The sequence below is a fragment of the Photobacterium gaetbulicola genome, assembly GCF_003025515.1.
In the GTDB taxonomy this organism is placed as follows: Bacteria; Pseudomonadota; Gammaproteobacteria; order Enterobacterales; family Vibrionaceae; genus Photobacterium; species Photobacterium gaetbulicola.
This window is the reverse complement of the sequence record NZ_PYME01000023.1, coordinates 1-57,481: the sequence shown is the minus strand read 5'-3', so window position 1 is coordinate 57,481 and position 57,481 is coordinate 1. Positions and strand designations below refer to the sequence as shown.

The 57,481-nt window shown below is 50.5% G+C and carries 50 protein-coding genes, 14 tRNA genes and 1 other annotated feature; of the genes, 53 read left to right on the top strand and 11 right to left on the bottom strand.

What is annotated here, in order from left to right; all coding sequences use genetic code 11:
* Window positions 1–189 precede the first annotated feature (189 nt).
* The 8 genes from ftsB (at window position 190) to rpoS (ending at window position 6,147) form a co-directional block, all read left to right on the top strand.
* Window positions 190–462 (top strand): cell division protein FtsB, encoded by a 273-nt coding sequence (gene ftsB / locus C9J03_RS18835; RefSeq protein WP_039465214.1) that lies wholly within the window; start codon window positions 190–192, stop codon window positions 460–462.
* A 5-nt stretch (window positions 463–467) separates the two neighbouring features.
* On the top strand, window positions 468–1,169 hold the full coding sequence (gene ispD / locus C9J03_RS18830) for a 2-C-methyl-D-erythritol 4-phosphate cytidylyltransferase (protein WP_044622523.1): 702 nt from the start codon (window positions 468–470) through the stop codon (window positions 1,167–1,169).
* Window positions 1,169–1,642, top strand: coding sequence for a 2-C-methyl-D-erythritol 2,4-cyclodiphosphate synthase (ispF, locus tag C9J03_RS18825; RefSeq protein WP_197078624.1), 474 nt, complete (start codon window positions 1,169–1,171; stop codon window positions 1,640–1,642). Before ispD ends, ispF begins: the two co-directional genes overlap by 1 nt.
* A gap of 64 nt (window positions 1,643–1,706) precedes the next feature.
* Window positions 1,707–2,771 carry a tRNA pseudouridine(13) synthase TruD gene (truD, locus tag C9J03_RS18820; protein ID WP_044624372.1) on the top strand — a complete coding sequence of 355 codons (1,065 nt, stop codon included), beginning with the start codon at window positions 1,707–1,709 and terminating at the stop codon, window positions 2,769–2,771.
* On the top strand, window positions 2,752–3,498 hold the full coding sequence (gene surE, locus C9J03_RS18815) for a 5'/3'-nucleotidase SurE (protein ID WP_044622525.1): 747 nt from the start codon (window positions 2,752–2,754) through the stop codon (window positions 3,496–3,498). Before truD ends, surE begins: the two co-directional genes overlap by 20 nt.
* Window positions 3,499–3,503: 5 nt before the next feature.
* The gene (locus C9J03_RS18810; protein WP_044622526.1) at window positions 3,504–4,133 is read left to right on the top strand and encodes a protein-L-isoaspartate(D-aspartate) O-methyltransferase; all 630 of its coding nucleotides are present in this window, start codon (window positions 3,504–3,506) and stop codon (window positions 4,131–4,133) included.
* Between the two features lie 5 nt (window positions 4,134–4,138).
* Window positions 4,139–5,098 (top strand): peptidoglycan DD-metalloendopeptidase family protein, encoded by a 960-nt coding sequence (locus C9J03_RS18805; protein WP_044622527.1) that lies wholly within the window; start codon window positions 4,139–4,141, stop codon window positions 5,096–5,098.
* Between the two features lie 56 nt (window positions 5,099–5,154).
* Window positions 5,155–6,147: an RNA polymerase sigma factor RpoS gene (gene rpoS, locus C9J03_RS18800; RefSeq protein ID WP_039465179.1), complete on the top strand. Its 993-nt coding sequence runs from the start codon at window positions 5,155–5,157 to the stop codon at window positions 6,145–6,147.
* A gap of 94 nt (window positions 6,148–6,241) precedes the next feature.
* Here the strand turns inward: rpoS and mutS are convergent, their stop codons facing one another.
* Window positions 6,242–8,815 carry a DNA mismatch repair protein MutS gene (gene mutS / locus C9J03_RS18795; protein ID WP_044622528.1) on the bottom strand — a complete coding sequence of 858 codons (2,574 nt, stop codon included), beginning with the start codon at window positions 8,813–8,815 and terminating at the stop codon, window positions 6,242–6,244.
* A gap of 206 nt (window positions 8,816–9,021) precedes the next feature.
* On the opposite strand from mutS, the gene C9J03_RS18790 reads away from it, so the two are divergent.
* The 3 genes from C9J03_RS18790 (at window position 9,022) to drt3b (ending at window position 13,605) form a co-directional block, all read left to right on the top strand.
* Window positions 9,022–10,302, top strand: coding sequence for a tyrosine-type recombinase/integrase (locus C9J03_RS18790; RefSeq protein WP_044622529.1), 1,281 nt, complete (start codon window positions 9,022–9,024; stop codon window positions 10,300–10,302).
* 92 nt (window positions 10,303–10,394) lie between these two features.
* Complete coding sequence (drt3a, locus tag C9J03_RS18785; RefSeq protein ID WP_044622530.1) at window positions 10,395–11,657, top strand: antiviral reverse transcriptase Drt3a; 1,263 nt, start codon at window positions 10,395–10,397, stop codon at window positions 11,655–11,657.
* Between the two features lies 1 nt (window position 11,658).
* The gene (drt3b, locus tag C9J03_RS18780; RefSeq protein ID WP_082060570.1) at window positions 11,659–13,605 is read left to right on the top strand and encodes an antiviral reverse transcriptase Drt3b; all 1,947 of its coding nucleotides are present in this window, start codon (window positions 11,659–11,661) and stop codon (window positions 13,603–13,605) included.
* Window positions 13,606–13,805: 200 nt separating this feature from the next.
* Here drt3b and C9J03_RS18775 read toward each other — a convergent pair whose 3' ends face one another.
* The gene (locus C9J03_RS18775) at window positions 13,806–14,291 is read right to left on the bottom strand and encodes a hypothetical protein (RefSeq protein WP_044622531.1); all 486 of its coding nucleotides are present in this window, start codon (window positions 14,289–14,291) and stop codon (window positions 13,806–13,808) included.
* A 236-nt stretch (window positions 14,292–14,527) separates the two neighbouring features.
* Between C9J03_RS18775 and C9J03_RS18770 the strand changes: the two genes are divergently transcribed.
* The 30 genes from C9J03_RS18770 to luxS all read left to right on the top strand — a co-directional run bounded on the left by C9J03_RS18770 (window position 14,528) and on the right by luxS (window position 34,769).
* Entirely contained in the window at window positions 14,528–14,761 is a 234-nt protein-coding gene (locus C9J03_RS18770; protein WP_044622532.1) for a helix-turn-helix transcriptional regulator, read from the top strand.
* A 3-nt stretch (window positions 14,762–14,764) separates the two neighbouring features.
* A complete protein-coding gene (locus C9J03_RS18765; RefSeq protein WP_044622533.1) occupies window positions 14,765–15,556 on the top strand; it encodes a hypothetical protein in 792 nt (263 codons plus the stop codon).
* A gap of 489 nt (window positions 15,557–16,045) precedes the next feature.
* Window positions 16,046–16,522 carry a nicotinamide-nucleotide amidase gene (gene pncC / locus C9J03_RS18760; protein ID WP_052260851.1) on the top strand — a complete coding sequence of 159 codons (477 nt, stop codon included), beginning with the start codon at window positions 16,046–16,048 and terminating at the stop codon, window positions 16,520–16,522.
* Window positions 16,523–16,656: 134 nt separating this feature from the next.
* On the top strand, window positions 16,657–17,709 hold the full coding sequence (gene recA, locus C9J03_RS18755) for a recombinase RecA (protein WP_044622534.1): 1,053 nt from the start codon (window positions 16,657–16,659) through the stop codon (window positions 17,707–17,709).
* 88 nt (window positions 17,710–17,797) lie between these two features.
* Complete coding sequence (gene recX, locus C9J03_RS18750; RefSeq protein WP_044622535.1) at window positions 17,798–18,259, top strand: recombination regulator RecX; 462 nt, start codon at window positions 17,798–17,800, stop codon at window positions 18,257–18,259.
* A gap of 279 nt (window positions 18,260–18,538) precedes the next feature.
* Entirely contained in the window at window positions 18,539–21,163 is a 2,625-nt protein-coding gene (gene alaS, locus C9J03_RS18745) for an alanine--tRNA ligase (protein ID WP_044622536.1), read from the top strand.
* Window positions 21,164–21,179: 16 nt separating this feature from the next.
* Window positions 21,180–22,358, top strand: coding sequence for an aspartate kinase (locus C9J03_RS18740; protein WP_044622537.1), 1,179 nt, complete (start codon window positions 21,180–21,182; stop codon window positions 22,356–22,358).
* 85 nt (window positions 22,359–22,443) lie between these two features.
* Window positions 22,444–22,641 (top strand): carbon storage regulator CsrA, encoded by a 198-nt coding sequence (gene csrA / locus C9J03_RS18735; protein ID WP_036818084.1) that lies wholly within the window; start codon window positions 22,444–22,446, stop codon window positions 22,639–22,641.
* Between the two features lie 205 nt (window positions 22,642–22,846).
* A tRNA-Ser gene (locus tag C9J03_RS18730) sits at window positions 22,847–22,939 on the top strand.
* Window positions 22,940–22,974: 35 nt separating this feature from the next.
* A tRNA-Arg gene (locus C9J03_RS18725) sits at window positions 22,975–23,051 on the top strand.
* 53 nt (window positions 23,052–23,104) lie between these two features.
* Window positions 23,105–23,181, top strand: a tRNA-Arg gene (locus C9J03_RS18720).
* Window positions 23,182–23,192: 11 nt separating this feature from the next.
* A tRNA-Ser gene (locus tag C9J03_RS18715) sits at window positions 23,193–23,285 on the top strand.
* Window positions 23,286–23,313: 28 nt separating this feature from the next.
* Window positions 23,314–23,390: transfer RNA gene (locus tag C9J03_RS18710), tRNA-Arg, on the top strand.
* A 51-nt stretch (window positions 23,391–23,441) separates the two neighbouring features.
* A tRNA-Arg gene (locus C9J03_RS18705) sits at window positions 23,442–23,518 on the top strand.
* Window positions 23,519–23,528: 10 nt separating this feature from the next.
* Window positions 23,529–23,621 (top strand) — tRNA-Ser (locus C9J03_RS18700).
* A 38-nt stretch (window positions 23,622–23,659) separates the two neighbouring features.
* Window positions 23,660–23,736 (top strand) — tRNA-Arg (locus tag C9J03_RS18695).
* Window positions 23,737–23,825: 89 nt separating this feature from the next.
* A tRNA-Arg gene (locus C9J03_RS18690) sits at window positions 23,826–23,902 on the top strand.
* A 38-nt stretch (window positions 23,903–23,940) separates the two neighbouring features.
* Window positions 23,941–24,017: transfer RNA gene (locus C9J03_RS18685), tRNA-Arg, on the top strand.
* 87 nt (window positions 24,018–24,104) lie between these two features.
* Window positions 24,105–24,181: transfer RNA gene (locus tag C9J03_RS18680), tRNA-Arg, on the top strand.
* 38 nt (window positions 24,182–24,219) lie between these two features.
* Window positions 24,220–24,296: transfer RNA gene (locus C9J03_RS18675), tRNA-Arg, on the top strand.
* A gap of 51 nt (window positions 24,297–24,347) precedes the next feature.
* Window positions 24,348–24,424, top strand: a tRNA-Arg gene (locus tag C9J03_RS18670).
* Between the two features lie 39 nt (window positions 24,425–24,463).
* Window positions 24,464–24,540 (top strand) — tRNA-Arg (locus C9J03_RS18665).
* Window positions 24,541–24,981: 441 nt separating this feature from the next.
* Window positions 24,982–25,233, top strand: coding sequence for an oxaloacetate decarboxylase subunit gamma (locus C9J03_RS18660; RefSeq protein ID WP_039468623.1), 252 nt, complete (start codon window positions 24,982–24,984; stop codon window positions 25,231–25,233).
* A 67-nt stretch (window positions 25,234–25,300) separates the two neighbouring features.
* Window positions 25,301–27,091 carry a sodium-extruding oxaloacetate decarboxylase subunit alpha gene (gene oadA / locus C9J03_RS18655; protein WP_044622538.1) on the top strand — a complete coding sequence of 597 codons (1,791 nt, stop codon included), beginning with the start codon at window positions 25,301–25,303 and terminating at the stop codon, window positions 27,089–27,091.
* Window positions 27,092–27,100: 9 nt separating this feature from the next.
* Window positions 27,101–28,231, top strand: a complete 1,131-nt coding sequence (locus tag C9J03_RS18650; protein ID WP_044622539.1) for a sodium ion-translocating decarboxylase subunit beta — start codon at window positions 27,101–27,103, stop codon at window positions 28,229–28,231.
* Between the two features lie 118 nt (window positions 28,232–28,349).
* A complete protein-coding gene (locus tag C9J03_RS18645) occupies window positions 28,350–28,781 on the top strand; it encodes a YqaA family protein (protein ID WP_044622540.1) in 432 nt (143 codons plus the stop codon).
* 12 nt (window positions 28,782–28,793) lie between these two features.
* Window positions 28,794–31,658, top strand: coding sequence for a M16 family metallopeptidase (locus tag C9J03_RS18640; protein ID WP_044622541.1), 2,865 nt, complete (start codon window positions 28,794–28,796; stop codon window positions 31,656–31,658).
* A 162-nt stretch (window positions 31,659–31,820) separates the two neighbouring features.
* Complete coding sequence (gshA, locus tag C9J03_RS18635; RefSeq protein ID WP_044622542.1) at window positions 31,821–33,386, top strand: glutamate--cysteine ligase; 1,566 nt, start codon at window positions 31,821–31,823, stop codon at window positions 33,384–33,386.
* 105 nt (window positions 33,387–33,491) lie between these two features.
* Window positions 33,492–34,127: a transglycosylase SLT domain-containing protein gene (locus tag C9J03_RS18630; protein ID WP_231580703.1), complete on the top strand. Its 636-nt coding sequence runs from the start codon at window positions 33,492–33,494 to the stop codon at window positions 34,125–34,127.
* A gap of 123 nt (window positions 34,128–34,250) precedes the next feature.
* Window positions 34,251–34,769, top strand: coding sequence for an S-ribosylhomocysteine lyase (luxS, locus tag C9J03_RS18625; protein WP_044622543.1), 519 nt, complete (start codon window positions 34,251–34,253; stop codon window positions 34,767–34,769).
* A gap of 78 nt (window positions 34,770–34,847) precedes the next feature.
* Here the strand turns inward: luxS and C9J03_RS18620 are convergent, their stop codons facing one another.
* Together C9J03_RS18620 and C9J03_RS18615 are read right to left on the bottom strand one after the other, a co-directional pair.
* Window positions 34,848–36,125, bottom strand: coding sequence for an HlyC/CorC family transporter (locus tag C9J03_RS18620; RefSeq protein WP_044622544.1), 1,278 nt, complete (start codon window positions 36,123–36,125; stop codon window positions 34,848–34,850).
* A gap of 78 nt (window positions 36,126–36,203) precedes the next feature.
* Entirely contained in the window at window positions 36,204–37,001 is a 798-nt protein-coding gene (locus C9J03_RS18615; protein WP_044622545.1) for a cytochrome C assembly family protein, read from the bottom strand.
* A 210-nt stretch (window positions 37,002–37,211) separates the two neighbouring features.
* Between C9J03_RS18615 and ffh the strand changes: the two genes are divergently transcribed.
* From ffh to C9J03_RS18585, 6 genes are all read left to right on the top strand, one after another.
* Window positions 37,212–38,588, top strand: a complete 1,377-nt coding sequence (gene ffh / locus C9J03_RS18610) for a signal recognition particle protein (protein WP_044622546.1) — start codon at window positions 37,212–37,214, stop codon at window positions 38,586–38,588.
* A gap of 183 nt (window positions 38,589–38,771) precedes the next feature.
* On the top strand, window positions 38,772–39,020 hold the full coding sequence (gene rpsP / locus C9J03_RS18605; RefSeq protein WP_039468642.1) for a 30S ribosomal protein S16: 249 nt from the start codon (window positions 38,772–38,774) through the stop codon (window positions 39,018–39,020).
* Window positions 39,021–39,046: 26 nt separating this feature from the next.
* Window positions 39,047–39,574 (top strand): ribosome maturation factor RimM, encoded by a 528-nt coding sequence (gene rimM / locus C9J03_RS18600; RefSeq protein WP_044622547.1) that lies wholly within the window; start codon window positions 39,047–39,049, stop codon window positions 39,572–39,574.
* Between the two features lie 21 nt (window positions 39,575–39,595).
* Window positions 39,596–40,342, top strand: coding sequence for a tRNA (guanosine(37)-N1)-methyltransferase TrmD (gene trmD, locus C9J03_RS18595; RefSeq protein ID WP_039468645.1), 747 nt, complete (start codon window positions 39,596–39,598; stop codon window positions 40,340–40,342).
* Window positions 40,343–40,379: 37 nt separating this feature from the next.
* Window positions 40,380–40,733 (top strand): 50S ribosomal protein L19, encoded by a 354-nt coding sequence (rplS, locus tag C9J03_RS18590; RefSeq protein WP_039468648.1) that lies wholly within the window; start codon window positions 40,380–40,382, stop codon window positions 40,731–40,733.
* Between the two features lie 310 nt (window positions 40,734–41,043).
* A complete protein-coding gene (locus tag C9J03_RS18585; protein WP_044622548.1) occupies window positions 41,044–41,952 on the top strand; it encodes a hypothetical protein in 909 nt (302 codons plus the stop codon).
* A 68-nt stretch (window positions 41,953–42,020) separates the two neighbouring features.
* Here the strand turns inward: C9J03_RS18585 and C9J03_RS18580 are convergent, their stop codons facing one another.
* The 3 genes from C9J03_RS18580 to C9J03_RS18570 all read right to left on the bottom strand — a co-directional run bounded on the left by C9J03_RS18580 (window position 42,021) and on the right by C9J03_RS18570 (window position 46,300).
* Window positions 42,021–43,505 carry a carbon starvation CstA family protein gene (locus C9J03_RS18580; RefSeq protein ID WP_044622549.1) on the bottom strand — a complete coding sequence of 495 codons (1,485 nt, stop codon included), beginning with the start codon at window positions 43,503–43,505 and terminating at the stop codon, window positions 42,021–42,023.
* Between the two features lie 384 nt (window positions 43,506–43,889).
* Window positions 43,890–44,603, bottom strand: a complete 714-nt coding sequence (btsR, locus tag C9J03_RS18575) for a two-component system response regulator BtsR (RefSeq protein WP_044622550.1) — start codon at window positions 44,601–44,603, stop codon at window positions 43,890–43,892.
* Window positions 44,600–46,300 (bottom strand): sensor histidine kinase, encoded by a 1,701-nt coding sequence (locus C9J03_RS18570; protein WP_044624374.1) that lies wholly within the window; start codon window positions 46,298–46,300, stop codon window positions 44,600–44,602. The genes btsR and C9J03_RS18570 overlap by 4 nt, the downstream gene beginning before the upstream one ends.
* Before the next feature lie 215 nt (window positions 46,301–46,515).
* Here C9J03_RS18570 and C9J03_RS18565 point away from each other — a divergent pair, with 215 nt between their 5' ends.
* Both C9J03_RS18565 and tyrA read left to right on the top strand, forming a co-directional pair.
* Window positions 46,516–47,589: a 3-deoxy-7-phosphoheptulonate synthase gene (locus C9J03_RS18565; RefSeq protein WP_044622551.1), complete on the top strand. Its 1,074-nt coding sequence runs from the start codon at window positions 46,516–46,518 to the stop codon at window positions 47,587–47,589.
* Between the two features lie 27 nt (window positions 47,590–47,616).
* Window positions 47,617–48,756: a bifunctional chorismate mutase/prephenate dehydrogenase gene (gene tyrA / locus C9J03_RS18560; protein ID WP_044622552.1), complete on the top strand. Its 1,140-nt coding sequence runs from the start codon at window positions 47,617–47,619 to the stop codon at window positions 48,754–48,756.
* A 96-nt stretch (window positions 48,757–48,852) separates the two neighbouring features.
* Here the strand turns inward: tyrA and pheA are convergent, their stop codons facing one another.
* The 3 genes from pheA to bamD all read right to left on the bottom strand — a co-directional run bounded on the left by pheA (window position 48,853) and on the right by bamD (window position 51,747).
* Complete coding sequence (gene pheA / locus C9J03_RS18555; RefSeq protein ID WP_044622553.1) at window positions 48,853–50,034, bottom strand: prephenate dehydratase; 1,182 nt, start codon at window positions 50,032–50,034, stop codon at window positions 48,853–48,855.
* A gap of 22 nt (window positions 50,035–50,056) precedes the next feature.
* Window positions 50,057–50,178 (bottom strand) — a sequence feature (Phe leader region).
* A gap of 126 nt (window positions 50,179–50,304) precedes the next feature.
* Window positions 50,305–50,652, bottom strand: coding sequence for a ribosome hibernation-promoting factor, HPF/YfiA family (gene hpf, locus C9J03_RS18550; RefSeq protein WP_044622554.1), 348 nt, complete (start codon window positions 50,650–50,652; stop codon window positions 50,305–50,307).
* A gap of 369 nt (window positions 50,653–51,021) precedes the next feature.
* Complete coding sequence (gene bamD / locus C9J03_RS18545; protein ID WP_044622555.1) at window positions 51,022–51,747, bottom strand: outer membrane protein assembly factor BamD; 726 nt, start codon at window positions 51,745–51,747, stop codon at window positions 51,022–51,024.
* 140 nt (window positions 51,748–51,887) lie between these two features.
* Here bamD and rluD point away from each other — a divergent pair, with 140 nt between their 5' ends.
* The 4 genes from rluD to C9J03_RS18525 all read left to right on the top strand — a co-directional run bounded on the left by rluD (window position 51,888) and on the right by C9J03_RS18525 (window position 57,193).
* Entirely contained in the window at window positions 51,888–52,862 is a 975-nt protein-coding gene (rluD, locus tag C9J03_RS18540) for a 23S rRNA pseudouridine(1911/1915/1917) synthase RluD (RefSeq protein ID WP_039468677.1), read from the top strand.
* Window positions 52,863–53,588, top strand: coding sequence for a peptidoglycan editing factor PgeF (gene pgeF / locus C9J03_RS18535; RefSeq protein ID WP_044622556.1), 726 nt, complete (start codon window positions 52,863–52,865; stop codon window positions 53,586–53,588). It abuts the gene before it with no gap.
* Window positions 53,589–53,756: 168 nt separating this feature from the next.
* Window positions 53,757–56,330: an ATP-dependent chaperone ClpB gene (gene clpB, locus C9J03_RS18530; RefSeq protein WP_044622557.1), complete on the top strand. Its 2,574-nt coding sequence runs from the start codon at window positions 53,757–53,759 to the stop codon at window positions 56,328–56,330.
* Between the two features lie 206 nt (window positions 56,331–56,536).
* Complete coding sequence (locus C9J03_RS18525; protein ID WP_044622558.1) at window positions 56,537–57,193, top strand: tellurite resistance TerB family protein; 657 nt, start codon at window positions 56,537–56,539, stop codon at window positions 57,191–57,193.
* A gap of 104 nt (window positions 57,194–57,297) precedes the next feature.
* Here the strand turns inward: C9J03_RS18525 and C9J03_RS26915 are convergent.
* Window positions 57,298–57,481: hypothetical protein (locus C9J03_RS26915; RefSeq protein ID WP_211300774.1), on the bottom strand; the 184-nt coding region annotated here is incomplete at its 5' end.

Genomic DNA, 57,481 nt, shown 5'->3' with positions numbered 1-57,481 from the left:
ATGGGCGGTTTTTTTATGGGCGAATAGCGGCTTGGCGGCCTACAGCCCCTAGTGTCAACGTGCAAGTTATGGGAATATACCGAACTGAGTAATATTCAGTTTGGTATTATTACCACCGGCTTGACACGTCTTTGTGTTTCAATCTGTTATGATTAGCTTAATTTCTTATACCATTGCCAAGAGGGCGCAATGCGATTGTTAAACCTCCTGCTGCTGGCAATCCTCAGCTGGTTACAATATGACTTCTGGCTCGGCAAGAACGGCATGGTCGACTACCTGGCGGTGCGTGACAACGTGGTGGTGCAACAGCAGGCCAATGCCGAACTGGCTCAGCGCAATCAGCAGATGTATTTCGAAATTCATGACCTGCACCGCGGTCAGGAAGCCATCGAAGAGCGAGCTCGTAACGAGCTGGGAATGATCGGAACGGGTGAAACCTTTTTCCGTATTGTCAGTGATTGAATTCCATGAAAGATAAATTGATCGCAGTCGTACCGGCTGCTGGTGTTGGTAGCCGGATGGCGGCTGACCGACCTAAACAGTACTTGCTCATTGCAGGCAAGACTATTCTTGAACATACCATTGATCGCCTGCTGCAGCACCCGATGATTGATCGCGTCGTGGTTGCCGTTAGCGAGCATGATCCGTATTTCCCAACCCTGCCGTTGGCGGTGCATCCCCTGGTTACCCGGGTCGATGGTGGGGCGGAGCGGGCCGACTCGGTCTTCTCCGGTTTGGCGGTCATCGCCGATCCAGATGCCTGGGTGCTGGTGCATGATGCTGCCCGCCCTTGCCTGCGCCAGCGCGATCTGCAGAGGCTGATCGATGAGGCGCTGGCGAGTGAGTGTGGTGCTATCTTGGCGGCCCCAGTGCGCGATACCATGAAGCGTGGCAATGGTCAGCAGGCGATAGCTTCGACTGTGGAGCGCAGCGATCTTTGGCATGCCCTTACTCCGCAGATGTTCCGGGTTGGCCAGTTGAAGCTGGCGTTGGAAAAGGCATTGGCCGACGGGGCAATCATCACCGATGAAGCCTCTGCGCTGGAGCACTGCGGTATGGCACCGAAATTGGTTGCCGGGCGTGCCGATAACTTGAAAGTGACCCAGCCAGAAGATCTCGCCATCGCGGAATTTTACCTGCAACATTTATTGAAGGAAGAGCAACAATGATGCGAATTGGACACGGTTTTGATGTGCATAAATTTGGTGGCGAAGGACCGGTGATTATTGGTGGCGTTGCGATCCCTTATGAGCAGGGGCTGATTGCCCACTCGGATGGCGATGTGGCGCTGCACGCGGTATGCGATGCTCTACTTGGTGCCATTGGTGCCGGTGATATTGGCCGTCACTTTCCCGATACCGATGCCGAGTGGGAAGGGGCTGACAGTCGTCTGTTGCTGCGCGATGTATACCGCAAAGTAAAAGCCAAAGGCTATCGCCTGGGTAATCTGGATGTCACCATTATTGCTCAGGCACCGAAAATGGCTCCGCATATTGATACAATGTGCCAAGCGATTGCCGAGGATCTGGAAACCGACGTTGAGAACATCAATGTCAAAGCGACTACCTCGGAGCGCCTAGGCTTTACCGGGCGCAAAGAAGGCATTGCCTGTGAAGCGGTAGTGCTGATCCACAAAGAATAAATCGGGCAGGGCGGTGGTAGCCCTGTCTTCTGGCATTTCGATGCTGCTAAAGAATGGTGTAATTATGTCTACGGTAATGGACAACTTCAGCTGGTTGTATAGAAAACCGAGCTGTCAGGGCCGCATTAAGGTTGAACCTGAAGATTTTGTAGTAAAGGAAAACCTTGGCTTCGAGTTTGCTGGTACCGGCGAGCACTTCATGGTGAAGATCCGTAAAACCGGTGAAAACACCAAATATGTAGTGAACGAACTGGCCAAAGCGTGCGGTGTCAAATCACGTGATGTGAGCTGGGCGGGCCTAAAGGATCGCCATGCGGTGACCGAGCAGTGGCTCAGTGTTCACCTGCCGGGGAAACCGGATCCGGATTTGGCCCAGTTTGTTGCCGAGCATCCCGGTGTTGAAGTACTGGAAACGGCCCGTCATGACAAGAAGCTGCGTCCCGGGGATCTGGTGGGTAACTGGTTCCAACTGACACTGCGTGAATTGGATCAGGCCGATGATGTGGTGGCGCGCTTGGCACAGGTTGCCAAGCAGGGTGTCCCGAACTACTTCGGTGAACAGCGCTTTGGCCATAGCGGCAACAATGTCGTCAAGGCCCGGGCCTGGGGCAATGATGAATTCCGGGTGCGTGACAAGAGCAAGCGCAGCTTCTACCTGTCTGCCGCTCGCTCCTGGCTGTTCAATATGGTGCTATCTGCGCGCATCGAGCAGCAGGCTGTCCACACGGTGCTGGATGGTGATTTGCTGCAAGTCGATGGTGATGAGCGTGGTCGCTTGGTGCAAGCCGATCTTGAGCAGTGGCAGCAGGCTGTTGACAACGGCACTGCCAGTATTACGGCCCCGATGATGGGCGACAATGCTTTGCCGACGAGTGGCCAGAGCGAAGCGTTTGAAATGGCGATTGTCGAGCAAGAACCGTTGCTGCTAAAGCTGATCCGCGATAACCGGATGCGCCATGAACGCCGGCCGTTGCTGCTGAAACCGCAGGACATGGCTTGGCAGCATGATGGCGACACGGTTACGGTATCTTTTGCGCTACCAGCGGGTTGTTTTGCCACCGCAGTCGTTCGCGAGCTCATGGTCGAGCTGCCACAACAGGAAGGATACGATGCGAATTCTGATCAGTAATGATGATGGCATCTTTGCCGAGGGGATCAATACCCTGGCGGAGGTATTGAGCGAAATTGGCGAGGTAACGGTGGTTGCCCCGGACCGCAACCGCTCGGGGGCGTCCAATTCGCTGACGCTGGATAACCCGCTGCGGATCCGCCATGAAGGTGAGCAGCGGATCTCGGTCGAGGGCACGCCGACAGATTGTGTCCATTTTGCGCTCAATGAATGGCTCGATGAGCGTCCTGATGTGGTTGTCGCCGGGATCAACCATGGTGCCAACCTCGGTGATGACGTGCTTTATTCAGGGACGGTTGCGGCGGCGACGGAGGGGCATTTCCTCGGTGTCCCGGCGATAGCCGTATCCTTGGTTGGGCATCAGCATTTTGATACTGCTGCGCAGGTGGTGAAGCAAGTGCTGCAAAAAATACAGTCACAGCCATTGCCGAGCAATAAAATTTTAAATATCAATGTGCCGGATGTCGCTTATTCAGATTTAGGGACTTGGCAGGTAACCCGCTTGGGAGCCCGTCACCGTGCCGAGAACATGGTCAAGGGCGTTGATCCCAGGGGCAAAGAGCTCTACTGGCTGGGGCCTCCAGGGCCTTGTCAGGACGCCGGGCCTGGTACCGATTTTTACGCCATTGAGCAGCGATGTGTATCGATAACCCCGCTGCAGGTGGATCTTACCGCGCATGATGCGCTGGAAGGGATCTGTGAGTGGATAGAGCTACAGGAGAAATAGTCGCAATGCGTAACGTGGACGAGCGGGCACTTTTGCTGAACTATTTGCGCCGTCAGGGGATTGCTGATGACAAGGTGCTCCAGGCGATGGCATCTGTCCCTCGAGAGCTGTTTATCGATGAGGCCTTGTCACACAAAGCTTATGAAAACAATGCTCTGCCTATTGGTTGCGGGCAGACTATTTCGCAGCCCTATATCGTGGCCAAGATGACCGAACTGATGGCGCTAGCTCCCGGTTCAAGGGTGTTAGAAATTGGTACTGGCTCCGGTTACCAAACCGCGGTACTGGCGCATATGGTTAATCATGTGTACTCCGTCGAGCGGATCAAGGCGCTGCAGTGGCAGGCGAAGCGGCGCCTAAAACAGCTTGAGCTGCATAATGTCTCGACCAAGCACAGTGATGGTTGGCGTGGCTGGGCGAGTAAAGGCCCGTTTGATGCCATTATCGTGACGGCGGCGGCGGCTGAGATCCCGGTCGAGCTCCTAGCGCAACTTGCGGATGGAGGCCGCCTAGTGATCCCGGTTGGTGAAGTATCGCAGGTACTAAAAGTGATTGTTCGTGAAGGTGAGCACTTTACCTATCGTGATATTGAAGCGGTACGCTTTGTACCACTGGTTGCCGGGGAGTTGGCATAGCAAAAATGGTCAGGGTGTTGTCTTCAGCAAGGGCGTGGAAGCTGGCAGCATTAGTTGCAGGCCTGATGCTGTCTGGCTGTAGCAATCATAGCCCGGCCCCGGTGATGAGCCTAGGTAAGGACTATAACAGCCTTGAACGCGGGAGTTATCGCGGCAGCTATTATGAAGTGCAGCAGGGGGATACCTTGTACTTCATCTCTTACATTACCGGGCGGGATGTTGACGATATTATTAGAAGTAATAAATTGTCGGCCCCTTATACTATTTTCCCTGGCCAGAAGCTGCAACTGTGGCGGCCGAAATATGTTGCCCCGCAGTATGGCCGGGCAGCCCCTGTGGCCGTAGCAGCGGTGCCTGCTGCTAAAACTCCCACAAAAACAACAAGCTCTAAACCGGCTCAACCTAAAACAGCGGCTAAGTCACAGCCTGCGCCACAGCCAGCCTCCCAGCAACCGGCTCCGGCAGCTGCGTCTCAGGTGCAAAACGCGCAAAAAGCCGCCAATAAAAATGTTGATCCGGCTCCCACAAAAGAGTACTCTCAAACAACCAAAAGTAACAAAGTTGTTACAAATAAGCCGCAACCTAGCAACGCTAAAGTGGCTAAATGGGCTTGGCCGTCTAAGGGGCGTGTGATAGCCAAGTTCTCCAATTCGGAGAACGGCAACAAGGGTATCGACATCGCCGGGCAGCGTGGGCAATCAGTCAATGCGTCTGCCAGCGGGGTGGTGGTTTATGCCGGTAACGCGCTTCGGGGATATGGCAATTTGGTCATTATCAAGCACAACGATGATTACCTCAGTGCCTATGCCCACAACGACCAAGTTTATGTCAAGGAGCAGCAACAGGTATCGGTTGGCCAAAAAATAGCTTCGATGGGAAGCTCCGGCACGAATACAGTGAAGCTGCATTTTGAGATCCGTTACAAAGGTAAATCCGTAGATCCTATGCGTTATTTACCGCGATAGACAACATGGCATAGTAAAGTTGTAATGTCTTGCTAACTCGCCATCTGGGAGGCGCTATGAGTGGAAGCAATACTGCTGCAGATATTGAAGACTTTGAATTCGATGAAGAAATGGAAGTTGATTCCGCAACTGTCGAAACCAAAGCCGAAGATGTTAGTGCTAGCGATGATGATGTCGACATGTCGCAATACGGAGCTACGCAGAAAGCTCTGGATGCGACTCAGCTCTACCTGGGTGAAATTGGCTTTTCCCCCTTGCTAACCGCAGAGGAGGAGGTCCTCTATGCCCGGCGTGCCTTGCGGGGTGATGAAGTTGCCCGCAAGCGGATGATCGAAAGTAACCTCCGTCTGGTGGTTAAAATCTCCCGCCGCTACAGCAACCGTGGCTTGGCGCTGCTCGATTTGGTCGAAGAAGGCAACCTTGGCTTGATCCGAGCGGTAGAAAAGTTCGATCCGGAACGCGGCTTCCGTTTTTCAACCTACGCAACCTGGTGGATCCGCCAAACCATCGAGCGGGCGATCATGAACCAGACCCGTACCATTCGTCTGCCAATCCATGTCGTCAAGGAGCTTAATGTCTACCTCCGTACTGCCCGCGAGCTGGCACAGAAGCTGGATCATGAGCCGACGGCTGAAGATATTGCCCTCAAACTGGATAAGTCAGTCGACGATGTCAATCGGATGTTACGGTTGAATGAGCGTGTGGGCTCGGTGGACAACCCAATCGGCGGTGACTCGGAAAAAGCCCTGCTGGATATCATCCCCGATGAGAAGAGTGGTGGTCCCGAAACATCAACCCAAGATGACGATATCAAAACGTCTATCGTCCATTGGCTGCAAGAGCTCAATCCGAAGCAGCGTGAAGTGCTGGCCCGCCGTTTTGGCTTGCTGGGCTATGAGGCGTCAACCCTGGAAGATGTCGGTCGCGAGATTGGCCTGACCCGGGAAAGAGTGCGCCAAATCCAGGTCGAAGGCCTTCGCCGTTTGCGTGATATGCTGACCCACCAGGGACTGAATATCGAGTCGCTATTCAACCAGGAGCAAATGTAATTAGCCGGGTTCTTTTATTCCACACTTTTTCCGGTGTTTGCAAAAAGGGATGCCATCTGGCATCCCTTTTTATTTCCGCTAAGCCAATAACCTTCTACAGAAGTGCTTTCAGGCGATAGAGTTCATCTAGCGCCTGGCGCGGCGTCATTTCATCGGGGTTGATACGTGCCAAGGCTTCTTCGACTTCACTGGGCTCTGGCAGCAGGCTGAGTTGCTGCTCTGCCACCGGGGCTTGGCTAGCCGGAGCTACCGCTTGTTGGTGGCCACTGGCCTCCAGCTGCTTGAGCTTGAACTTGGCGCGCTTGATCACCGACTTCGGCACCCCGGCAAGACTGGCGACGGCCAGGCCGTAAGACTTGCTGGCAGCACCTTCCTGGACTGCGTGCATGAAGGCGATCTCGTCACCGTGCTCTACCGCATCAAGATGAACATTAGCCAAGCCGTCCATCAGCGATGGCAGCTCGGTCAGTTCAAAGTAATGGGTGGCAAACAGCGTCATGGCCGAGATCTTGTCGGCCAGCCATTCGGCACTGGCCCATGCCAGTGACAGACCGTCATAGGTACTGGTACCGCGGCCAATTTCATCCATCAACACCAAGCTATTCTGCGTCGCATTGTGCAGGATGTTGGCGGTTTCGGTCATTTCCACCATGAAGGTCGAGCGGCCTGAGGCCAGATCATCGGAGGCACCGATACGGGTAAAGATCCGATCCAGCGGGCCAATCTTGACCGCTTCGGCAGGCACGAAAGAGCCGACATGGGCCAACAGGGCGATCAGGGCGGTCTGACGCATGTAGGTCGACTTACCGCCCATGTTCGGGCCGGTAATGATCAGCATGCGGCGGTCACGGTGGAGCGAGATCGGGTTGGCGATAAACGGTTCGCTCAGCACCTGCTCGACTACCGGGTGACGACCGGCGGTGATTTCAATCCCCGTGGTTTCCGTCAGTTCTGGGCGACAGTAGTTGAGGGTGTCGGCACGCTCGGCCAGGTTGGCCAGCACATCCAGCTCGGAAATCGCCGCGGCAGCGTTTTGCAGCTTCTCAAGGTGCGGTAGCAGCAGATCAAACAGCTCTTCCCACAGTTTCTTCTCCAGCGCCAAGGCCTTTGATTTCGAGTTGAGGACTTTATCCTCGTGCTCCTTGAGCTCCGGGATGATGTAGCGCTCGGCATTTTTCAGCGTCTGGCGGCGCACATAGTGGCTTGGCACCAGATGGCTCTGGCCACGGCTGACCTGGATATAGAAGCCGTGGACGTTGTTGAAGCCGACCTTCAGGCTGTCGATGTCATGGCGTTCGCGTTCGTTGGCTTCCAGCTCCTCCAAGAACTTGGTGGCACCGTCGGCCAAGTCACGCCACTCGTCCAGCTCGGCATTGTAGCCCGGTGCCAGGACGCCACCATCGCGGATCACCACAGGCGGGTTTTCGATAATGGCATGCTCAAGCAGCTCGCACAGTTCGTCCATCGGCGCGGCAAGGCCGGCCAGTTCACCGATACGGCGTTGGTCGATGTCGCCGAGCATCTCCGCCAGTTCAGGCAGGTGTTGCAGGGCGGTGCGCATGCGGGCGAGATCGCGCGGGCGGGCAGAACGCAAGGCCAAACGGGCAAGGATACGCTCCAAGTCGCCCATGTGGCGCAGTACTCCAGCCAGATCCAAAAATAGCCCGGTGTCCTTGAAGGCCGTAATGGCATCAAGGCGGCCGTTGAGCTGCTGGCGGTCGCGGATCGGCTGGTGCAGCCAGCGCTTGAGCAAACGGCTACCCATGGGGGTCGCGGTCTGATCGAGTACCGAGGCCAGGGTATTGTCGAAGCCGCCGGCCAGGTTCTGGGTCAATTCCAGGTTACGGCGGGTGGCGGCATCTAAGATCACCGAATGATCTTTGGTGTCCAGCGTGATAGAGCGGATATGCGGCAGGGCAGTGCGCTGGGTGTCCTTGACATATTGCATCAGACAGCCAGCGGCACACAGGCCGTGCTCGGCTTGCTCGACGCCGAAGCCGACCAGATCGCGGGTCCCGAACTGCATGGTCAGTTGTTGGCGCGCAGTCTCGAGATCGAACTCCCACACTGGACGGCGGCGGGCACCTTTCATACCGTGGAACAGGCCCGGCAACGCGAAGTCTTCCGGGTACAGCAACTCGGCGGGGCTGGTGCGCTGCAATTCGGCCTGCATTGCTTCTTCGGTCTCGGGCTCGGTCAGCATAAAGCGCCCTGAGGTGATATCCAGCGTGGCATAGCCGAACTGGTTGCCCTCGTGGTAGATCGCCGCAATCAGATTGTCCTGTCGCTCGCTCAGCAACGCCTCGTCACTGACGGTACCCGGGGTGATGATGCGCACCACCTTGCGCTCGACCGGCCCCTTGCTGGTGGCGGGATCGCCGACCTGCTCACAGATAGCCACAGACACGCCCTGTTGGACAAGGCGGGCAAGATAGCCTTCTACGGCATGGTAAGGCACCCCGGCCATCGGGATCGGCTCACCGTTGGAAGAGCCGCGCTTGGTCAGCGAGATATCCAGCAGTTGCGAAGCCTGCTTGGCGTCATCAAAAAATAGTTCGTAGAAATCACCCATCCGATAGAACAGCAAGACATCCGGATTCTCTGCTTTGATCCGAAGAAATTGCTGCATCATAGGTGTATGTTTCTGTTCTTTGTCATTGTTTTTCATTATTAAGTTCACCTATGAGTTGTTGAAAATCATTATCTTACTATCATTGGGATAGTTTCTTACTGTGTCTGCATGTGTCACTACGTACATATCAATTGCTCATGCGAGTGTAGCTTTTAGTGTAAGTTTGTGATGAAGAAGCCAATTAAACCTACACTTGTAAGCTATGCTTATAAATAATATAGAAGTGGACATGGAGGCTCAAAATGGCGAAGACGAAGGATATCAAATCCCTCACAGATAGAGAAATACGAAACTTAAAAGCTGGTGAAAGGCTAACTGATCACGGTGATCATATTGGGTTGCGTATTGAAAAAGGCTCAAAGGGGTTAACCTCCTTTTTCTACCGATATCGACATCCCAAGAATGGCAAAATTAAGCAGTTGAAATTGGGTGTTTACCCAGAAATGTCATTATCAGAAGCCCGCGTTGAATTACTCTTATTGAAGAGCAAGCGGGCTAGTGGAATAGATCCTCAATCTTACCTAAATGAGCAAAAAGTGCTTAATGAGTCTATAGATGGCCAAGAGAAGCCTATTTTTACTATAAATCAGATGGTTGAGCTCTACTTGCAGGAAAAAATTGAAGACCGTAGAGATGCATCTGGACGCATTGTCAGTGGTTCTCGGATAAAAAAAGGACAGAAAGAGACTCGCAGAACGCTTGAGCGTGACGTAATTGAGAAAATAGGCCGTCTTGATGCTGAAAAATTGGGCCGTGCTGAAATCACAGAGCTAGTTTTAGGTATTGTTGATAGGGGAGCCCCAGTACAAGCTGGAAATGTTCTTAGAGAGCTTTACTTAGCTTATGAGTATTCAATAGGTAGGGGAAGGTTTGATGAGGATTTTACTAACCCTGCTTTTAAGGCTAAAAATGCGCTGAAAAGCAGTGGAATTAAGCTTGCCAGCCAGAGGGGGAAGCGAGCTTTTACAGATGATGAGCTTCGTAAGTTTCTCTTATGGCTACCAGAATCGAGTTTATCTCACACAGTAAAAAATATATTTCTTTTTACTTTATGGACGGGGTGCCGTACAGGTGAGTTGTGTGAAGCAGAATGGGAGCATGTTGATTTTGATAAAGGAACGCTTTTTCTACCATCGACAAAGACAGGAACTTCAAGGTATGTACAGCTGCCTAAACAAGCACTAGCTTGGTTAATGAGTAATAAAATATTAGGTGGGAAATATCTTTTTCCTTCCCAAAAAACAAATCAAGCATTGAATCAAGATCATCTATCTTCGTCTACTTGGCACTTGAGGCAAAGAGATGAAATGCTAGATATTGAGCACTGGACGCCACATGACCTTCGAAGAACCGTCAGAACTGGTTTAGCGAGGTTAAAAGTAAGGGAGGAAGTCGCTGAAGCAGTGATAGGTCATACTAAACAAGGCATTGCTGGCACCTATAACTTACATCGATATGAGGATGAATGCCGCGAAGCTTTGCAACTATGGGCTGATCATATGGATATGATACATCAACGCTAGTGATGAACATCATAGCATTAATAAATAAATATAGAGGGTTATGACTAAATAATATATAGTTATGGCTTTGATTGCATAATGGTGCTTTGTTTGTGTCTGAGCTTGCTTATATACCGCGATTTTTTAGGAAAAAAGTTAGGTATAAAAATTTAATTAAGATTCCTGAGTTTAAAAAAAAGGAATCACTTGAGTTAGTTTGTAATAAGATCCCTAATAATATTAGTTCAGGAGTGGAATGGAATAATACAATAAAAAAAATTGTAGTTAAGGGAAAGCCAGCTTTTACTTTAACAACTCCAGAATCAATATTGTTGCATAATTTATTGGTTAGTAATATTGAACGCCATTATAATGTTAAATGTATAGATAGAGACACAACTATAAGACTGCTAATATCGCATATGAAAGACTCATATGCTTTCTCTATACATAGACTTGATATAAAGTCTTTTTATGAGTCTTTTGATAGAAAAACAATATTAAGTAAATTAAAGTCAGACTCATTATTATCACGGAAAACAATAAAGATAATATTCGATTTGTTTCAAGAGCTTGATTTGGAAGATGTAAGTGGTTTACCTCGAGGGATGGGGATCAGCTCAACAATATCAGAACTGATGATGATTGACTTTGATAAATTCATATCAGAGCAAAGCGGAGTTCTTTTTTACTCTAGGTTTGTAGATGATATTATAATTGTTACTGTTCCTAGCATAAATAGAAAATCATTAATCGAGTTGCTAGCACATTCACCATTGCCATCTAAACTTGAATTTCACCAAAATGGGAATAAAGTTGATTTTAAGATGATAAAGAAGACATCAGATAATTATGAGTTTTCAGAATCATTTGATTTTTTAGGGTATAACTTTAATGTTAAAACCATTGAGAATAAAATTGGTGAAACCCTAACAATAGATCGTAGAATTGTAAATGTAAGAATATCTGAAAACAAGATAGAAAAGATCAAGAAAAGAATAATAAAGTCGATTGCGAAATTTATATCAAGTAAAAATGCTTTTAACGAAAGGTATGATTTACTTCAAAAAAGAATATACTTTCTGTCGAAAAATTATGCGCTGGTAAATGCAGGTAACGGCAGTCAAGTTTTATCAGGTATATTTTTTAATTATAAATATGTTACGGATGTAGAACAGTTAAATGAGTTGGATGTTTTTTATAGAAGTGTTTTGTTTTCAAATAAATCTCACTTAAGCCGAAGATTGAGAGCTTGTTTATCATATAAATATAGGCTTAAACTCTCAAAAGTAAGCTTTAAAGAGGGGTTTGAAAATAAAAGATTCTGTAAGTTATCTTATAAAGACTTTAAAGAAATAAAGCAGGCATGGCTCTAAAATGAAAAATTTAGTAAATAAAGGTGATTACAATAGAGTATTGCTATCCGAAACAGCACCTTTAGATGTTCCTAATATCTTCTCCAATAATTGGTTTTATAAGCATATCTACGAGTGGTCTATAAATAAAGAAAATCAATGTATAAAAAATAAAATTATAGAGGATTTATTTGTTTGTAGTGATTCCTCTAAAGACTTTGTTCCTATTAAATATTCAATTCTAAAGTCTAACGGTGGTCTAAGGCATTTAGGTTTACTGCATCCAGCAAGTCAAACACAAGCTATCGAACTATATCGTATATTTTCAGATAGGATTATTTCTTCATGTAGTAAAAGTTCTTATTCAATGAGGAAACCTCATCGTGTTTCCTCATTCTATTACTCTAAGAAAGATAAATTGGATAATAATTATGTCTTTCAACCTTCTACATTCTTTTCATATGCTGCTTATAACAAATTAAGTAGATTCTTTGATTCTAAAGAATTTTTGATGCTGGAAAGGAAGTATACTCATTTTTGGTCTGTTGATATTTCCAAATTTTTTGACAGCATTTATACTCATTCAATATCATGGGCGCTAAAAAATAAATCTTTTGCTAAAGAGAGTAGAGAGAAAAGTGACTTTTCTTCCTTTTTTGATCGCCTCATGCAAAGAGCTAATTATAATGAAACCAATGGTATAATAATTGGTAATGAGGTCAGCAGAATTTTTGCTGAGTTACTAATGCAAGCGGTAGATTCAGAGTTAGAAAAAGAGCTTGATGAAATTGGCCTGTTCAATGGTAAACAGTATTGTATAAAAAGATATGTAGATGACTATTTTATTTTTGGTTCTTCAGATGCAGATTTGACAGTTATTAAATCTAAATTGGAATCAAAATTAAGATTTTACAAGCTGTCACTTAATGAAAATAAGTTTATTAAAAGAGAGCGACCATTTATTACAAGTATAACTAGAGCTAAGATAGATACTCAAGAATCAATTTCTTGGTTGTTTAGTTTTGTTTTTTGCTATGAAGATAATAATAACCTTAGATTAATAATTAGACCTAATTTAGTAAAAAGAAAGTTTATTGATAGGGTTATGACTGCATCCTATGAGGATTTTGATGCATACACAGTGATGTGTGGTTACTCTATCGCAGCTATTTTGAACAAAATTAAGTTGGTTTTTAAAGATAGAAGGTTTATGAATAGTGATTTTGGGAGTCAGAAAAACGCTATTTTTGTCTTGCTTGATATCGCTTTTCACTTGTTTAATATATCACCAACATCATCAAACAGCCTAAAGTTAAGTACTCTTTGTTATTCTGTTTATAAATATTTTCAGAAAATGCATCCTGAAGATATGGATCTTTTCATACTGGAAGTCAGCAATCAGGTTGATTCATTTTTCTCAAGTAGCTCTTTTAATAAAATGTCGTCGAGTGTAAATACATTTGTTCCAATTGAGTTTTCTAACTTACTTTGCATCTCACGAGTCATGGGAAATGAGTACTTGTTACCTGCAGCAACTTTTTCAAAAGTATTTAACATTGATGGATTAAAAAGGACATCACAAGACTACTTATCTAATGAGGATAGTTTTGACTATTTTCATATCATGTCAGCATTATATTATGCAGGTGGTGTTGATGATTATAAGTCATTTGTTGAAACGTTAACAAAGGAAATAAATAAAAGATTGCTGAATCTTTCGCGTATAAAGTATGATGCCAGAGTCTGTTATTTGTTCCTTGATTCAATGTCATGCCCTTATATTGATATAAAGAAAAAGAAAGCATGGGCTAAAAAATATGAGAAAGTATGTTTCGGTAAAGAGCTTTCTGATGAAAAATCCCAAGAGCTTCTTGAGGTTTTAGTCAATAATACTTGGTTTATCTGTTGGGATACTGATTTGGTGTTTGAAAGCTTGCTTGATAATAAAGAGTTGATCTTTGGTTATTAGATGATTACTATGTCGTCAGTGATGATATCTGTGATAAGTTATATCTTATGATGTGACTTCAAAGGTTGCTTTTTATAGAAATATAAAAGGTGACCTTTCCCATCTAGGTAAGTGATCGAAACTTCATCTTTGGTTGTTTTGTGACCTTCCTATATGCGGTGCTTTAGGCTTTTAGTCTCAAGCACACACACTTAACAGTATCATCGCTCCCCTTGCGGGGCTCTCGTGTAATTTCGTTCTTCATATCTACTTTCTCTCTGCATGACCTTTTCTTTAACCCATCTTTTGTTTGTGAGCTTAGAGATATGTTTTAAATTCCAGCTTTCTCCTAATTTGTAAAGCATGATTGGTACTTCATAGTAGGAGGAAAGGAAGCTCACTACTTGTTTGTGGGTTCTACCCAGTTTTAACTGGTGTTGAACAACGTCGAAAAGGAATATGAGATGTTGTGTAGGCTCTCTCGTACCAATGACTTGATCTTTTGATTTTAATTCAGATCGAATGAGAGCTGTTACGATTTTTGATAGCTCTTCGTTTGTTGGTTTTTCATCATATCCAATTTTAGAAGCAAGCAGTTTCAAACTGTCTACAGTATCCTGCTTTAAGTACATCTTTATTTCTTTTAGCCCTGACTCTTTTCTTCTTTGTGTTACTGATTCTCTTCTTTGTGCATCGCTTTTCGCCATTTTTAACTTCCCTTTTCAAAGAAGCATAGCTTAGCGCATGCATATCAATTTTATATAAATTATGTCAGTAACTGCTGTGAGACTCACAGAACTTTTCTATTTATTTGTTTTTTTTCATTGCTTTATCTTATGTGAGCCTCACAGCGACGGAATGTGAGACTCACGAAAAACAACTGAATAATCGTTGGGTTATGAAATCTGTAAAGAACTCCTCGAATTAGAACCGAGGAAAAATCATGGAAAAGATCACGCCAGAATTACTAACACTCAAACAGGTTTTAGAGCTTGTAAGCTTATCTCGATCAACTACTTATAGGCTGATGAAAAAAGGACAATTTCCGTTACCGAAGAAGCTCCCCAGTGGCAAAGTTCAGCGTTGGCTGTATACAGATATCCTGTTGTGGATTGAAAACCTTGAGTATGGGCTCGTTGAGGGATTCTCGGGTACACAGTCAAAAGAAGGAGTGTGAATTATGAGTCAGCTCCGTAATACGAAGATCAGGGTTGGGCATCTCTTAGACATGAATGGCTTTGAATCTGAAATGAAAGCAAAGAACGAAACTCGTGCAAGATACAAAGTGCTATATAGAGATGGTCGTAGGGAATCTACACAGCTAGCTGACAGGCTATGGGGTTGTGTTGAAAATGATGTTCCATGTCACAGCGTTGCCTGTAAGTCTTGTTGTCGAGAGTTTCGATTAGCACTTGTTGAAGAATTAGTAACCTTCATTTCTGACCTACCTAAAGGTGTTGAGTATTACATGGTAACTGTTGCTCTTTATGACCAAGTAACAGATCGGTGCTTAGACGTGAATACTCAGAAAATAAAAGACCGCTATAGAAAAATGATTTCACGTGCAGGTATACAGTGGCCAGTATTCGGTGTCGTAGAAATGGATTATTGTCCTGAGCGTGAGTTATGGGAGCCTCACATTCATATGCTTGTTGCTAATACTAATGATGGAACTTTTGAGACTTTGCTTGATAGGCTGAAGAGAAGCCAGCAGAAAGCTGAAGGTCGTCCTAATGCTAGAAAACATACGATTAATAGTAGGGAGGTCATCGATCCTAAAGAAGCTATCTCATATGTTTTCAAGTTTATGTGGCAACTTCTCCCTCTTAACAAAGGTTGGAAAAAGGGGCGCTTGCCTCAGCTGCAAAATAGTAACCATTTGCTTTACCAAGATAAATTATCATTTTCTAAGTTGATGCTCTTGCATAAAGCAAGAATAGAAGGAGGAAGGTTAAAGATAAAGTGTCCTTGAGTTACTTGAAAGAGGTGACAAGGAATAGAAGTAACTTATTGAAGTACAGTCATTGTCTATATTTGATGGGGTATATAAAGAACACTAAGTTTAGATGCTCATCACATAGATTCAAGGAGTTGCGGTTTAACTGTGACTCCTTGTTTTATATGAAGTGTAGCTTTTAGTGTAGTAAATAGATAATCCGTAAAGAAAATTCTTTAAAATCAGTAATAACACACCTATGCATCAGGGGTGTGTTTTTCTATGCCTTTTATTGTCACGTTGTTGCCTGCTACATTTTGCCGGTGGGCTGGATTACCCTGCTTGCCCGGGGGAAGTTTCTGGTCGCTTAGGATACGTGATCCCGACCTGTCGGCAAAGGGGAGAACGGGTATTTTTCCTCCGGCACAATTTGCTAAGGACCAAGGGGTTGCCCGCTGCTAGCGAGGCAAGTAATGTGTAGGCAATACGTCGTATGAATTTGGCGGTACCAACTAGGGAGCAATGATGGCATTAGCATTACAGGTCGGGCAGGCTTTGGATCTGCGCAATTGGGTGGCGGTCACTGCGGAATCCTGCACTGGCGGTGGCGTTGCCACGGCAATCACGGATATTGCAGGCAGTTCGGCATGGTTTGACCGGGCTTTCGTGACCTACAGTAATGAGGCCAAGCAGGAGATGCTTGGTGTTAGGGCGGAAACCTTGGCTGAATTTGGTGCCGTGAGTGAAGCGGTGGTCGCTGAAATGGCGTTGGGGGCACTGGAGCATTCCCGCGGGGATATTTCGGTGGCGATCAGTGGTATTGCTGGCCCCGGAGGCGGCAGCGAAGAGAAGCCCGTCGGTACAGTATGCTTTGGTTGGGCCGATAAAACCGGTAAGCTGAAAATGGAAACCTGCCTTTTTGCTGGTGATCGGCAAGAGGTACGCCAGCAAGCTGTTGAAAAAGCACTGTCTGGATTGATTGCCTTAATGGCTCAATCCTGAGCAGATGCGAGGCCCACATCAATTTGGCGAAAAAATTTTCATACAGTGCTAGACACTGTATGAATAGACAGTATACTGGTCATCATTATCAGTACTTAGTTTAAGCATTAATTAAGCATCCCTTGGAGAGTCGAATGGACGACAACAAGCAGAAGGCACTCGCCGCCGCGTTAGGTCAAATTGAAAAGCAATTCGGTAAAGGCTCGATCATGAAGTTGGGCGACAACCGCACTATGGATGTCGAAACCGTGTCTACCGGTTCTCTGTCTCTCGATATCGCCTTGGGTGCTGGTGGTCTGCCTATGGGCCGTATCGTTGAAATCTACGGTCCCGAATCTTCAGGTAAAACCACGCTTACGCTAGAAGTTATCGCGGCTGCTCAGCGTCAGGGCAAAACCTGTGCCTTTATCGATGCAGAGCACGCGCTTGACCCTATCTATGCCCGCAAGCTGGGTGTTGATATCGACCAGCTCTTGGTTTCCCAGCCGGACACCGGTGAGCAGGCGTTGGAAATTGCCGATGCCCTAGCACGCTCTGGCGCGGTAGATATTCTGGTTGTCGATTCCGTTGCCGCTCTAACGCCGAAGGCTGAAATCGAAGGTGAAATGGGTGACTCGCACATGGGGCTGCAGGCGCGTATGCTGTCTCAGGCGATGCGTAAGATCACCGGTAACCTGAAGCAGTCTAACTGTATGTGTATCTTCATCAACCAGATCCGAATGAAGATCGGTGTGATGTTCGGTAACCCAGAGACTACCACCGGTGGTAACGCACTGAAGTTCTACGCGTCTGTTCGTCTTGATATCCGTCGTACTGGCGCGATCAAAGAAGGTGACGAGGTTGTCGGTAACGAAACCCGCATCAAGGTTGTGAAGAACAAGATCGCGGCACCGTTCAAGCAGGCCGAAACCCAGATCCTTTACGGCAAAGGCTTCAACCGCTACGGCGAGTTGATTGACCTTGGTGTGAAAAACAAAATGGTTGAAAAGGCTGGAGCATGGTACAGCTACCAAGGTGACAAGATCGGCCAGGGCAAGGCAAATGCCTGTAAGTACATTGAGGAAAACCGCCACATTGCCGAAGAGCTGGAAGCCAAACTGCGTGAACTTCTGCTAGCCCCTGCAGCGCTGGAAGAGGCCGCGGCTGAGGCGCAGACTGAAGAAGATGCAGAAGATCAGGCATTCTAAATCATTGAGCCAGTGAAGCTGGATGACAGAATAGAGAAGCGGGCGCGGTAGCATTACCACGCCCGTTTTTGTTTGGAGCGAGAAGACAATGAGAGCAAAGAAACCAGTACAGAATGCCAAGCAGGCAGCTGTGAGGTACCTGTCGCGCCGCGATCATGCCGAGCAGGAGCTGCAGCAAAAGTTGCTGGCCCGTGGTTACGAGCATGCAGAAGTTGATGAGGCTGTTACCCTGTGCCAAGACTACAATTGGCTGGATGATGCCCGCTTTGCTGAGCGGTTGTTGAACAACGGTATTGCCAAGGGGGGGGGGCTGCTGCGGATCCGCCAGGAAATGGCGTTCAAGGGGATCCATGAGGAAGTGGTTAGCCAACTGTTTGAAGACGATGACTTTGACTGGTTCGAGCATGCCCGTGAGGTGGCTCGGCGCAAGTATGGCGATAGCCCAATGGAGAGCGACAAAGAAAAAGCTCGCCGGTTACGTTTCATGCAGTCTCGGGGCTTTGACTTCGAGCAGGTGAAATATGCTCTCGGTGTCGACGATGAGTACTGAGTTGGCGGCAAACAGTCGCCAATAGCTGAAATCCCCCCATCAATATCAAAAATCTCCCCCTGCACACCGCCGATGGGGGACAAATTGCCGTATTTCTGAACATAACATTTCCCGTATTGGCTACCGTTGTTTTACAATAACCGCCAAAGAATTTATTTTAGTCCCATCACTGCCTGCCCGAATTGTCCTGCCGAGGGCATGGTGGAACTCAGGGCAGGCGATTAAGACAGTTAAATTCGACCATTCAGTTTACATAAAAGCATTATTCAGGATTTGCCAATGTACATGAGCACTGATGAGATTCGCCGTGCGTTTCTTGCGTTTTTTGAGAGTAAAGGCCACCAGGTAGTCGAGAGTTCATCTCTTGTGCCTGCCAACGACCCGACGTTGCTGTTCACCAATGCGGGGATGAACCAGTTTAAAGATACATTCCTAGGTCTGGAAAAGCGCAACTACACTCGAGCAACAACAGCTCAGCGCTGTGTCCGTGCTGGTGGTAAGCACAACGACCTGGAAAATGTTGGTTTTACCGCTCGTCACCACACCTTTTTCGAGATGCTGGGTAACTTCAGCTTTGGCGATTACTTCAAGCAAGACGCGATCAAGTTTGCTTGGGAATTCCTGACCGTGACGCTGAAACTGCCACAGGATCGCCTGCTGGTGACCGTTTACGAGACCGATGACGAAGCGTTCGAGATCTGGAACAAAGACGTGGGCGTACCGGCTGATCGCATCGTGCGCATCGGCGACAAGAAAGGCGGCAAGCCGTTCGAGTCAGACAACTTCTGGCAAATGGGCGATACCGGCCCTTGTGGCCCTTGCACCGAAATTTTCTACGATCACGGTGAACACATCTGGGGCGGCCGCCCGGGCACGCCCGAAGAAGATGGTGACCGTTTCATCGAGATATGGAACAACGTATTTATGCAGTTCAACCGTCAGGCTGACGGTACCATGGAGCCGCTACCTAAGCCGTCGGTAGATACCGGTATGGGTATCGAGCGTATCTCTGCGATCATGCAGGGCGTGCACTCCAACTACGAGATCGATATCTTCCAGACTCTGATCAAAGAAGCTGCTGCCGTTATCGGCCACGACGATCTGGGCAACCAGTCACTGCGCGTTGTTGCCGACCACATCCGCTCTTGCGCATTCCTGATCGCAGACGGTGTGATGCCATCCAACGAAGGCCGCGGTTACGTACTGCGCCGTATCATCCGCCGTGCGGTTCGCCACGGTAACAAGTTGGGTGCCAAGGGTGCCTTCTTCTACAAGTTGGTCGGCCCGTTAGCTGAAATCATGGGTACGGCAGGCGAAGAGCTGAAGAAACAGCAGGAAATGGTCGAGAAAGTACTGAAGATCGAAGAAGACAATTTCGGTCGTACTCTGGACCGCGGTATGGCGATCCTTGCCGAAGCGCTGGATAACCTTGACGGCAAGGTACTAGACGGCGAAACCGTATTCAAACTGTACGATACCTACGGTTTCCCAGCTGACCTGACCAACGATGTTGCGCGCGAGCGTGGTTTCTCTATCGACGAAGAAGGCTTCAACGATGCGATGGAAGCTCAGCGTCAGCGTGCGCGTGATGCTGGCCAGTTCGGCGTAGATTACAACGACGCGATTAAAGTCGACGCGGATACTGAATTCTGTGGTTACGATGCGACCGAAGGTCAAGCCACTGTGGTTGCCCTTTACCGTGAAGGCGCAGCTGTTGACGCGATCAATGCCGGTGAAGATGCATTGATCGTATTGGACAACACGCCGTTCTACGCTGAGTCTGGCGGCCAGTGCGGTGACACCGGTGCCATGACGGCTGACGGTGTGCAGTTTGTGGTTGCTGATACCCAGAAGTTCGGCAACGCTATCGGTCATACCGGTAAGTTGGCACAAGGCGCAGTGAAAGTGGGCGACAAGCTAACGGCCACAGTTGATGCCACTCGCCGTGCTGCGACGAGCCTTAACCACTCTGCCACTCACTTGCTACACGCTGCACTGCGCAATCTACTGGGCGAACACGTAACTCAGAAGGGCTCACTGGTTAAGCCTGAAGGTCTGCGTTTCGACTTCTCTCACCTAGAAGCGGTGAAGCCGGAAGAGCTGCGTGAAATCGAGCGTGTGGTGAACGAGCAAATTCGTTTTAACCATGCGATCGACACCGATGTGATGGACATCGAATCAGCCAAAGAGAAAGGCGCAATGGCGCTGTTTGGCGAGAAATATGATGATGAAGTTCGCGTCCTGAGCATGGGTGACTTCTCTGTTGAGCTGTGTGGTGGTATCCATGCCTCTAGCACGGGTGATATCGGCCTGTTCAAGATTGTGTCGGAAGGTGGTATCGCTGCAGGTATCCGTCGTATCGAAGCGGTAACGGGTGAGGCTGCGATTGCTGCATTGCACGCTCAGGAATCATTGCTGGCTGAAACGGCAAGCCTGGTGAAGTCTGACGCGGCATCGGTCGCAAACAAAGTTAGCGCGCTAGTTGCTCACAGCAAGCAGCTAGAAAAAGAAATTCAGCAGCTTAAAGACAAGCTTGCTGCGCAGGAAAGTGCGGGCCTAATTAACAAGGCGCAGGAAATCAACGGCGTTAAGGTGTTGGTGACCAAGCTGGAAGGTGCGGACAATAAAGCCCTGCGCGGTATGGTTGACGAGCTGAAAAACCAGCTAGGCAGCGGTATTGTCGTTCTGGGTAACGTCAGCGGCGACAAGGTTGGCCTGATTGCCGGTGTGACCAAAGATCTGACAGGCAAGGTGAAAGCCGGTGAGCTGGTTAACCTGGTTGCCCTGCAGGTTGGTGGTAAGGGCGGCGGCCGCCCGGACATGGCTCAGGCCGGTGGGACCGATGCAGCGGCACTGCCTGCGGCACTGGAGTCAGTGACTCCTTGGTTGGTTGAAAAACTGTAATAGTTGGAGAGGTGCTGTGGCACTATTGGTGCAGAAATTTGGTGGTACGTCGGTCGGGAGTATCGAACGTATTGAAGCGGTGGCTGAGCGCGTGATCAAAGCGCGCCAGCTTGGCCACCAGGTCGTGGTGGTGGTTTCGGCAATGGCCGGTGAGACCAACCGTTTGCTGGGGCTGGCGAAGCAGATTGATGCTGTGCCGACCCAGCGGGAGTTGGACGTACTGTTGTCGACGGGAGAGCAAGTAACCATTGCTTTGCTGGCTATGGCCCTGAACCAAAAGGGGTATCTGGCAACATCATTGACCGGTGACCAGTTAGGGATCCGCACTGATGCTGTATTTAATAATGCCACCATCACCGTGGTCGAGACCGAGGTGGTAACTGAGCTGCTCGAGCGCGACCACATTGTGGTGGTCGCGGGTTTTCAGGGGCGTGATAGCCGAAATAACATCACCACCTTAGGCCGAGGCGGTTCGGATACCACCGCGGTCGCTATTGCAGGTGCACTGGCGGCCGACGAGTGCCAGATCTTCACAGATGTCGACGGGGTCTATACAACCGATCCCCGTTTGGTCAGTGAAGCGGCCCGTTTGTCGACAATTCATTTCGATGATATGACGGCAATGGCGCGCCATGGCGCAAAAGTGCTACAATTACAGTCGGTTGAATATGCTGAGCGCCACCAGGTCCCATTGAGGGTCCTTTCATCGTTCGATGAAGGGGAAGGGACCTTGGTTGATTTCTCGACGGTACCTTCCGAAGGAGCCGCGGGGGTGGCAGTCAAAGGCCAGCAGGCGCTATACCGGGTGGCGCAACCGCTTGAAAAGGTGGAGCCGCAACTCGGCCTGCTGGGATTTGATGCTTGGTGTTATGGTGATAGTCAGCAGGCAACCTATATCGTTGCGGCCGATGATGAATTGGCCCGGCTGAATGTTATCTTTGAAAAAACAGAATTGGCCCAACCTTCTGTTGCTACACTGACCCTAGTCGGGGAAGGGGTAGAAGGAAACAGTGCGAAAGTCGCTGCTTTACTGACAGAAAAAGGGGTGGGTGTCTATCAACAAAAAAGCGCTGCTCGTTGTGTCTCGCTATTGATCAATGGGCAAGATTTACAGTTAGCCGTAGAACACATCCACAAAAAATTTGTGGTGGAGCCAGAAAGTCTGGATAATCGACCACTTCTCGCTGTTTCTTGAGCAGTGAACATTTACGTAAATGTAAATATTGTTGGATAATAAACGTTAACTCTTATAATACTGAGATTACTCAAGGAGCACACGAATGCTAATTTTGACACGTCGCGTAGGTGAAACGCTAATGATCGGTGATGAAGTAACCGTTACTGTTCTTGGTGTTAAAGGTAACCAGGTTCGTATTGGTGTAAATGCACCGAAAGAAGTTTCTGTTCACCGCGAAGAAATTTATATGCGCATTCAAGCGGAAAAAGAAACGGGTTCCCAGGGTTCTGGTAACTACTAATTCGAAGAAGGTCGGCGGTTATGCTGGCCTTTTTTGTAACTGCCTGCCACGCCATACTCTTGAATCTAGGAGAGATACTGGGCATTTACGCACGATAATGTGCCGTGTTGGCTATTAAGTGCGCATCCGCGCAGTGGATGTCGTTTTTTCACAATAAAGTGTTTGACTTATTTTTGGCTGGCAGTAATATGGGCCCCCGCAAGACGGTGAGGTGGCCGAGAGGCTGAAGGCGCTCCCCTGCTAAGGGAGTATACGGTTTATAGCCGTATCGAGGGTTCGAATCCCTCCTTCACCGCCATTTACTTGCTTAGAAAGTGAATGTTCTTGCATTGCGCGTCCGTAGCTCAGCTGGATAGAGTACCTGGCTACGAACCAGGCGGTCGGAGGTTCGAATCCTCCCGGACGCGCCATTATTGAAAAGGGTATGGCCAATAGGCGGTACTCGTAAAACCGAATTAAGTGTGCGCTCGTAGCTCAGCTGGATAGAGTACCTGGCTACGAACCAGGCGGTCGGAGGTTCGAATCCTCCCGAGCGCGCCATTAATTTGTGTGGTGAGGTGGCCGAGAGGCTGAAGGCGCTCCCCTGCTAAGGGAGTATACGGTTTGTAGCCGTATCGAGGGTTCGAATCCCTCCTTCACCGCCATTTATTCTTTCTTAGGAAAGATGCCTGCGCGTCCGTAGCTCAGCTGGATAGAGTACCTGGCTACGAACCAGGCGGTCGGAGGTTCGAATCCTCCCGGACGCGCCATTATTTAAAACGTATTGCCGTCAGGCAGTACTATAAAACCGAATTAAGTGTGCGCTCGTAGCTCAGCTGGATAGAGTACCTGGCTACGAACCAGGCGGTCGGAGGTTCGAATCCTCCCGAGCGCGCCATAATTTGTGTGGTGAGGTGGCCGAGAGGCTGAAGGCGCTCCCCTGCTAAGGGAGTATACGGTTTGTAGCCGTATCGAGGGTTCGAATCCCTCCTTCACCGCCATTCTTCTCTTCAAGTTCTGCTTGAGAAAGAAAGCCTGCGCGTCCGTAGCTCAGCTGGATAGAGTACCTGGCTACGAACCAGGCGGTCGGAGGTTCGAATCCTCCCGGACGCGCCATTATTCTTAAGTATCAATGGATTGTTACTTACGCCAATGACGGAAACGCATTGGTCGTTAGGTATTTCCTAACCGAAAACAGATTCTGCGCGCTCGTAGCTCAGCTGGATAGAGTACCTGGCTACGAACCAGGCGGTCGGAGGTTCGAATCCTCCCGAGCGCGCCATTCTTTAAGATGCTCTGTATTAGCAGAACATAGCCTGCGCGTCCGTAGCTCAGCTGGATAGAGTACCTGGCTACGAACCAGGCGGTCGGAGGTTCGAATCCTCCCGGACGCGCCATTATTTCTAAGTATCAATGGATTGTTACTTATACCAATGCCCAAACGCATTGGCTGTTGGGGTTGCTCAACGACAATCAGATTCTGCGCGCTCGTAGCTCAGCTGGATAGAGTACCTGGCTACGAACCAGGCGGTCGGAGGTTCGAATCCTCCCGAGCGCGCCATTATTTAAGATGCTCTGCATTAGCAGAACATAGCCTGCGCGTCCGTAGCTCAGCTGGATAGAGTACCTGGCTACGAACCAGGCGGTCGGAGGTTCGAATCCTCCCGGACGCGCCATTATTGACAACGTATTGCTGTTTGGCAGTACTATACAACCGAATTAAGTGTGCGCTCGTAGCTCAGCTGGATAGAGTACCTGGCTACGAACCAGGCGGTCGGAGGTTCGAATCCTCCCGAGCGCGCCATTAATTTAAGATGCTCTGCACTAGCAGAACATAGCCTGCGCGTCCGTAGCTCAGCTGGATAGAGTACCTGGCTACGAACCAGGCGGTCGGAGGTTCGAATCCTCCCGGACGCGCCATTATTGAAAAGCTCAGCTTCGGCTGGGCTTTTTTTCTATCTGGACTTTTTCATCTCCCCGATACTCTGGCAACGCTTGTCTCTCCAGCCTCGCGGTGCTTGTCTTGCCGCATTGCTATCACTTACAAAACAAAACCTTTTAAAATTTTCGCTATTGAAACTTACGCTTACGTAAACGTAAGGTAGGTGGTGATACTGATGCAGAGCGTGCTGCACGAAGGGGTTGGCGTGATGGTGGTGACCTCGGTTCGCACAGGCAAAGCCGGAACCGAAACTGATTTTTGCTCTGGTTTAAGCGCCTTTTTGTAATTTTACGATCAAACCGTCAGAAAAAGCTTAAATATCCACCATTGGTTGGTCTGTTGTTAATCAGTTTGACATAAATTTACTTAACGTGGTATTTGTTAACCCGCCTATTACAAAATGAATGAAAGGAAGCATTATGGCAGATCTAGGTCCTTTGCTGTGGGAGGCAGCGACGATCATGGCTACCGGAATGATCGTGGTTTTTCTGTTTCTCAGTATTTTGATCTATTTAGTGCAGCTGTTGGCCAAAATTGCGCCGAAAGAGACATCTAAGGCGCCGGCACCTTGCCAGCCATCACCAGTTGCTGTTAATCACAATGGCGTGCAGCCTGAGGTTGTCGCGGCTATTTCCGCTGCGGTGCATCGTTACCGTGAGCAGAAGGCCTAAGCGACAGCATTGCTGTCGCTGGAGCATTGTGATTTTTAGGAAGTATTTTTTACAAGGAGTTTTGAGCATGTCCAAGCCATTAGCGATCACTGACGTTGTGTTACGTGATGCCCACCAATCGTTATTTGCTACTCGTCTTCGTATCGAAGATATGTTGCCAATTGCCGAGCAGCTTGATGATGTCGGTTATTGGTCTCTGGAAACCTGGGGGGGCGCCACCTTTGATGCCTGTATCCGTTATCTGGGTGAGGACCCTTGGGAGCGCCTGCGCTTGCTCAAGCAAGCCATGCCAAAGACCCCGATGCAGATGCTGCTGCGGGGCCAGAACTTGTTAGGCTACCGCCACTATGCTGACGATGTGGTCGAAAAATTTGTTGAGCGTGCCCACGCCAACGGAATGGATGTATTCCGTATTTTCGATGCGATGAATGATGTTCGCAACTTCGAAAAAGCGGTCAAAGCTGCTGTTGATGTTGGTGCCCATGCCCAGGGGACAATTTCCTATACCACCAGTCCGGTGCATAACCTCGATACCTGGACTGACTTGGCTAAACGCCTGGAGGATCTAGGCTGTCATTCTATCTGTATCAAGGATATGTCTGGCCTGCTCAAGCCGTATGAAGCAGAAGAGTTGGTCAAGCGTATCAAAGCTTCTTGTGATGTGCCGCTGGCACTGCACTGCCATGCGACCACAGGCCTGTCGACGGCGACGGCGGTTAAGGCGGTTGAAGCTGGCCTGGATATCCTTGATACCGCCATCTCTTCAATGAGCCAAACCTATGGCCATACGCCAACGGAAACGGTTATTGCCATGCTTGAAGGCACCGAGCGAGATACCAAGCTTGATTTGCAGCAGCTTGAGCCGATCGCCAGCTACTTCCGCACGGTACGTAAGAAGTACGCCAAATTTGAAGGTAGCCTGAAAGGGGTCGATGCCCGAATCCTGCTTGCTCAGGTGCCAGGTGGTATGCTGACCAACATGGAAAGCCAGCTTAAGGAGCAAGGCGCAGCGGATCGTTTCGATGAGGTACTGGAAGAGATCCCTCGTGTTCGTGAAGATCTCGGCTTTATTCCGTTGGTGACCCCGACATCGCAAATTGTCGGTACTCAGTCGGTGATCAACGTGCTGACGGGTGAGCGTTACAAGAGCATCAGTAAGGAAACCGCTGGCGTGCTCAAAGGCGAATACGGCGCGGCACCAGCTCCGGTCAATGCCGAGTTGCAGGCCCGGGTACTTGAGGGCGCTGAACCAATCACCTGCCGCCCGGCTGATTTGCTGGATGCCGAGCTGGATACACTAACGGCCGATTTACTGGCCAAGGCTAAATCCGATAACATTGCACTAGCTGATGAACAGGTTGATGACGTGCTGACCTATGCTTTGTTCCCGCAGGTTGGCCTGAATTTCCTGAAAAACCGCAACAACCCAGAGGCGTTTGAACCAGCACCAGGCACTGAACCTGAAGTGGTAGCGTCTGCGGCCCAGCCAGCCCCTGCGGCAAGTGCTGCCACGGTTGAAGCGTACAGCGTGAAGGTCAACGGTCAGGTGTATAGCGTTGAAGTCGGTCCGAGCGGAGAGCTGACCTCGGTCGAGCCTGCGGCGGCCAGTGTACCTGCACCCGTTGCCGCGCCGCAGCCGAGTAGTGCCGAAGCGCTGCCGGCACCGTTGGCGGGGAATATCTTCAAGATCAATGTCCAGCCAGGCCAGCAGGTTTCCGAAGGTGACGTGCTGGTGATCCTCGAAGCGATGAAGATGGAAACCGAAGTCCGTGCTGCCCGTAGCGGGATTGTACAGGACCTCCATGTCAAAGAAGGTGACTCTGTTGCCGTCGGCTCGCCGATCCTGAGTCTGGCATAAGAGGGAACCATGGACGGATTATTAACTCTCTGGAACGAGACCGGTATTGCCAATTTTGAATTGGGCCAGCTGATCATGATGCTGGTCGGTGGTGGCTTGCTGTTTTTGGCGATCCGCAAGGGCTTCGAGCCGCTGTTGCTGCTACCGATGGGCTTTGGTGCGATTCTGGCCAATATTCCCAATGCCGGATTTACCGAGCCCGGTGGCTTGCTGTACTACATCTACTACATCGGGATCGAAACGGGCGTTTTTCCACTGTTGATCTTCATGGGAGTGGGGGCGATGACGGATTTCGGGGCGCTGATTGCCAACCCGAAAACCCTGTTGCTCGGGGCGGCGGCCCAGTTCGGGATCTTCTTTACCTTGTTCGGCGCAATTTTGCTTAATGCCGTACCGGGTATGGAGTTCACCTTGGCCGATGCCTCTTCCATCGCGATCATCGGGGGCGCGGATGGCCCGACGGCCATTTTCCTGGCCAGCCAGCTATCGCCTGATTTGCTCGGTGCAATTGCGGTTGCAGCCTATAGCTATATGGCATTGGTACCGATCATCCAACCGCCGATCATGAAGGCGCTGACCACTCCGGAAGAGCGGCAGATCAAGATGCAGCAGCTGAGAGATGTGAGTAAGGGTGAGAAAATTCTTTTCCCGCTGGCCGTGTTGCTGATGACGATTTTGTTCCTGCCTGCCGCAACGCCGCTGGTGGGGATGTTCTGTCTCGGTAATCTGATGCGCGAGTCCGGGGTAGTGGATCGCCTGTCGAACACGGTACAGAACGAGCTGATCAACATCGTGACGATTATGCTGGGTCTGGGTGTTGGCTCTAAGCTTGCTGCCGAGCAGTTCTTGCGTTTCGAGACGCTGGGTATCTTGGTGCTGGGCGCAGTGGCGTTCAGTGTCGGTACCGGTGGCGGTGTGTTGATGGCCAAGATGCTCAACCGCTTCAGTAAGGAAGATATCAACCCATTGATCGGTGCCGCTGGCGTGTCGGCGGTGCCAATGGCGGCACGGGTGGTTAACAAGGTCGGCCTCGAGGCCAACCCGCAGAACTTCCTGTTGATGCATGCCATGGGGCCGAACGTGGCGGGGGTACTCGGTTCAGCCGTTGCTGCCGGTATCCTGCTGGCATTGGTGGGTTAATCTGCCTAGCAGCAATGAATCGCAACAATTTAAAACGGGCATCCTCTGGGATAGCCCGTTTTTTTTGCCTATGGATCGGGTATGGTACGGCAAACCTATCAATCAACTAGAACGATCAATGCTAGAGTTATTTAATGGCGAATCTGCCTTGTGGATATTATTTACCACCGGTTTTTTGAGTGCGACCCTGCTGCCGGGTGGCTCTGAGGCCAACCTGATTGCCACGCTGAAGCTCGGTGATAATGCGGTGTGGCTGGTGGTTGCTGTGGCGACAATCGGCAACACCTTGGGCGGAATGACCAACTATTGGTTGGGAAGGTTGCTGCCAGATAAAACTTCTAAAGAAAAACATGGTCATAAAGCATTACTATGGCTAAAAAAATACGGCTACTGGTCGTTGTTGTTCAGCTGGTTACCGGTGATCGGTGATCCTCTGTGTTTGGCCGCAGGCTGGCTACGGATGCGTCATTGGCTCAGCTTTTTCATCATCATGGTGGGAAAAGCGGCGCGCTATACCGTACTGGCCTTGCTGGTCCAAGGTTTACTATAAGGAAGGCATTGAGTGCAAAAGTGGATAGTGGGGATCGCGCTGATCTCTCTGGCAGGCTGTAGCCAGCTACAGTCGCAACAGGCCGGGGCGCCCGAGTTGCCGCAAGGGGTGACATTCATTGAACAGATCAAGGCCGGGCAGTTTTCAGATACGCCGGTGATCCCGTATTCTAAATACCAACTTGCCAATGGGCTGACCGTGGTGCTCCATGAGGACAACTCTGATCCTCTGGTACATGTTGATATGACTTACCATGTCGGCTCTGCCCGCGAGGAGCTCGGCAAATCGGGTTTTGCGCATTTTTTCGAGCACATGATGTTCCAGGGCTCCGAGCATGTCGGCGATCAGGAGCACTTCAAGCTGATCACCGAAGCGGGCGGCACACTGAACGGGACGACCAACCGGGATCGGACCAACTACTTCCAAACCGTACCGGCCAACCAGCTTGAGAAGGTCTTGTGGTTGGAAGCCGATCGTATGGGTTTCCTGCTTGGGGCAGTTTCGCAGCGCAAGTTTGAAATCCAGCGCTCGACAGTGAAGAACGAGCGGGCGCAGCGTTATGAGAACCGGCCTTACGGCTTGGTCTACGAACGGATGGGCGAGGCCCTGTATCCGCGCACCCACCCTTATTCATGGCAGACCATTGGCTATGTGGAAGATCTCGACCGTGTTGATGTGAACGATCTCAAGGCATTCTTCCTGCGCTGGTACGGCCCGAATAACGCCACGTTGACTATCGGTGGTGATATCGATGTCGAGCAGACACTAGAGTGGGTCAACAAATACTATGGCTCTATTCCTCGTGGGCCTGAAGTCGAGAAACCGGCCAAGCAACCGGTAACAGTAGAGAATGATTTATATCTGACATTGGAAGACAAGATCCAGCAGCCGATGCTGTTGATGGCGTGGCCAACGTCCTACAACGGCGCAGATGATGAAGCCTCGCTCGATATGCTGGCCAGGGTGATCGGTGGCGGCAAGAATAGCCTGATGTATCAGAACCTGGTAAAGACCGGCAAAGTGGTCGATGCGGGAGCATTCCATGATTGTGCTGAGCTGGCCTGCACCATGTATGTTTATGCCATAGGCCAGAGCGGTAAGCAGGGTGATTTGAAAAAACTGCGCGCTGAAGTGACGGACATTCTTGATGGCCTTGAAGAGCGTGGGGTGTCCACCAAAGAGCTTGAAGAGCTCAAGGGTATGGTGGAAGCCAATGCGATCTTTGGCTTGCAGAGCGTCAGCGGCAAAGTCTCACAGCTTGCTGCCTATGAGACTTTCTTCGATGATCCTGGCTACCTTGGCACCGAGTTGAGTAATCTGCGCAGCGTGACAACGGCAAGTATGGAGCAGGCGTATATGCGCTACCTCAACGGCCACCCAAATGTCACACTGAGTGTGGTTCCGAGGGGACGCACCAGCATTGAAGCGGCGAAACCGAACTTCACACCGCCGCCACGTATTATTCCCGAGTACACCAAAGTCTCCGAGGAAAAACTGCAGCAGCAGATGCGCGTGCCGGTTGATGATTTTGACCGCTCGGTGATGCCGCAGCCGTCATCGCCGGTCGAGGCGGTGATGCCAGAGCTGTACCAGTTCGAGTTGGCAAACGGCATCAAGGTGCTGGGTACCGAGTACCGCGAGACGCCAACGGTTGAAATTCAGATGGTTGTCCCCGCAGGCCGCCGCTTCGAGCCGGAAGGTAAAGCGGGCTTGGCTAAGCTGACCGCCAGCATGATGGCGGAGGCCTCGGAGGCGTCGACGGTGGAAGAGCTCTCCTCCCGTCTTGATCGCCTCGGCAGTACGGTGAGCTTTTCAGCCGGTAAATATGGCACGGTGGTCTCCGTAACCTCTCTGACCAAGTTCCTGCCTGAAACGCTGGAGATCATGCAGGAGCGCTTGTTCCATCCAGCGTTCAACCAGGCTGACTTTGACCGGGTGAAGCAGCAGGCACTTGAGGGGATAATCTACGAACACCAGCGGCCAGCATGGCTGGCAGGGCAGGCCACCCGGGAAGTGCTGTTTGGTGGGACGACATTCAGCCTTCCGCCGGAAGGCACCAAAGGCTCACTTGAGTCGATTACGTTGGAAGACGTCAAAGCCTTCCAACGCCGTTACTATACCCCTAACGGGGCGGATATCGTGGTGGTTGGGGATATCGACAAGGCTAAGCTGAATACATCACTGGGTTTCCTTGCCGATTGGCAGGGCATGCCTGAGCCGAGCTATGTAACGCCGGCATTGCCGAGTTTGCCGAAGCAGACTGTATGGCTGGTGGACAAGCCGGGCGCGCCGCAGACGGTGATCCGCTTGGCACGCCAAGGTTTGCCGTATGATGCGACCGGGGAGTTGTACGAAACCCAGCTGGCCAACTTCAACCTGGCAGGCAACTTCAATAGCCGGATTAACCTCAACCTGCGTGAAGACAAGGGTTATACCTACGGGGCGGGTGGCTATCAGAGTGGCGGTAAGGAAGTTGGGCTGTCGGTGTACTATGCCCAGGTCCGGGCTGATGCGACCCTGCCGTCGGTCAAAGAGTTCCTGGCTGAGCTTGATAAAATGTCGAGCGAAGGGGTCACGGAGGAAGAGCTGAACTTCATGCGCTTGGCGGTGGGGCAGAAGGATGCCCTGAATTATGAGACCCCAAGCAAGAAGGCCCAGCTGCTGGGACAGATCTTGACCTACTCGTTGCCGGAGAACTTTGTTGAGACGCGCAATGAAATTGTGGCATCGATTTCGAAGGCAAGGATCGATGAGTTGGCGGCCAAGTGGTTCAACCCGTCAGATTACCAAATCATCGTGGTCGGCGATGCAGCGAGCCTGAAACCGCAGTTAGAGACCTTGGGGCTACCGGTCAAGGCGCTCTCACCCACAATGTAACCTCTCGAAGCCGGCCCTGTGCCGGCTTTATTTTTTGATACCGTCCAGGTAAGCGATATTGTTACTCATTGGTAAAAGAGTTTCGTTGCAATAATCATGGTAATCAGGATCAATTATGATTAATCTACCGGACTGAGTTGTTGAAGATTGAGAATCACAGTAATGGATTTTTCACAAAGGCTGCAAAAAGTTGCGGCTAATCCTGATGCCCTGACCCAATTGGGGCGAGGTCTTGAGCGTGAAGCCCTGCGTATTACCCCGAACGGAAAGCTATCTGGCGAGCCTCACCCGGCAGCGCTGGGATCGGCGTTGACCAACAAATGGGTGACGACAGATTTCGCCGAGCCATTGCTGGAGTTTATTACGCCTGTTTCTCAGGATGTTGATCACTTGCTGTCACAGCTGAGTGATATTCATCAGTTTACCTACAGCAAGCTGGGTGACGAAAAACTTTGGCCGATGTCGATGCCATGTGTGGTGGGGGATCAAGACGAGATCACCTTGGCCCAGTACGGCAGCTCAAATAGCGGCCGGATGAAAACCCTGTATCGCGAGGGCCTCAAGCGTCGCTACGGCAGCATTATGCAGGTCATTTCCGGGGTACACTTTAACTTTTCCTTCCCAGACACTTTCTGGGATGGCTTGTTCGGTGAGCAATCAGAGCAGGCCCGCCAGGATGCGGTGTCTGACGCCTACTTCGGCTTGATCCGTAACTACTACCGTTTTGGCTGGCTGATCCCGTATCTGTTTGGGGCATCTCCTGCGCTGTGTGGTTCATTCCTCGAGAATACCGAATCGAAGCTGGACTTTGAAAAGATCGGCTGCGGTACCTACTTCCTGCCAAATGCAACCGCGCTGAGGTTAAGCGATTTGGGCTACACCAACCATGAGCAGAGTTCACTCAAGATTGGTTTCAATGGGCTTGAGCAATACCTTGACGGTCTGAGGAAGGCGATCCGTACCCCATCGACAGAATTTGCCAAGATTGGGGTGAAAGTCGACGGTGAATACCGCCAGTTGAATGATAACGTACTGCAGATCGAAAACGAGCTGTACGCGCCAATTAGGCCTAAGCGTGTTGCCCAAAATGGCGAGAAACCATCTGAAGCCTTGAGCCGTGGCGGCGTGGAATATATTGAGGTTCGTTCGCTCGATGTCAACCCGTTCAGCCCGATTGGGATCACGGCTGATCAGGTTCGCTTCCTGGATATGTTCCTGACTTGGGCTGTGCTATCTCCGTCGGCACCGATGGATGATGCTGAGCTGGAGTGCTGGCGTGATAACTGGAACCGGGTGGTTTTGGATGGCCGTAACCCAGAGCTGATGCTGAAGATCGGTTGTAACGGCGAGCGCCTGTCGGTGCAAGATTGGGGGACCCGTGTGTTTACCGAACTGGCCGAGGTGGCAGAGGCAATGGATGCCGCAGCGGGCAATGAGGTCTACCAAGAGACATTGGCACGTCTGCAGAAGTGGATTGAACAGCCGGCGTTTACCCTGTCGGCACAGTTGCTCGATGCCATTCGTGAGCAGAACGGGATTGGCTCGGTGGGTGAGCGCTTGGCAGCTGGTCATGCGGAAGATTTGAACCGTCGTCAGTACCAGTTCTACTCAGCAGAGGTTTTTGAACAAGAAGCGGCAGCTTCGGTTGAGCGACAGCTGCAAATCGAAAACGGTGATGAACTGTCTTTCGATGCCTTTCTTGATGCCTATTTTGCTGATATAAAATAAAAAAAGAGGGCAGCGACCGTGCTGCCCGATAATTATTTCGCAGGGATGATAGCAGCGCATGGCTGCTTATCATAAATTCAGACCACAAGGATGGCGTGAAGTTCCATGTTTGCCCACACTCAGGCTGCTAAATCGATAATATCGCGCTTGGCACTGCTGTTCTGCGCTGCGGTATTGCTTTCCGGCTGTGCCACTCCTCCGCCCAAAGATCACTCCAACCTGTGCAACATCTTCCGTGAGTACCCGCGATGGTACGAGGCGGCACGGGATATGGAAGCCGAGTGGGGGACGCCGATGCAGGTTGCCATGGCATTTGTGAAGCAGGAGAGCAGTTTCCGCCATGATGCCAGACCACCGAAGAATTACGTACTTGGTTTTATTCCCTGGGGACGGGTCAGCAGCGCGTATGGCTATGCGCAGGCACAGGATCCGGCTTGGTCCGATTACCAAAAGGCCACCCGAAATGGCGGCTCTCGTACCAACTTTGCCGATTCGCTGATGTTCATCGGTTGGTATACCCATGAAACCCAGCGTCAGTTGGGGATCTCAAAGTGGGACACCTACAATCAGTATCTGGCTTATCACGATGGTCGTGGCGGTTACCGCCGTGGGACTTACAAGTCCAAGCCTACGCTACTGAGGGTTTCCCGCCGGGTTGAACAGCAGGCCAAAGACTATGGTTGGCAGCTCAAGCAGTGCCGCCAAGAGCTGGAAGATAACCGCAGCTGGTGGCCGTTCTAACGGCGGGCTATCAGGCGATCGCGAAACCCACTTGCTGGGTAGCTGTGGTGTGATATAACTTTTAATACGAATCGACCACCGGGCTGTTGCCGGTCCGGTGCCAGGCCAAGGAGTAAGGAAGCAATGCCTCTATTAGACAGTTTCACCGTTGACCATACCCGAATGCATGCCCCAGCGGTGCGGGTAGCCAAGACCATGCAGACCCCGAAAGGTGACACCATCACGGTATTCGATCTGCGTTTCTGCCGCCCGAATGCTGATATCCTGAGCGAGCGCGGGATCCACACCCTTGAGCACCTGTATGCCGGTTTCATGCGTAACCACCTTAATTCCGACCAGGTAGAAATCATCGATATCTCCCCAATGGGCTGTCGAACAGGCTTCTACATGAGCCTCATCGGTACGCCGACGGAGCAACAAGTCGCTGATAGCTGGACGGCTGCGATGGAAGATGTGCTGAAGGTCGAGTCGCAGGACAAGATCCCAGAGCTTAACGAGTACCAGTGTGGCACCTACAGCATGCACTCGCTCGATGATGCCAAGGATATTGCCCGCCATATCCTTGACCAGGGTATTGCGGTTAACAAGAATGATGAGCTAGCGCTGCCGGAATCTATGCTGCAAGAGCTCAGTGTGAAGTAAGGGCAAGTTATCTAGACATAGCCCAGATATAAAAAAGCCGGCAGTAGCCGGCTTTTTTGTTGAATCGGGTAGGCAAGGTTAACCGGTCTTCTTCAGCTGGTTAGGCAGTACCCGGATCTGCTTGATCATATTGTCGGAGACCTCGATGATTTCCATCTGGTAGCCAGCCAGTTCGATACTCAGTTGGCTGTCGGGAATATCTTCCAGGTGCTCCAGGATCAAGCCGTTGAGGGTGCGTGGGCCATCGGTCGGAAGCCCCCAGTTGAGGCTCTTGTTCAGATCCCGGATATTGGCGCTGCCTTCGATCAACAGGCTGCCGTCCGGCTGTGGGGTGATCTCTTCTGCCAGGGTTGGGCTGATTGAGGTAGTAAACTCACCGACAATTTCTTCCAGGATATCTTCCAGGGTGATCAGGCCTTGGATATCACCGTATTCGTCGACGATTAGGCCGATACGTTCCTTGTTGCGCTGGAACTTCAGCAATTGGATATTGAGCGGGGTACCTTCGGGAATAAAGTACACTTCATCGGCGGCTCGCAGTAGGTTCTCTTTGCTGAAGTCGTTTTTGTCCATCATCAGGCGATAGGCTTCGCGTACCCGCAGCATGCCGACGACTTCATCGATGGTATCGCGGTAGAGTACAATCCGGCCATGGGCCGAATGGCTGAGCTGGCGGACAATTGATTTCCAGTCATCGTTGACATTGATGGCGGCGATCTCGTTGCGCGGTATCATCAAGTCTTCTACCGTGACATTTTCCAGGTCGAGGATCGACAGCAGCATGTCTTGGTGGCGGCGGGGGATCAGCCCGCCGGCTTCGTTAACCACGGTCCGCAGCTCTTCCGAGCTAAGCTTACCATCATGGGTTTTGTCGACTCTAAGGCCGAGCAGCATCAGAAAACCGTTGGTAATGCCATTGACAAACCAAACCAGCGGATAGAGCAGTTTCATCAGCAGCTGCAGAACGACACTGCTAGCAAAGGAGATCCGCTCAGGGTAGAGCGTGGCCAGGGTTTTCGGCGTGACTTCGGCGAAGACCAATACCACCAGGGTCAGGGCCCCGGTAGCGATAGCGACACCGATATCGCCGTACAGTCGCATACCAAGGATGGTTGCGATGGCTGAGGCGAGAATGTTGACCAGGTTATTACCGATCAGGATCAGGCCAATTAACCTGTCTGGGCGCGAAAGGAGCTTTTCGACTCGTTTGGCCCCACGATGTCCCTGGTTGGCCAGATGTCTCAGCTTGTAGCGGTTGAGAGACATCATTCCGGTTTCAGAGCCGGAAAAATATCCGGAAATAACAAGAAGTAATATCAGGAGAGAGAATAAAATCCCCGTGGATATATCGTCCAAAAACCTATTTCCTTAACGTTTCTGTTACTTGAACTTTGTACCCAGACGCTCTGGGTGTCAATGAAAGGGACACGGTTTTTATGCCCCAATGATAATTTCTTTGACGAAGCGGCTGCCGAAATAGGCCAGCGTCAGCAGGAATGCGCCGATCAGACTGAACCAGACCACACGGCGTCCACGCCAGCCTTTCTGGTAATGCCCCCACAGCAAAATGGAATAAACGCCCCAGGCCAGCAGCGAAAAGACGGCTTTGTGGGCCTTGCCGTGGGCCAGCATATCTTGAACAAAGATAAATCCCGTTACCAAGGTGATGGTCAACAGGGAATTACCGACCAAAATGATCTTGAAAAGCTGGCGTTCGACCATCATTAATGGAGGGATGTTCGGGTTAAGCAGCAGGCTCTTCTTATTCTTCAGCTTATGATCCAGCCAGGCCAGTTGAATGGCGTATAGGGTCGCAATCATCAGGGTTGAATAGGAGAACAGCGCCAGCGAGATATGCAGCAGCACTTCTGGATGGGTTTCCAGGTGGGTGATAAAGGCACCCGGCAGGAACGTGGCGGCGGTAAGGTTGATCGCGGCAAAGCTGTATACTACCGGCAGCAGGAACCAGACCCGCATCTTGAGCATCGCAGCGGTGGTAATCGCGGCGATCAGCAGGCTGATCAGCGAGGCGACGTTCATAATACTGAGGTTCTGTCCCTGTCCACCCAGAATGAGATCTTTGAGCAGCAGGATATGAAGGGCAATAGCGACCACGGCACAGGCAAAGACCGGTTTGGTCTTGATGCCATTGTTGTTGGTGAGGCCCGGTACAACCAGCCCTAGGGCAAGAAAGTAAAGGCATGCCGCCATTACGGCAATCAACATATCCATAGTAAACTTAACTAGTTAAGATGGTAAGAGTTCGCAATTATACCTTGCTAGCCGTTTTCCCGCCATGATTAAGCGAGATCAATAGTATATTGAAGTGGTTTTATCAGGGGATATCACAGTGAAAGTGTCCGTCAGGACATGAAAGCAGGGCAAGGATTGCGTTATACTAGCCAGATCATATCGATTAGTTGCGTAACGAGCGAGTAGCACATGTTCGAAAATTTAACGGAGCGTTTATCGCGAACGCTTAAGAATGTCAGTGGCCGCGGCCGCCTGACGGACGACAACATCAAGGATACGCTGCGTGAAGTACGTATGGCGTTACTCGAGGCTGATGTTGCGCTTCCTGTTGTCCGTGACTTCGTCAAGCGCGTCAAAGAACGTGCAGTAGGTACTGAAGTATCGAAGAGCCTGACCCCGGGCCAGGAATTTATCAAGATCGTTCAGGCTGAGCTTGAAGCGGTCATGGGCGAAGGCAACGAAGACCTGAACCTTGCGAGCCAGCCGCCGGCGGTTATTTTGATGGCGGGCCTACAAGGTGCCGGTAAAACCACCAGTGTCGGTAAGCTGAGTAAGCTGCTCAAAGAGCGCCAGAAGAAGAAAGTGATGGTAGTGTCTGCTGACGTCTACCGTCCTGCGGCGATCAAACAGCTGGAAACCCTAGCAAATGACTTGGGTGTCGATTTCTTCCCGTCGACGCCAGATCAGAAGCCGGTAGACATTGTTAATGCCGCTCACGCTGAAGCCAAGCTGAAATTCTACGATGTCCTGATTGTCGATACCGCAGGTCGTCTGCACGTCGACAGCGAAATGATGGACGAAATCAAAGATGTCCATAAGGCTATCAACCCGGTTGAAACCCTGTTCGTGGTAGATGCCATGACTGGTCAAGATGCGGCAAACACGGCGAAAGCGTTTGACGAAGCCCTGCCACTGACCGGTGTGATCCTGACCAAGGTCGACGGTGATGCCCGAGGCGGTGCGGCGCTGTCGGTACGTCATATCACTGGCAAGCCAATTAAATTCCTCGGTATCGGTGAGAAAACCGATGCCCTAGAGCCTTTCCACCCAGACCGTGTGGCTTCTCGTATCCTTGGTATGGGTGACGTGTTGTCTCTGATCGAAGATCTAGAGCGCAACGTCGACAAGGAAAAAGCCGAGAAGCTGGCGAAGAAATTCAAAGAGAAGAAAGGCTTCGACTTGGAAGACTTCCGTGGTCAGTTGCAGCAGATGAAGAGCATGGGCGGCATGATGGGCATGATGGATAAGCTGCCGGGTATGTCGCAGCTGCCAGATAATGTTAAAGATCAGGTTGACGACAAGATGTTCAACCAGATGGAAGCTATCATTAACTCGATGACGCCGAAAGAGCGTGAGCGCCCTGAGCTGATCAAAGGCTCGCGCAAGAAGCGTATCGCTATGGGTTCCGGTACCCAGGTACAGGACGTCAACCGTCTGCTCAAGCAGTTCACCCAGATGCAGAAGATGATGAAAAAGATGCAGAAGGGCGGCATGAAGAACATGATGCGCAATATGAAAGGCATGCTGCCACCGGGTGGCGGCATGGGCGGAATGTTCGGTCGCTAAGCGGCAATCTTCCACTAAATCATTGAGCTTGGGTAAGTCAACATAATTAAACTGGTGAAAATTTAGCTAAAGCGGTTGCATTCGTCAGTTTAAAGAGTAAAATTCCCGAGCTTAATTTGGCACGGGCCCCGTTAGTATCCCTGGCGGGGCCGATTTCATTTACAGTAATGCAAAGAGGACGATATGGTTACCATTCGTTTGGCACGTCACGGCGCTAAGAAGCGTCCATTCTATCAAATCGTTGTTGCTGACTCTCGCGCTGCTCGCGACGGTCGTAACATTGAAAAAATTGGTTTCTTCAACCCGCTAGCTAAGGGTCAGGAAGAACGTCTACGTCTTGACCTTGACCGTGTTAACCACTGGGTTGGTCTAGGCGCAACTGTGTCTGACCGCGCAGCTAAGCTAATCAAAGACGCTGCTAAAGCGGCTTAATTAGCATGTCAGGTAATAGAGAAGCGATGAGTACACAAGACCGCATTGTTGTTGGCAAACTTGGTTCCTCCTATGGCATCAAGGGTTGGCTCAAAGTTTTTTCTTACACCGAAGAAGCTGAAAGCATTTTTTCCTACCAGCCTTGGTTTATCAAAGTTAAGGGTGAGTGGAAGGAGTTCCGCGTTGAATCGTGGAAACGCCATGGTCAGGGGTTAGTCGCTAAGCTAGAAGGTCTGGATATCCGTGAGGATGCACAGATGTTCACTAACGCTGAAGTCTACGTATTGGCGGAACAACTACCAGCATTGTCAGATGACGAGTTCTACTGGCGTGAGTTGTATGGAATGACAGTGGTGACTACCGAAGGTTACGACCTAGGTAAAGTCACTGACATCCTGGAAACAGGTTCCAACGACGTCTTGGTAGTCAAAGCCAACCTGAAGGATGCTTTTGGCCAGAAGGAACGTTTAATCCCGTTCCTCGATGAGCAGGTCATCAAGTCGATTGATCGCACTGCTCAGCGGATCGAAGTTGACTGGGATCCTGGATTTTAATCCCCGGTAATAGGTGAACAAATGAAGGTAGGCATAATCAGCCTGTTTCCTGACATGTTTAATGCCATTACCAATTTTGGGGTAACAGGCCAGGCGGTAAAAAAAGGCCTCTTGTCAGTGGAAACGTGGAATCCTCGTGATTTTACCCACGACAAACACCGGACGGTCGATGATCGACCATATGGTGGCGGACCGGGCATGTTGATGATGGTACAGCCTCTGCGCGATGCCATTCATACTGCCAAGCAATCCGTCGAAGGCCAGGCTAAAGTGATTTACCTGTCACCTCAGGGCCGTAAGCTTGATCAAGCGGGTGTTGAGGAGCTGGCGCAGAACGAGAACCTGATTCTTATCTGTGGCCGCTACGAAGGGGTAGATGAGCGCATTATCCAACAAGAGGTAGACGAAGAATGGTCTATCGGGGATTTTGTGCTGACGGGTGGCGAACTGCCAGCCATGACCTTGGTCGATGCAGTCGTCCGGTTTGTACCGGGTGTGCTGGGTGACTTTGCGTCAGCGGAAGAAGACTCTTTCGCCAATGGCTTGCTAGATTGCCCTCATTATACGCGTCCCGAAGTGTTGGACGGGCAGGAAGTCCCTAAGGTCTTGTTGTCTGGTAACCACAAGGACATTAGCCGCTGGCGGTTGAAACAATCGCTGGGCCGTACTTGGTTGAGAAGACCAGAGCTCCTGGAAAACCTAGCTCTGACTGACGATCAGGAATTCTTGCTGGCGGAATTTATCCGCGAACATAAAGCAAGCATTTAATTAATTTAGTATCAGTTTATTCTAGGGTATATACCAAATGAGTAATATCATCAAAGCTCTTGAGCAAGAGCAAATGAAAAATGACCTACCAGAATTCGCACCAGGTGACACTGTTGTTGTTCAGGTTAAGGTAAAAGAAGGTAACCGCGAGCGTCTACAGGCTTTCGAAGGCGTTGTAATCGCTAAGCGTAACCGTGGTCTACATTCTGCGTTTACTGTTCGTAAGATCTCGAACGGTGAAGGCGTTGAGCGTGCGTTCCAAACTCACTCTCCAATCGTTGACAGCATTACTGTTAAACGTCGTGGTGCAGTACGTCGTGCCAAGTTGTACTACCTACGTGAGCGTTCAGGTAAATCTGCACGTATCCGCGAGAAGCTTACTTCTAAGTAATTCGCGACGCGTAAGACGTTTAATGAAAAAGCCCACCGCAAGGTGGGCTTTTTTTATGCTTGAAAAATGAAACTGTATGCATTTGATTAAGCGTGGGTTCGGTCTATTTTGGAGGCGGTTACCTGCAATGGTGTTGTTTTTATGCTATTGATTTATAAGGTGTAATTTGCTTTTGTCAGGGTGGTGTCAAAAAAGATATAAATATTGTTTGTGTATTGTTCAATATTTACATCCTGAAAAGATTCAAGCATTGCGGCTAAGTCTCTATTCCGCATGATGGGTAACGCTTTATATACAGGAGTTACCAATAATGAATAAATTTACAATTGCATCAGTGGCAGTCGCCACTGCATTACTTGCGGGCTGTGGCGGCTCTTCAAGCTCTGGTGGTGATAAAGACCTCGACCTACCTACTGGTGGTGAAGCAGAGGTTTGTTTTAACCCAGTGCTATGGCAAGATGCGAGCCACGAAGCGACATGGCAGACACGATGGAGTGAGGAAGCTGACTTCTATCCGCAGACAGAACGCACCCAAGTTACTAACGGTGTTGATTTCGAAGAGCATAAATCAATTACTCAGGTCGAATATATTTCTAACTACTCTGAAACGCCGCTAGGTTTTGAGGTAGAGTCCAATTCCCATCGCCTGCAACAATCACGCAATGGCTCTTCTCAGCGCTTTGACTATTATGTGATTGATGAGCAATCAACCTCTGTTTCATATGCCGGTGATCAGTATGTGAATGATTTTGATGGTATTGTGGAGGATGATCGTGATGTGAACTCTCCTGCGGCACCCCAGTGGTTGTTCGGATCAGAACAAGGCCAAACTACAAAGGCGGTATACACATCTGAGTTCTCTCTATTTATTGATGGTGAGCTGGAAGAGCGCTTAGTTTACGGCCAAACCAAGCGTGATGTAACATTCAATGGTATAGAGATGATTGATGTAAATGGTAAATCAGTTGAAACCTGTTCATTCTCTATCGACTCAACCTTGGCAGGTAATGCTGACGGTGAGGTGTGGACTGGTATTGAACAGTCAGAGCAATGGATTGATAAAGAGACGGGCCTGATGGTTAAATCAATTCGCTCTTTCCAAGAGATTGTAGATGGAATGGTTGATTACGAAAGCTACGAAGAAAAACTGCTTGAAGCGTATGCTATCGACGGTGAAGTGATCTTCTCTATTGAAGATAAAGACCAGCCAGCAGCTTAAGCCCGCTTATTCCTCTAATAAAAAACCAGCCTTGCGGCTGGTTTTTGTGTTTTAGGGGGAACTAAAACTTAAGCGGTTTCCGTGCTGCCTTCAAGGTTCTCTTCGTCAGCAAGGTCTGTTTCGCCTTTGCCTTTCGAACGCTTGATGACATAGCCGGCGATGGATAGTGAACCTACGATACCTGCGATAGTCGATACCGTCATTGGTAGGCCGAAACCTAGCTGGCTGTTGTTCAGGATGAAGGTAATACATACCGTGGTCATGAAGATAGCAGGAACAGTCGTTACCCAGTGCAGCTTGTTGTGGCGCAGTAGGTAAGCTGAAGCTGTCCATAGCATCATTACCGCGGTGCTCTGGTTGGCAAAGCCGAAGTAGCGCCAGATGATACCGAAGTCAACTTGAGTCAGGATGCCACCGATAACGAACAGCGGCAGGGCCATCATTAGGCGGTTGCGCAGTGACTTCTGCTCCATGTTGAAGTACTCAGCCAAGATCAGGCGACTTGAGCGGAATGCGGTGTCACCTGAAGTGATAGGCAGGATAACCACGCCTAGGAAAGCAATGATACCGCCGAATACACCTAGAAGACCGATAGATGAGCTGTAAACCACGTTACCCGGACCACCGTTGGATACGGCTTCCTGTAGTGCTTCTACCGAGCCGAAGAAAGACAGGGCTAGGGCACACCAGATCAGGGCAATCACACCTTCACCAATCATCGCGCCGTAGAACACAAAGCGGCCATTCTTCTCGTTTTCCATACAACGAGCCATCAGTGGCGACTGGGTGGCGTGGAAGCCTGAGATAGCACCACAAGCGATAGTGATGAATAGGGCAGGCCATAGTGGCAGGTTATTCGGGTTCATGTTGCTGAACATCTGGCTCATCTCGTAGTCACCAAGCAGTGTGTGCTCGCTAGAGAAGGCAATAGCCGTGATAAGGCCAACAGACATGAAGATTAGCAGCGCGCCGAACAGTGGGTAGAAGCGGCCGATGATCTTATCAACAGGAACGATAGTCGCGATGATGTAGTAAGCGAAGATGATAACCACCATAGTTGTCATCGACATGCCCATACCGGTTTGCTCGTTAACCAGATTAGTGATCATACCGGCTGGTGCAGAAACGAATACCACACCAACAAGCAGCAACAGAACAATGGCAAAGATATTCATAAAGTGTTTTGCGCCATTGCCCAGGTAGCGGCCAGTAATGGTTGGTACTGACGCACCACCGTTACGAACTGACAGCATGCCAGAGAAGTAGTCGTGTACTGCACCGGCGAAGATACAGCCTAGTACTATCCACAGCATCGCCGCTGGGCCGTATAGGGCACCCATGATAGGACCGAAAATCGGGCCGACACCGGCAATGTTAAGTAGCTGAACAAGGTAAACTTTCTTGTTCGACATCGGCACATAGTCAACACCGTCCTGCTTGGTAAATGCTGGAGTTTGGCGTTTTTCGTTGATACCGAACACTTTTTCAATGAATGCACCGTAGATGAAGTAACCACCTACCAGCGCTGCGACACACATCAGAAACCAGGCCATATCTTGTCTCTCTAATCCTATTGGAGTGGGTTATGTGGGCTTTGCGTCCCTTGCCTATACACCCTCGGCAACCGCGCAAAACTTATTTTGATAGCTGCCATCCTACTCGCTTGGCATCAATATTCACCCGATAAAGGGGTGAGTGGTTGTATGGCAGGGTGAGTGGTCGATAATGCCATTAAGCGGTTTTATCGAGTTAGCTAAGCGGTTTTACCGAGGATTAAACGGTCTGATATGGATTTTTATTTCCGTGATCATTGTCAGGGTTTATGCTCCAGGCCTTGCTTGATGGGGGATTGGGGATGGGGCAAAGGGCGGCTATTGATGACGCGAAAGAGGATGGCAGAGGTACGTCCCTCTGCCATGTCTGTGGAGAATGTGGATTTAGCTTAAGCCGAAACGGTCTTTGAGCTCTTTGAGGTAGCGGCGACTGACTGGTACCTGATGGTTGCCGAGAGTGGTAATTTCAGCAAGACCATTTTCCAGTAGCCGGATTTCCCTGATTGCGGTGGGGTGGATCAGGTACTGGCGGTGGCAGCGGATCAGCGGGGTTTTTTCCTCCAGCGTTTTCAACGTCAGCTGGGTGGTTGCCTGGGTATCGCGGCTGACGACGTGCACGCCGCTTAAGTCCGAAAAAGCCGTTTCGATGTCATCGGGGCGAAGTAATAAGATCCGATTGTGACCGCTGCAGGGGATCAGCTCCAGCATATCACTGATAAGTGGCGAATAGTCGGCTGGCTGGCATTCCCGCACCAAGCGTTTGATGGTTTTGGTTAGGCGGCAGGTTTCCACTGGCTTGAGCAGGTAGTCAAACGCATTGTCCTCAAACGCTTTCAGGGCGTACTCATCGTAGGCGGTGACGAAGACCACTTTGGGCATGGTCTCAGGGTCGAGCATGCTCAGCATCTCGATACCGGTGATTTGCGGCATCTGGATATCGAGGAAGATAACATCGGGCTTGAGGGTATTGATTTTCTTCAGTGCTTCAATGGCATTGCTGCACTCGCCGATCACCTCGATCGACCCACTTTCTTCCAGCAGGTCGATTAGCTCTTCCCTGGCATATTTTTCATCATCAATGACAAGGGCCTTTATCATGCCGCATGCTCTCCGTTACGGTGTGTGAGGGTATCGACGGGCAATTTGATGGTCGCCCGGGTCCATTCATGGGCCTGGTAGGTCATAGTCAGGCCGTATTGTTTGCCAAACATGTTCTTGAGGCGTTTGTCGACAATCTTCATGCCAAGGCCGCTTTCCTCCCCGATCGGGGCATAGTTACCGGCGTTGTCCTCAACCTCGAGGACGACGTGATCCTGCTCGACAAAGCCGTTGATAGTGATTTTACCATTTTCCAACAGCGATGAGGTGCCGTGTTTAATCGCATTCTCGACCAGTGGCTGAAGGGTAAAGGTCGGGACCTTCATTGCCATCAGTTCATCAGCTACATTGACCTCGACGCTGAGTCGGTCGGAAAATCGTGCCAGTTCGATCTCTAGGTAGGCATGGATGTGCTGCAGCTCTTCTTGAAGGGTGACCGTTTCAATATTTTGCTTGAGGTTACGGCGGAAGAATTGTGACAAATGCTGGATCAGCTGGCGAGCTTTGTCCGGATCGCGCCTGACCACCGAGTTGATGGTGTTGAGGGCATTGAACAAGAAGTGCGGATTGACTTGGGCTTGCAGCAGGCGCAGCTCGGCCTGGGTCAGCAGGTTTTGTTGCTGGATATAGCGACCGGTCAGGATCTGGTTGGACAGCAGCTTGGCGATCCCTTCCCCCAGAGTGAGGTTGACGGTCGAGAATAGCTTGCGCTTGGGCTCGTAGAGTTTGATGGTTCCGAGTACTTCATTGTTTCCACCCACCAGTGGGATAACCAGGGCGGAGCCGAGTTTGCATTTCTCATGCAGTGAACACTGGTAGGGAATATCATAGCCATCGGCATAGACTAACTCGCAGCCATCAATGGCACGGCGGGTGTAGCCGGAAGAAATTGGGGTGCCCGGCAAGTGGTGATCGTCGCCGATCCCGATGAAAGCGAGGATTTTATCGCGGTCGGTAATGGCGACTGCGCCCACCCCGGTTTCTTCATAGATGATCTTGGCAATCCTCTTGGTGGTTTCTTCGTTGAACCCCTGGCTGAAAATCCCCACCGATCGCTGGGCAATTTTCAGGGCGCGGCTCGAAAAGGCGGCAGAGTATTTCTCGTAAATGGTTTTTCTGTCTTGGATGATGCTCATGAAAAATGCCGCCCCGACCGAGTTGGCTATCACCATCGGCAGGGCAATTGCACTGACGAGGCCGAGTGCTTTTTCAAATGGCTGGGCCACGGCCAGGATGATCAGCATCTGGATGATTTCGGCGACCAAGGTGATCACAAACACCACCTGCGGTCGGAAAATTTGGTCCGCCTGGCCTCGTCGAACATAGTAGCTGTGCATCAGGCCACCGATGAGCCCTTCAGCAGTGGTAGAGATGGCACAGGCCAGATCGGTAAAGCCACCGAGGGTGTAACGGTGCAGGCCGCCGGTTAAGCCTACGGCAAAGCCGACGACAGGGCCGCCGAGCAATCCCCCCATGACGGCACCGATTGCCCGGGTATTGGCAATCGCATCTTCTATGTGTAATCCGAAGTAAGTGCCTAAAATACAAAAGAGGGAAAACAGGATATAGCAGGTAAAACGCTGTGATAGCCGGCCGGAAATAGAGGTCAGCGGCATAAACAGTGGGGTTTTGCTCAACAGGTAAGCCAGTACCAGATATACGCTGAGCTGCTGTAACAGAGAAAAAATCAGTTCCATTGCCATAGGGAGTGCGAGTGGGCATTGCCATTATGGTAACTGGCTTTGGCCGATAGCGCCAAAAATGCTGAAGGTGTAAATAGTAATTTACGGTGGATTTTTTTCTTTACAGGTGGTTGCAATCCTCTGTTAATGGCTGCTATTGTCAGTTTTATGACAGGGCAGTCCTGTTTTTTCTTTTGGTTTTGTATTAATTAGTTTACAGGGAAGCCCGCATGCAAAAAGATCAGTTGAACAACGTCCATATCGAAAAAGAGTCGGTATTGATCACGCCACAAGAGCTGTGCAGCAAGCTGCCAGTGAGTGACAATGCCCTCAACTTCGTCCGTCAGTCTCGCCAGACCATTGCCGATATTATCCACAAACGCGATCCACGCTTGCTGGTGGTGTGTGGCCCATGCTCTATCCACGATATCGAAGCGGCCAAAGACTATGCCGTGAAACTCAAAGCCCTATCGGAAGAGCTGAGCGATCAGCTGTACATTGTGATGCGGGTTTACTTTGAAAAGCCACGTACCACCGTTGGCTGGAAGGGGTTGATCAATGACCCGCACCTAGACGGCTCGTTCGAGGTGGAGGAAGGCTTGCACATCGGCCGCCAGTTATTGATTGATTTGGTGGAAATGGGGATCCCGCTTGCCACCGAGGCACTTGACCCTATCAGCCCGCAATACTTGGGGGATTTGTTCAGCTGGGCTGCAATCGGTGCCCGCACCACTGAATCCCAGACCCACCGTGAGATGGCCAGTGGCCTGTCTATGCCGGTTGGATTTAAGAACGGTACCGACGGCAGTTTGGGCACCGCGATCAACGCCATGCAGGCGGCCGCTTCCGGCCACCGTTTCATCGGGATCAACCCTGATGGCCAGGTGGCGCTGCTCAATACCCAGGGCAACCCGGATGGCCATGTTATTCTGCGTGGCGGCAAGCAGACCAACTACGATTCCGTCTCAGTAACCGAGTGTGAAAACGAGATGAATGCGGCAGGCCTTTCTCCGTCGCTGATGGTAGACTGTAGCCATGCTAATTCTCGCAAGGATTACCGCCGTCAGCCGTTGGTTGCCGAAGATGTGATCCACCAGATCCGTGAGGGCAACAAGTCCATCATTGGTTTGATGCTGGAGAGCCATATTAACGAAGGAAACCAGAGTGCGGATTTACCGCGCCAGGAAATGGCTTACGGTGTGTCTATTACCGATGCCTGCATCAGCTGGGAGTCGACCGAGACCCTGCTGCGTCATGCGCACCAGGAGCTAACGCCATTTCTACAACAGCGTGTTGAAGACTAATTCCGCTATCAATGCAGAGAGCCATAGATGGTCGCAGAACTGAGTAAACTAAGAGATCAAATTGATGATGTCGACCGCCAGATGGTGGAGCTGCTAGCCCGCCGCCTGTCGCTGGTCGAAGAGGTCGGCCATGTAAAAAGCCAGCATGGCTTGCCGATTTATGCCCCTGATCGTGAAGCGGCGATGCTGGCTTCACGGCGCCAGGAAGCTGAAAGCAAAGGGGTGCCGCCGGATCTGATCGAAGATATCTTGCGCCGTACCATGCGCGAGTCCTATGCCAGCGAAAATGATTCCGGCTTCAAGTGCCTCAAGCCTGAGCTGCGGCCGATTGTGATCGTCGGTGGCCACGGCCAGCTGGGCGGCTTGTTCTGCCGCCTGTTTGAGCTGTCGGGTTATCAGGTTCGCAAGCTGGGAAGCCAGGATTGGGATAGGGCTGATGAGCTGCTGGCTGATGCTGGCATGGTGGTGGTGTCGGTGCCGATCAATATCACCGAGACCATTATCGCCAAGCTGGGTAATCTGCCGGACGACTGTATTCTTGCCGACTTGACCTCGGTCAAGAGCGGGCCGCTGCAGGCCATGCTAGAAGTACACCGCGGGCCTGTTGTCGGCTTGCACCCGATGTTTGGGCCTGACATCGCCAGTTTGGCCAAGCAGGTGGTGGCGTATTGCGATGGCCGGATGCCGGAGAGCTACCAGTGGTTGCTCGAGCAGATCCAGATTTGGGGGGCAACCCTCAACCGGATCAGTGCGATAGAGCACGATGAGGGGATGACCTTGATCCAGGCGCTGCGCCACTTCACGTCCTTTGTGTACGGGGTACACCTTGCCGAGGAAGATCCCAAGCTGGAGCAACTGCTGTCGCTCAGCTCGCCAATCTACCGCCTGGAATTGGCGATGGTGGGGCGCCTGTTTGCCCAGGACGCCCAGCTCTATGCCGACATTATAATGTCGTCGCCGCAGAACTTGGCGATGATCAAGCGTTTCCATCAGCGCTTCGGCGAGGCCATCGCGGTTCTGGACAGCCAAGATAAAGAGACGTTCAAGCAGGCCTTCGGCCGGGTTGAGAGCTGGTTTGGAGACTATGCCCAGCATTTTTTAACCGAGAGCCAGGGATTACTTAGACAGGCGAACGACTCGACTCACCGTACCGCATCAGGGCGCTAAGCCAAGCGCCTTCGACAATCATAGTAAAGCCCACGCACTTTGGCAGTGCGTGGGCTTTTTGTTTTTGGGTAGGTGTACTTCCAAATGGCCACTGACTTAAAGCAAGTCGCCCGTCTCTGGGTCAACCGGCTTGACGTTCTCGCTCGGGTAGCAGCCCAGCACCTTGATAAAGCGGGTCAGGCGGGTCAGCTCTTCCAGTGCTTCCTGCATCACGTCTGATTTCAGGTTTTCTTCGACATCGACGTAGAACATCTCTTCCCAAGGATTGCCGATCACCGGGCGCGACTCCAGCTTGGTCATGTTGATATTGAGGTTACGCAGAACCAGCAGGCACTCTACCAGGGAGCCGGCTTTCTGCGCCGTCGACATGGTTAGGGTAGTTTTGGCCGGGATCAGCGAGGTGACTTCTACCGGTTTGCGTGCAACGACGATGAAGCGGGTGTAGTTTTCCTGCTGGTTGGCAATATTGGTCTTTAGCGGCGTCAGCCCGTACAGTTCGCCGCTTGAGGCGTTGCCGATGGCGGCCACATTCGGTTGCTGGAGTTCGGCCACCTTTTTCATTGCCTCAGCGGTGCTGGAACAGTATTCCTGGGTGATGTTGCCCATGGAGTGGAGGTATTCGCTGCATTGCTGGTGTGGCTGAGGGTGCGAATAAAGGGTGTCGATGTCTTCCAGTTTGGTATCGACCGCGGCCAGTAGGCAGTGCTCAATAGGTTGGTTGATCTCGCCGACAATCGACAGGCTGGTGTGCTGCAGCAAATCATAGACTTCGTTGATCGAGCCTGAGCTGGTGTTTTCGATGGGCAGTACGCCGTAGTCGGCATTGCCAATTTCTACCGTGTGGAGTACATCACGGAAGGTTGAACAGCTGATCTCGACCAGCTTGGTTTGCTTTTTGCTGAAATAGCTGCGGCTGGCAAGGTTGGAGTAGGAGCCTTTGGCACCAAGAAAAGAGACGCGGGCGACAGGCTGCAGGCTTTCAGGGTTGGCAAGCTTCTGGAGATAAGCCTGCTGGAATAAGACGGAGTCTTCGATAATGGTATGGAAGATCTGGGTGACGTACTGGGCATCCAGCTGAAGCGACTGGCCCGTCTCGATCAAGCGCAGCAGCAGTTCCTGCTCGCGGGTTTGATCGCGCACCGGCTTGGCGGTTTGGATTTTGCTCTTGGCGACTTCGAGGCTGAGCTGGCGGCGCTCGGCGAGCAGTTTTAATATTTCGTTATCGATACGGCTGACGTTGGTTCGGATTTCGTCCAGCGAATACTGCGGTTCTGTCATTGTCGCTCCCTGTCTTATTCATACAAAAAAGCCTCCCGGTTAGAGGAGGCTGTCTGTTCGTCTTTAGCTTGTTTCTTGCGTAACGAATAGCCCCCACTAAGGTGACATAAAAAAGAAGCTAAAGAAAAACAGTTGGGCTGTATGCATAAATACTGAATGTTATGAATTTGGGTTAGTTATGGCTCAACATTATGCAGCCTTGGAACTCTTGTCAAGCAGAAACTAAACAGCCCTGCAGGGCAGGGCTGTTTATAAAATCCTCTTGAATAATTATGCTTCTTCTTCGGCTTCTGTTTCTTCGATCTGCGGCTTATTGCTGTGGCTTGCACGGCGTGCCGTTGGTTTGTGAGCTTGTTTGTTCAGTTGGCGTTCCAGCTTCTGGTATACCTCGGTAATGGCACCGTACATATCGTCATGCTCTGCTGAGGCGACTAGTTGACCTCCCGGAATAGCAGCAGATGCTTCAATTTTGAATTGGCGGTTTGGCTCGGTGCTGATCACAGCGTGTTTGCTGATAAATGGAACCTGGTATTTTTCTAACTTTTTGAATTTAAACTCAATTCGCTCACGGATAGCAGGGGTGATATCTAGGTTTTTGCCGGTAATGTCTACTGTCATAATTATCTTTCCTCTTTTGCTACCCTTCGTTGGGTTGACTTCAGATTACTAAATTCAGGAATCAATAATGTGATCAAGATCACAGTTAGGTTGTTAAAATATTGTCCAGAAAAATTCTGTGATCACGTCTTGTTTGTTGCAAAAAAGTTTGAAGAAAGTGCTTGTAGAACACTAGAAAGTTGGGGCAGTATGAGGGAAGAACGAACGCTGGTGGCTGGTGCTATTCAGGGACTTTATTCGATTTATAACAATCACTTGAGTTAAAAATGACCAGCTTGTTTCCAGTGCGTTGATAACGATTTAGCGCGAATCATAAAAAAAACAGCAGCCTACTGGCTGCTGTTTTTTTATGGTCGAAGATCCGCCCCATTAAATTGGGTTGAGCGCGATGAGTTTGCGGGTGTTTTCCAGCGGTTCGCTCAAGCCTAGCTTCTCATAGGCACTTTCCATGATCAGCAGCGACTGGCGTGCTGCTTTAGTATTTGGGTACTCGCGCTGAATGAGCTGGGAACGATTGACGGCAGCTACCCAGGCTTCACGGCGCAGGTAGAAGTCGGCTGCGGCCAGCTCGTAATCGGCCAGACGGTTTTTCAAAAAGACCATACGGGCTTGGGCATCGGCAGCATAGCGGCTGTTCGGGTAGCGCTCAAGCAGGCGTTTGAAGTCCCGGAAGGCTTTACGGGCCGGCTCAGGATCGCGGTCGTGGCGATCGATGTTGAACAGGTCATGCATAAAGCTGCGGTCTTGCGCCATGCTAGTCAGGCCGCGCATGTACAGTACCCAGTCTGCTTTTTCATGGGCCGGGTTAAGGCGGTTGAAGCGATCTATGGTCGCCTCACCCAAAGCAAGATCGTCGTTTTTGTAGTAGGCATAGATCAGATCAAGCTGAACTTGTTCCGAGTAGGCACCGAACGGGTAACGGGAGTCCAGAGTTTCCAGTCGTTCGATGGCGGTTGTCCAGCTGCCGCTTTGCAGGGCCTGCTGGGCAGTGGCATAAAGTTCAGATGGCGGTACGTCCGGTACCACTTCTTCCGTGCTTGAACAGCCTGAAAGTATGGCGACGGCAAGAAGAGACGATAGAGTCAGGCGTTTCATTGCGGCGACTGTTTCCTTGATAAATAATTTTATTTCTGCGGATCCATTACGGTCTGAGCCGTTAACAGATACAATGACACTATTATGTTATTTTACGCAGCGTTTGACGTTTAGTCCCACGCTTTTTAAAAAAGTTCGCTATGGCACAGCAGATAGAGTTAACAAATACAGTAAATGATAGTCAACTTGGCTTGCGCCTTGATCAGGTTATCGCTGAATTATACCCCGATTATTCCCGCTCACGGATCAAAGAGTGGATCTTAAATGGCATGGTTTCTGTCGATGGGGAAGTCACGACTAAGCCACGTGTGAAAATGATGGGCGGTGAAGAGCTGTTTATCAAGGCGGAGATCGAGGACGAAGTCCGCTGGGAAGCTCAAGATATCCCGTTGGATATTGTCTATGAAGACGAGCACATTATCGTCATCAACAAACCGCGTGACTTTGTGGTTCACCCTGGGGCCGGTACGCCGGACGGGACGGTGCTTAATGCCTTGCTGCATCACTGCCCGGATTTAGCCGAAGTGCCACGTGCCGGTATTGTCCACCGTTTGGATAAAGATACCACCGGTCTGATGGTGGTCGCAAAAACGATTCAGGCGCAAACTCGTTTAGTTCGTGCGCTGCAAAAGCGCCGCATCACCCGTGAGTACGAAGCAATTGCCATGGGTAAAATGACTGGCGGCGGTACAGTGGACAAACCTATTGGTCGTCACCCGACCAAACGTGTCTGCATGGCGGTGAGTGAATTTGGCAAGCCAGCAATTACCCGTTTCCGTGTGGCTGAGCACTTCCGAGAGCATACCCGGATTATTTTGCGCTTGGAAACTGGCCGTACTCACCAGATCCGCGTGCATATGTCATATTTGAGCCATCCACTGATCGGTGATGTGATTTACGGTGGTCGACCTCGTCCGCCAAAAAATGCTTCCGATGAACTGGTCCAGGCTCTGCGTGCTTTTGATCGTCAGGCCCTGCATGCTCGTATGCTGCGCTTAGAACACCCGATCACCGGTGAGTTGATGGAATGGCGAGCGCCGTTGCCTATCGACATGGTGGCAATGATCAGTATCTTGCGTAAAGACAAGGAAGCGCACCAAGAGGAAGAGTACTAAATGTGGATTGTCCCTGACTGGCCAGCGCCTGCCAATGTTAAAGCCATCGCGACAACGCGTGAAGGCGGTAAGAGTGCAGGGCCATACCAAGGTTTAAACCTTGGTAACCATGTTGGGGATGATCCCGAGGTTGTGTTGCAAAACCGCCAGTGGCTGCAGCTCCAGCTTGGATTAGACACCGCACCCGTTTGGCTGAATCAGACCCACAGTATTGAGGTGGTAAACCTTGAGCAGCCAAGTGCACAGGCGCTAGATGCTGATGGCAGTTATACTGCGAAAAGGCATCTTCCTTGCGTGGTGATGACGGCCGATTGTCTACCGGTGATCCTGTGTGATCGCCAAGGGACACAGGTTGCAGCAGTTCATGCCGGATGGCGCGGTTTGGTTGACGGTATCATTGAACAGGCTATCGCCAAGTTTACTGTACCGGGCTCGGAAATCATGGCTTGGCTCGGTCCTGCTATTGGGCCGCAAGCATTTGAGGTTGGTGGAGAGGTGCGTGAGCAGTTTCTTGCTTACGGGCCAGCTGCTGCCGAAGGTTTTCAGCCGCACGGCGAAAAGTGGTTGGCAGATCTGTACCTACTGGCTCGCCAGCGCTTGGCCAGTGCGTCAGTAAGTGATGTATTTGGCGGGGAGGCTTGTACCTTTTCTGATGCCGAGCAATTTTACTCGTACCGGCGCGATGGCGTGACAGGCCGTCAGGCAACCTTGATCTGGCTGGAATAGCCATACGTATTTATCCAGTTCAAAGCCCTGCCGATGCAGGGCTTTTCTTTTTCCGGGGTGTTGTGAGACAAGGTTTACCCGAGCTTGCACAATGAGTGGGGAATATTTGGCTTGAAAAATGGGAGCTAGGCCACCATATCTTACCGTGAGAGAAGATGAGGAGGACTTATGCGTCTTGACCGTTTTACTAGCAAATTCCAGATGGCAATCTCTGATGCGCAATCGCTAGCATTGGGGCGAGACCATCAGTATATAGAGCCTGCCCACTTGATGGTGGCGCTGCTAAACCAGGATGGCAGTACCATCCGTCCACTTCTAACCCTATTGAATGTCGATATTGCCCAGCTACGGTCCGGTTTATCAGAATTGCTGGAGCGGCTGCCGAAGGTGAGTGGTATCGGCGGTGATGTCCAGCTTTCGCATGGGATGGGGATGTTGCTCAACATGTGTGACAAGCTAGCCCAGAAGCGCAAGGACAAATATATTTCGTCAGAATTGTTTATTTTGGCGGCGGTAGACGACAAGGGGCCGCTCGGTCAGTTGCTGAAAGAAAAAGGACTGACCGCCGACAAAATTGAACAGGCCATAGAAAAAGTGCGTGGCGGCCAGAATGTTGATGATCCCAATGCCGAGGAAAACCGCCAGGCACTGGAAAAGTTCACCATTGATCTCACCGAGCGTGCCGAGCAGGGCAAGCTGGATCCGGTGATCGGCCGCGACGATGAAATTCGCCGGACTATTCAGGTCCTGCAGCGCCGTACCAAGAACAACCCTGTTATTATTGGTGAACCGGGGGTGGGTAAAACCGCGATTGTTGAAGGCTTGGCGCAACGCATTATCAATGGCGAGGTCCCAGAAGGCTTACGCAACAAACGTGTCCTGTCCTTGGACATGGGGGCACTGATTGCCGGTGCCAAATACCGGGGTGAATTCGAAGAGCGCCTGAAGTCTGTGCTTAACGAGTTATCACAGGAAGAAGGTAACATCATCCTGTTTATCGATGAGCTGCATACCATGGTCGGTGCCGGTAAAGGTGAAGGCTCGATGGATGCGGGTAATATGCTCAAGCCAGCGTTGGCCCGTGGCGAACTGCATTGTGTCGGTGCCACTACGCTGGATGAGTACCGCCAGTACATCGAAAAAGATGCCGCGTTGGAACGCCGGTTCCAGAAAGTACTGGTGGATGAACCGACTGTTGAAGATACGGTAGCGATTTTGCGTGGCCTCAAAGAGCGCTACGAGCTTCATCACCATGTGGAAATTACGGATCCGGCAATTGTTGCTGCGGCGGGGCTGTCGCACCGTTATATTTCAGATAGACAGCTGCCGGATAAAGCGATTGACTTGATTGACGAAGCTGCCTCCAGTATCCGCATGCAGATCGACTCCAAGCCTGAGTCACTGGATCGTCTCGAGCGCCGGATCATTCAGCTCAAGATTGAACAGCAGGCACTGGACAAAGAGAGTGATGATGCCAGTCAGAAGCGCCTGAACGATCTGCGCGAAGAGCTGGACAAAAAAGAGCGCGAATATGCTGAGCTGGAAGAGGTGTGGAATGCCGAAAAAGCCGCTCTTTCCGGTACGCAGCATATAAAGGCAGCGCTTGAGCAAGCCCGTACCGATATGGAAATTGCTCGCCGTGCAGGTGATCTCAACCGGATGTCGGAGCTACAGTACGGTAAAATTCCAGAGCTTGAAAAGCAACTCGACTTGGCGGCTCAAGCGGAAATGCAGGAGATGAGCCTGCTCAAGAACAAGGTGACCGATGCCGAAATCGCGGAAGTACTCTCCCGCCAGACCGGGATCCCGGTAGCCAAAATGCTCGAAGGGGAGCGTGATAAGCTACTGCGGATGGAAGAAGCTTTGCACAAGCGGGTTATCGGACAGGATGAAGCGGTTGATGCGGTCGCGAATGCCATTCGCCGCAGCCGGGCCGGGCTGTCGGATCCAAACCGTCCAATTGGCTCGTTCTTGTTCCTCGGCCCAACAGGGGTCGGTAAAACCGAGCTATGCAAAGCCCTGGCGCACTTTATGTTTGATAGTGACGATGCCATGGTGCGGATTGATATGTCCGAGTTTATGGAGAAACACTCGGTTGCACGCTTGGTCGGTGCGCCCCCTGGCTATGTTGGCTATGAAGAAGGCGGCTATCTGACCGAAGCGGTTCGCCGTCGTCCTTATTCGGTGATTTTGCTCGATGAGGTGGAAAAGGCCCACCCTGACGTGTTCAACATTTTGCTTCAGGTGCTCGATGACGGGCGATTGACGGATGGCCAGGGCCGGACGGTCGACTTCCGCAATAGTGTGGTGATCATGACCTCCAATCTTGGTTCAGATCGTATCCAGGAGCACTTTGGTGAGTTGGACTACGACGGTATCAAGCAAACGGTTATGGAGGTGGTGGGTCATCACTTCCGCCCTGAGTTTATTAACCGGGTTGACGAAACTGTGGTATTCCATCCGCTTGGTGCCGAGCATATCAAGAACATTGCCAGCATTCAGATTGCACGACTGGAGAAACGCTTGGAAGAGCGCGACTACCTGCTGAAACTGGATGACAGTGCGCTGGATTTGATTGCCGAGGCTGGGTTCGACCCGGTATTCGGAGCCCGGCCGCTCAAGCGTGCCATCCAGCAATATATTGAGAACCCACTGGCTCAAGATATATTGTCAGGCAAGTTTGTTACGGGTAAGCCAATTAATATTGTTGCAACCGACGGTCAAATTGAAGCCAAACAATAAGTAGCCTGTTTAATCCCTCAAGCCCTCCTTATGGAGGGCTCTTTACATTCCTTTACTTTGTCTTCACTTCATATTCATCCCCGCCAATCTAGGCTACGTATTGTTGATATCGCCTTTCTATATCAGGCGATAGTCTCACTTCTTTTTCCTGCTTTTTTATTGATTTTTTAGTAAATGCTTGAAGATATATGGCAACGGGAGGATGTATGAAAACCATGATGGATAAATTGTTGGGCGAAGCAAGTAAATATCTGGAGAGAGGAAAGGCGCATTCAGGTATACAGGCTGGGGCGTCGAGCGACTTGCTCAAAGGAGCATTAGGCGGTGGGTTAGTCGGTGCGCTTTTGGGCAATAAGAAAACCCGTAAACTCGCAAAAAAATACGGTACCCAAGCAGCGGCTGTCGGGGGAACGGCGTTGGTGGGGACGTTGGCTTACCAGGCTTACAAAAAATGGCAGCAAGATGAATCTGTGCCAGTGACATCTGCAACATCGGAACCTGCTTTCCAACAGCAACTGGATGACAAAGCTGGTTTACTGCTTCAGGCGATGGTATTTGCAGCCAAAGCGGATGGGCACATAGATGTTCAGGAACGAGCCGCCATCGCCAATTGGGCCGCCGAGCAGGATTTTGGGGGTGATAGCGAAACCGCTATTTTGCGCTGGGTCGATGCGCCGTTGGATCCCAATGCACTTAGCCAGCAGGTGGATAATATGGCTTTGGCATCGGAAGTCTATCTGGTTTCTCTTCTAGCAATAGATGTAGACCATTTTTTGGAGCGGGCTTACCTCGATGAGCTGGCCAAAGCATTGGAATTACCTGCAGAGCTGGTAACGCGAATAGAAGAACAAGCTGAGGTGTAGTTTGATATTTCCGCTAGTAGTGCATTTATTGGTTAATAAGTGAGCGATTGATTCGTTTTGACAAAATAATTGAATTTATAGTGTTGCCAAAACCAATTAAGTCTCTATAATGCGCCTCCGTTGTCACGGCAAAGCACTGAATTAGAGCGGTTGTGGCAAACATTGTTCTTTAACAATTTGACCATGCAATCTGTGTGGGCACTCGTGAAATGATAGTCAACAAAAGAATTATCAATGAAACTGAGTGACCAATACGAAATAGCTTCGGCTATATCGGCACAGTCAATT

Excerpts from the sequence above, each read along its gene's own strand:
- ftsB (WP_039465214.1), top strand. The coding sequence starts at position 190 with ATGCGATTGTTAAACCTCCTGCTGCTGGCAATCCTCAGCTGGTTACAA.
- ispD (WP_044622523.1), top strand. The coding sequence starts at position 468 with ATGAAAGATAAATTGATCGCAGTCGTACCGGCTGCTGGTGTTGGTAGC.
- ispF (WP_197078624.1), top strand. The coding sequence starts at position 1,169 with ATGCGAATTGGACACGGTTTTGATGTGCATAAATTTGGTGGCGAAGGA.
- truD (WP_044624372.1), top strand. The coding sequence starts at position 1,707 with ATGTCTACGGTAATGGACAACTTCAGCTGGTTGTATAGAAAACCGAGC.
- surE (WP_044622525.1), top strand. The coding sequence starts at position 2,752 with ATGCGAATTCTGATCAGTAATGATGATGGCATCTTTGCCGAGGGGATC.
- C9J03_RS18810 (WP_044622526.1), top strand. The coding sequence starts at position 3,504 with ATGCGTAACGTGGACGAGCGGGCACTTTTGCTGAACTATTTGCGCCGT.
- C9J03_RS18805 (WP_044622527.1), top strand. The coding sequence starts at position 4,139 with ATGGTCAGGGTGTTGTCTTCAGCAAGGGCGTGGAAGCTGGCAGCATTA.
- rpoS (WP_039465179.1), top strand. The coding sequence starts at position 5,155 with ATGAGTGGAAGCAATACTGCTGCAGATATTGAAGACTTTGAATTCGAT.
- mutS (WP_044622528.1), bottom strand. The coding sequence starts at position 8,815 with ATGAAAAACAATGACAAAGAACAGAAACATACACCTATGATGCAGCAA.
- C9J03_RS18790 (WP_044622529.1), top strand. The coding sequence starts at position 9,022 with ATGGCGAAGACGAAGGATATCAAATCCCTCACAGATAGAGAAATACGA.
- drt3b (WP_082060570.1), top strand. The coding sequence starts at position 11,659 with ATGAAAAATTTAGTAAATAAAGGTGATTACAATAGAGTATTGCTATCC.
- C9J03_RS18775 (WP_044622531.1), bottom strand. The coding sequence starts at position 14,291 with ATGGCGAAAAGCGATGCACAAAGAAGAGAATCAGTAACACAAAGAAGA.
- C9J03_RS18770 (WP_044622532.1), top strand. The coding sequence starts at position 14,528 with ATGGAAAAGATCACGCCAGAATTACTAACACTCAAACAGGTTTTAGAG.
- C9J03_RS18765 (WP_044622533.1), top strand. The coding sequence starts at position 14,765 with ATGAGTCAGCTCCGTAATACGAAGATCAGGGTTGGGCATCTCTTAGAC.
- pncC (WP_052260851.1), top strand. The coding sequence starts at position 16,046 with ATGGCATTAGCATTACAGGTCGGGCAGGCTTTGGATCTGCGCAATTGG.
- recA (WP_044622534.1), top strand. The coding sequence starts at position 16,657 with ATGGACGACAACAAGCAGAAGGCACTCGCCGCCGCGTTAGGTCAAATT.
- recX (WP_044622535.1), top strand. The coding sequence starts at position 17,798 with ATGAGAGCAAAGAAACCAGTACAGAATGCCAAGCAGGCAGCTGTGAGG.
- alaS (WP_044622536.1), top strand. The coding sequence starts at position 18,539 with ATGTACATGAGCACTGATGAGATTCGCCGTGCGTTTCTTGCGTTTTTT.
- csrA (WP_036818084.1), top strand. The coding sequence starts at position 22,444 with ATGCTAATTTTGACACGTCGCGTAGGTGAAACGCTAATGATCGGTGAT.
- C9J03_RS18660 (WP_039468623.1), top strand. The coding sequence starts at position 24,982 with ATGGCAGATCTAGGTCCTTTGCTGTGGGAGGCAGCGACGATCATGGCT.
- oadA (WP_044622538.1), top strand. The coding sequence starts at position 25,301 with ATGTCCAAGCCATTAGCGATCACTGACGTTGTGTTACGTGATGCCCAC.
- C9J03_RS18650 (WP_044622539.1), top strand. The coding sequence starts at position 27,101 with ATGGACGGATTATTAACTCTCTGGAACGAGACCGGTATTGCCAATTTT.
- C9J03_RS18645 (WP_044622540.1), top strand. The coding sequence starts at position 28,350 with ATGCTAGAGTTATTTAATGGCGAATCTGCCTTGTGGATATTATTTACC.
- gshA (WP_044622542.1), top strand. The coding sequence starts at position 31,821 with ATGGATTTTTCACAAAGGCTGCAAAAAGTTGCGGCTAATCCTGATGCC.
- C9J03_RS18630 (WP_231580703.1), top strand. The coding sequence starts at position 33,492 with ATGTTTGCCCACACTCAGGCTGCTAAATCGATAATATCGCGCTTGGCA.
- luxS (WP_044622543.1), top strand. The coding sequence starts at position 34,251 with ATGCCTCTATTAGACAGTTTCACCGTTGACCATACCCGAATGCATGCC.
- C9J03_RS18615 (WP_044622545.1), bottom strand. The coding sequence starts at position 37,001 with ATGGATATGTTGATTGCCGTAATGGCGGCATGCCTTTACTTTCTTGCC.
- ffh (WP_044622546.1), top strand. The coding sequence starts at position 37,212 with ATGTTCGAAAATTTAACGGAGCGTTTATCGCGAACGCTTAAGAATGTC.
- rpsP (WP_039468642.1), top strand. The coding sequence starts at position 38,772 with ATGGTTACCATTCGTTTGGCACGTCACGGCGCTAAGAAGCGTCCATTC.
- rimM (WP_044622547.1), top strand. The coding sequence starts at position 39,047 with ATGAGTACACAAGACCGCATTGTTGTTGGCAAACTTGGTTCCTCCTAT.
- trmD (WP_039468645.1), top strand. The coding sequence starts at position 39,596 with ATGAAGGTAGGCATAATCAGCCTGTTTCCTGACATGTTTAATGCCATT.
- rplS (WP_039468648.1), top strand. The coding sequence starts at position 40,380 with ATGAGTAATATCATCAAAGCTCTTGAGCAAGAGCAAATGAAAAATGAC.
- C9J03_RS18585 (WP_044622548.1), top strand. The coding sequence starts at position 41,044 with ATGAATAAATTTACAATTGCATCAGTGGCAGTCGCCACTGCATTACTT.
- C9J03_RS18580 (WP_044622549.1), bottom strand. The coding sequence starts at position 43,505 with ATGGCCTGGTTTCTGATGTGTGTCGCAGCGCTGGTAGGTGGTTACTTC.
- btsR (WP_044622550.1), bottom strand. The coding sequence starts at position 44,603 with ATGATAAAGGCCCTTGTCATTGATGATGAAAAATATGCCAGGGAAGAG.
- C9J03_RS18570 (WP_044624374.1), bottom strand. The coding sequence starts at position 46,300 with ATGGAACTGATTTTTTCTCTGTTACAGCAGCTCAGCGTATATCTGGTA.
- C9J03_RS18565 (WP_044622551.1), top strand. The coding sequence starts at position 46,516 with ATGCAAAAAGATCAGTTGAACAACGTCCATATCGAAAAAGAGTCGGTA.
- tyrA (WP_044622552.1), top strand. The coding sequence starts at position 47,617 with ATGGTCGCAGAACTGAGTAAACTAAGAGATCAAATTGATGATGTCGAC.
- pheA (WP_044622553.1), bottom strand. The coding sequence starts at position 50,034 with ATGACAGAACCGCAGTATTCGCTGGACGAAATCCGAACCAACGTCAGC.
- hpf (WP_044622554.1), bottom strand. The coding sequence starts at position 50,652 with ATGACAGTAGACATTACCGGCAAAAACCTAGATATCACCCCTGCTATC.
- bamD (WP_044622555.1), bottom strand. The coding sequence starts at position 51,747 with ATGAAACGCCTGACTCTATCGTCTCTTCTTGCCGTCGCCATACTTTCA.
- rluD (WP_039468677.1), top strand. The coding sequence starts at position 51,888 with ATGGCACAGCAGATAGAGTTAACAAATACAGTAAATGATAGTCAACTT.
- pgeF (WP_044622556.1), top strand. The coding sequence starts at position 52,863 with ATGTGGATTGTCCCTGACTGGCCAGCGCCTGCCAATGTTAAAGCCATC.
- clpB (WP_044622557.1), top strand. The coding sequence starts at position 53,757 with ATGCGTCTTGACCGTTTTACTAGCAAATTCCAGATGGCAATCTCTGAT.
- C9J03_RS18525 (WP_044622558.1), top strand. The coding sequence starts at position 56,537 with ATGAAAACCATGATGGATAAATTGTTGGGCGAAGCAAGTAAATATCTG.